This window comes from Myxococcus sp. CA033 (genome assembly GCF_013336625.1).
Lineage (GTDB): Bacteria > Myxococcota > Myxococcia > Myxococcales > Myxococcaceae > Myxococcus > Myxococcus llanfairpwllgwyngyllgogerychwyrndrobwllllantysiliogogogochensis.
In genome coordinates, this window is sequence record NZ_JABUMU010000035.1 from 1 (window position 1) to 57,671 (window position 57,671).

General features: G+C 68.0%; 42 protein-coding genes, 1 tRNA gene and 1 pseudogene (1 of these 44 running past the window's edge). 32 read left to right on the forward strand and 12 right to left on the reverse strand.

Features of this window, described 5'->3' with window-relative positions; all coding sequences use genetic code 11:
* The 20 genes and pseudogenes from tuf to HUA78_RS43200 form a co-directional block, all read left to right on the forward strand.
* Positions 1–143: pseudogene (tuf, locus tag HUA78_RS43105) on the forward strand (elongation factor Tu); the annotation flags it as partial.
* 101 nt (positions 144–244) lie between these two features.
* Positions 245–409, forward strand: coding sequence for a 50S ribosomal protein L33 (rpmG, locus tag HUA78_RS43110; protein ID WP_046713307.1), 165 nt, complete (start codon positions 245–247; stop codon positions 407–409).
* Between the two features lie 23 nt (positions 410–432).
* A tRNA-Trp gene (locus HUA78_RS43115) sits at positions 433–508 on the forward strand.
* A 101-nt stretch (positions 509–609) separates the two neighbouring features.
* Positions 610–1,053 carry a preprotein translocase subunit SecE gene (gene secE, locus HUA78_RS43120; RefSeq protein WP_174478846.1) on the forward strand — a complete coding sequence of 148 codons (444 nt, stop codon included), beginning with the start codon at positions 610–612 and terminating at the stop codon, positions 1,051–1,053.
* A complete protein-coding gene (gene nusG, locus HUA78_RS43125) occupies positions 1,053–1,595 on the forward strand; it encodes a transcription termination/antitermination protein NusG (protein WP_011553122.1) in 543 nt (180 codons plus the stop codon). Before secE ends, nusG begins: the two co-directional genes overlap by 1 nt.
* Before the next feature lie 134 nt (positions 1,596–1,729).
* Positions 1,730–2,176: a 50S ribosomal protein L11 gene (gene rplK, locus HUA78_RS43130; RefSeq protein WP_141642652.1), complete on the forward strand. Its 447-nt coding sequence runs from the start codon at positions 1,730–1,732 to the stop codon at positions 2,174–2,176.
* 34 nt (positions 2,177–2,210) lie between these two features.
* The gene (gene rplA / locus HUA78_RS43135) at positions 2,211–2,924 is read left to right on the forward strand and encodes a 50S ribosomal protein L1 (RefSeq protein WP_141642651.1); all 714 of its coding nucleotides are present in this window, start codon (positions 2,211–2,213) and stop codon (positions 2,922–2,924) included.
* Positions 2,925–3,312: 388 nt separating this feature from the next.
* Positions 3,313–3,834: a 50S ribosomal protein L10 gene (gene rplJ / locus HUA78_RS43140; RefSeq protein WP_141642650.1), complete on the forward strand. Its 522-nt coding sequence runs from the start codon at positions 3,313–3,315 to the stop codon at positions 3,832–3,834.
* Between the two features lie 100 nt (positions 3,835–3,934).
* Complete coding sequence (rplL, locus tag HUA78_RS43145; protein ID WP_174462379.1) at positions 3,935–4,306, forward strand: 50S ribosomal protein L7/L12; 372 nt, start codon at positions 3,935–3,937, stop codon at positions 4,304–4,306.
* Positions 4,307–4,485: 179 nt separating this feature from the next.
* A complete protein-coding gene (gene rpoB / locus HUA78_RS43150; protein ID WP_174462380.1) occupies positions 4,486–8,718 on the forward strand; it encodes a DNA-directed RNA polymerase subunit beta in 4,233 nt (1,410 codons plus the stop codon).
* Between the two features lie 130 nt (positions 8,719–8,848).
* Positions 8,849–13,063 (forward strand): DNA-directed RNA polymerase subunit beta', encoded by a 4,215-nt coding sequence (gene rpoC / locus HUA78_RS43155; protein ID WP_141642647.1) that lies wholly within the window; start codon positions 8,849–8,851, stop codon positions 13,061–13,063.
* 216 nt (positions 13,064–13,279) lie between these two features.
* Positions 13,280–13,765, forward strand: coding sequence for a hypothetical protein (locus tag HUA78_RS43160; RefSeq protein ID WP_141642646.1), 486 nt, complete (start codon positions 13,280–13,282; stop codon positions 13,763–13,765).
* Between the two features lie 170 nt (positions 13,766–13,935).
* A complete protein-coding gene (locus HUA78_RS43165; RefSeq protein ID WP_141642645.1) occupies positions 13,936–14,286 on the forward strand; it encodes a phasin family protein in 351 nt (116 codons plus the stop codon).
* The gene (locus HUA78_RS43170) at positions 14,283–15,026 is read left to right on the forward strand and encodes a lytic transglycosylase domain-containing protein (RefSeq protein WP_174458972.1); all 744 of its coding nucleotides are present in this window, start codon (positions 14,283–14,285) and stop codon (positions 15,024–15,026) included. Before HUA78_RS43165 ends, HUA78_RS43170 begins: the two co-directional genes overlap by 4 nt.
* 126 nt (positions 15,027–15,152) lie before the next feature.
* A complete protein-coding gene (locus HUA78_RS43175; protein ID WP_174462381.1) occupies positions 15,153–15,884 on the forward strand; it encodes a hypothetical protein in 732 nt (243 codons plus the stop codon).
* Positions 15,885–15,912: 28 nt separating this feature from the next.
* A complete protein-coding gene (locus HUA78_RS43180; RefSeq protein WP_141642642.1) occupies positions 15,913–16,377 on the forward strand; it encodes a social motility and stimulation tgl protein in 465 nt (154 codons plus the stop codon).
* 42 nt (positions 16,378–16,419) lie between these two features.
* Positions 16,420–17,181, forward strand: coding sequence for a social motility TPR repeat lipoprotein Tgl (gene tgl / locus HUA78_RS43185; protein WP_174458974.1), 762 nt, complete (start codon positions 16,420–16,422; stop codon positions 17,179–17,181).
* 19 nt (positions 17,182–17,200) lie between these two features.
* Positions 17,201–17,587, forward strand: coding sequence for a helix-turn-helix transcriptional regulator (locus HUA78_RS43190; RefSeq protein WP_174458975.1), 387 nt, complete (start codon positions 17,201–17,203; stop codon positions 17,585–17,587).
* 8 nt (positions 17,588–17,595) lie between these two features.
* Positions 17,596–18,330 carry a DNA repair protein RecO gene (gene recO / locus HUA78_RS43195; protein WP_174478847.1) on the forward strand — a complete coding sequence of 245 codons (735 nt, stop codon included), beginning with the start codon at positions 17,596–17,598 and terminating at the stop codon, positions 18,328–18,330.
* A 35-nt stretch (positions 18,331–18,365) separates the two neighbouring features.
* A complete protein-coding gene (locus HUA78_RS43200) occupies positions 18,366–19,370 on the forward strand; it encodes a carbohydrate kinase (RefSeq protein WP_174478848.1) in 1,005 nt (334 codons plus the stop codon).
* A 24-nt stretch (positions 19,371–19,394) separates the two neighbouring features.
* Here HUA78_RS43200 and HUA78_RS43205 read toward each other — a convergent pair whose 3' ends face one another.
* Positions 19,395–20,765 carry a hypothetical protein gene (locus tag HUA78_RS43205; protein ID WP_174478849.1) on the reverse strand — a complete coding sequence of 457 codons (1,371 nt, stop codon included), beginning with the start codon at positions 20,763–20,765 and terminating at the stop codon, positions 19,395–19,397.
* Between the two features lie 253 nt (positions 20,766–21,018).
* On the opposite strand from HUA78_RS43205, the gene HUA78_RS43210 reads away from it, so the two are divergent.
* The 4 genes from HUA78_RS43210 to HUA78_RS43225 all read left to right on the forward strand — a co-directional run bounded on the left by HUA78_RS43210 (position 21,019) and on the right by HUA78_RS43225 (position 29,848).
* Positions 21,019–22,890: an OPT family oligopeptide transporter gene (locus HUA78_RS43210; protein WP_174478850.1), complete on the forward strand. Its 1,872-nt coding sequence runs from the start codon at positions 21,019–21,021 to the stop codon at positions 22,888–22,890.
* Between the two features lie 15 nt (positions 22,891–22,905).
* Positions 22,906–26,787 carry a serine/threonine-protein kinase gene (locus HUA78_RS43215; protein WP_174478851.1) on the forward strand — a complete coding sequence of 1,294 codons (3,882 nt, stop codon included), beginning with the start codon at positions 22,906–22,908 and terminating at the stop codon, positions 26,785–26,787.
* 163 nt (positions 26,788–26,950) lie between these two features.
* Positions 26,951–28,447 (forward strand): hypothetical protein, encoded by a 1,497-nt coding sequence (locus HUA78_RS43220; RefSeq protein WP_174478852.1) that lies wholly within the window; start codon positions 26,951–26,953, stop codon positions 28,445–28,447.
* 3 nt (positions 28,448–28,450) lie between these two features.
* The gene (locus tag HUA78_RS43225) at positions 28,451–29,848 is read left to right on the forward strand and encodes a serine/threonine-protein kinase (RefSeq protein WP_174478853.1); all 1,398 of its coding nucleotides are present in this window, start codon (positions 28,451–28,453) and stop codon (positions 29,846–29,848) included.
* 3 nt (positions 29,849–29,851) lie between these two features.
* On the opposite strand, the gene HUA78_RS43230 is transcribed toward HUA78_RS43225, so the two are convergent.
* Positions 29,852–31,270, reverse strand: a complete 1,419-nt coding sequence (locus HUA78_RS43230) for a sigma 54-interacting transcriptional regulator (protein ID WP_174459008.1) — start codon at positions 31,268–31,270, stop codon at positions 29,852–29,854.
* A gap of 475 nt (positions 31,271–31,745) precedes the next feature.
* On the opposite strand from HUA78_RS43230, the gene HUA78_RS43235 reads away from it, so the two are divergent.
* Complete coding sequence (locus HUA78_RS43235) at positions 31,746–32,750, forward strand: cyclase family protein (RefSeq protein ID WP_174462385.1); 1,005 nt, start codon at positions 31,746–31,748, stop codon at positions 32,748–32,750.
* Here HUA78_RS43235 and HUA78_RS43240 read toward each other — a convergent pair.
* The 3 genes from HUA78_RS43240 to glsA form a co-directional block, all read right to left on the reverse strand.
* On the reverse strand, positions 32,669–33,730 hold the full coding sequence (locus HUA78_RS43240) for a LysR family transcriptional regulator (protein WP_174462386.1): 1,062 nt from the start codon (positions 33,728–33,730) through the stop codon (positions 32,669–32,671). The two genes, HUA78_RS43235 and HUA78_RS43240, sit on opposite strands and share 82 nt — an antisense overlap.
* Before the next feature lie 68 nt (positions 33,731–33,798).
* Entirely contained in the window at positions 33,799–35,001 is a 1,203-nt protein-coding gene (locus HUA78_RS43245) for a porin (protein WP_174458985.1), read from the reverse strand.
* Between the two features lie 333 nt (positions 35,002–35,334).
* Positions 35,335–36,504, reverse strand: coding sequence for a glutaminase A (gene glsA / locus HUA78_RS43250; protein WP_174478854.1), 1,170 nt, complete (start codon positions 36,502–36,504; stop codon positions 35,335–35,337).
* A 262-nt stretch (positions 36,505–36,766) separates the two neighbouring features.
* On the opposite strand from glsA, the gene HUA78_RS43255 reads away from it, so the two are divergent.
* The 3 genes from HUA78_RS43255 (at position 36,767) to HUA78_RS43265 (ending at position 41,355) form a co-directional block, all read left to right on the forward strand.
* Positions 36,767–39,586: an aminotransferase class I/II-fold pyridoxal phosphate-dependent enzyme gene (locus tag HUA78_RS43255; RefSeq protein ID WP_217440171.1), complete on the forward strand. Its 2,820-nt coding sequence runs from the start codon at positions 36,767–36,769 to the stop codon at positions 39,584–39,586.
* A 447-nt stretch (positions 39,587–40,033) separates the two neighbouring features.
* Positions 40,034–40,963 carry a hypothetical protein gene (locus tag HUA78_RS43260; RefSeq protein ID WP_174478855.1) on the forward strand — a complete coding sequence of 310 codons (930 nt, stop codon included), beginning with the start codon at positions 40,034–40,036 and terminating at the stop codon, positions 40,961–40,963.
* Positions 40,960–41,355: a DUF3969 family protein gene (locus tag HUA78_RS43265; RefSeq protein ID WP_174458988.1), complete on the forward strand. Its 396-nt coding sequence runs from the start codon at positions 40,960–40,962 to the stop codon at positions 41,353–41,355. The genes HUA78_RS43260 and HUA78_RS43265 overlap by 4 nt, the downstream gene beginning before the upstream one ends.
* Positions 41,356–41,364: 9 nt before the next feature.
* On the opposite strand, the gene HUA78_RS43270 is transcribed toward HUA78_RS43265, so the two are convergent.
* The 4 genes from HUA78_RS43270 to HUA78_RS43285 form a co-directional block, all read right to left on the reverse strand.
* Positions 41,365–44,223: a PAS domain S-box protein gene (locus HUA78_RS43270; RefSeq protein ID WP_371745803.1), complete on the reverse strand. Its 2,859-nt coding sequence runs from the start codon at positions 44,221–44,223 to the stop codon at positions 41,365–41,367.
* Positions 44,224–44,418: 195 nt separating this feature from the next.
* The gene (locus HUA78_RS43275; protein ID WP_174478857.1) at positions 44,419–48,072 is read right to left on the reverse strand and encodes an efflux RND transporter permease subunit; all 3,654 of its coding nucleotides are present in this window, start codon (positions 48,070–48,072) and stop codon (positions 44,419–44,421) included.
* A complete protein-coding gene (locus HUA78_RS43280) occupies positions 48,069–49,196 on the reverse strand; it encodes an efflux RND transporter periplasmic adaptor subunit (protein WP_174462390.1) in 1,128 nt (375 codons plus the stop codon). Before HUA78_RS43280 ends, HUA78_RS43275 begins: the two co-directional genes overlap by 4 nt.
* 166 nt (positions 49,197–49,362) lie before the next feature.
* A complete protein-coding gene (locus tag HUA78_RS43285; protein ID WP_174478858.1) occupies positions 49,363–49,995 on the reverse strand; it encodes a hypothetical protein in 633 nt (210 codons plus the stop codon).
* A gap of 135 nt (positions 49,996–50,130) precedes the next feature.
* Between HUA78_RS43285 and HUA78_RS43290 the strand changes: the two genes are divergently transcribed.
* Positions 50,131–50,862 carry a TetR/AcrR family transcriptional regulator gene (locus HUA78_RS43290; RefSeq protein ID WP_174478859.1) on the forward strand — a complete coding sequence of 244 codons (732 nt, stop codon included), beginning with the start codon at positions 50,131–50,133 and terminating at the stop codon, positions 50,860–50,862.
* Here HUA78_RS43290 and HUA78_RS43295 read toward each other — a convergent pair.
* Both HUA78_RS43295 and HUA78_RS43305 read right to left on the reverse strand, forming a co-directional pair.
* Positions 50,859–51,902 (reverse strand): metal-dependent hydrolase, encoded by a 1,044-nt coding sequence (locus HUA78_RS43295; protein ID WP_217442828.1) that lies wholly within the window; start codon positions 51,900–51,902, stop codon positions 50,859–50,861. The two genes, HUA78_RS43290 and HUA78_RS43295, sit on opposite strands and share 4 nt — an antisense overlap.
* A gap of 98 nt (positions 51,903–52,000) precedes the next feature.
* Complete coding sequence (locus tag HUA78_RS43305; RefSeq protein WP_174478862.1) at positions 52,001–52,831, reverse strand: helix-turn-helix domain-containing protein; 831 nt, start codon at positions 52,829–52,831, stop codon at positions 52,001–52,003.
* A 138-nt stretch (positions 52,832–52,969) separates the two neighbouring features.
* On the opposite strand from HUA78_RS43305, the gene HUA78_RS43310 reads away from it, so the two are divergent.
* A complete protein-coding gene (locus HUA78_RS43310; RefSeq protein WP_174467384.1) occupies positions 52,970–54,169 on the forward strand; it encodes a cyclic nucleotide-binding domain-containing protein in 1,200 nt (399 codons plus the stop codon).
* Positions 54,170–54,187: 18 nt separating this feature from the next.
* Here the strand turns inward: HUA78_RS43310 and HUA78_RS43315 are convergent, their stop codons facing one another.
* On the reverse strand, positions 54,188–54,598 hold the full coding sequence (locus HUA78_RS43315; protein WP_174478863.1) for a hypothetical protein: 411 nt from the start codon (positions 54,596–54,598) through the stop codon (positions 54,188–54,190).
* A 153-nt stretch (positions 54,599–54,751) separates the two neighbouring features.
* Between HUA78_RS43315 and HUA78_RS43320 the strand changes: the two genes are divergently transcribed.
* Positions 54,752–57,157 carry a protein kinase gene (locus HUA78_RS43320; RefSeq protein ID WP_371745804.1) on the forward strand — a complete coding sequence of 802 codons (2,406 nt, stop codon included), beginning with the start codon at positions 54,752–54,754 and terminating at the stop codon, positions 57,155–57,157.
* Between the two features lie 84 nt (positions 57,158–57,241).
* Positions 57,242–57,671, forward strand: partial view of a glycine--tRNA ligase subunit alpha gene (gene glyQ / locus HUA78_RS43325; RefSeq protein ID WP_141648943.1) — the 5' end (the start) only. 563 nt of this gene lie beyond the right edge of the window; 430 of the gene's 993 nt are visible here — the first part of the coding sequence; the start codon lies at positions 57,242–57,244; its stop codon lies off the right edge, out of view.

Here is a 57,671-nt window from a genome sequence, read left to right on the forward strand (position 1 = left end):
TGGAAATGGTGATGCCGGGCGACAACATCGCAATCGAGGTGGAGCTCATCACCCCGGTGGCGATGGACAAGGAGCTGCGCTTCGCTGTTCGCGAGGGTGGCCGCACGGTGGGCGCCGGCGTCGTGGCCGAGGTCATCGAGTAATACGCCTGGGAGGCCGCAGGGTCTCCTGGCTCCACTTTCCGGATTTAGAGGGGAGGGCACCTTCTGGTAGCCTTCCCCTCTCGTGTCTGATGAGGTAGGTCATGCCGAAGGGCAATCGTTCCATTATTTCGCTCGAGTGCACGGTGTGCAAAGAGCGGAACTACACGACCACGAAGAACAAGCGGAAGAGCCAGGACAAGCTCGAATTGAGCAAGTTCTGCTCGAAGTGCCGCAAGCATACGGACCATAAGGAAGGTAAGGTCTAGGTCGGTAGTTCCTGAGAGTTTCTAGGCCAGTAGCTCCAACGGTAGAGCAGCGGTCTCCAAATCCGCGTGTTGGGGGTTCGAATCCCTCCTGGCCTGCCAAGTCTCAGTGGGAGCGGGGCCCCCGGTACCTGGAGGTACCGGGGGTTCCTGTGTTTCCGCAGTTCGTAAAATTTCGCATTCGCAGTACCTCGTGAGGCACCATGGCGACGGCATCAGAGGCCAGCCAGCAGGCTAACCGCTCGGCGATGGATCCGAAGCGGCTCGTGGTCATCTTCTACCTCCTCGCCGGCATCATCCTGGCGCTGTTCCTGGAGCGCCTCTTTGGGGCGTTGTGGGCCAGCTTCGGATGGCCCGACTCGGTTCTCATCGAGGGGTTGGATTGGAAGGTGTCCACCCTCGTGGGCTACCTGGTGGCCGTGGGGCTTGCGCTGGTCGGATTCTTCCATCCAAAGACGCACACGCTCTCCATAGAGGTCGCGTCCGAGTTGATGAAGGTCTCCTGGCCTACCTGGCCGGAGACCCGGACGTCGACCATGGCCGTGGTCGTCGCCTCGCTTGTCGCCGCGGTGCTGCTCTTCTGCATCGACACCGTCGCGTACAACTTGATGGTGGAGTGGCTGCCGGCCCTGTGGGGGAAGCTGTAATGGCCATGAAATGGTACGTGGTCCACACCTACTCGAACTTCGAGAACCAGGCGAAGAAGAGCCTGGAGGAGAAGGTTCGGCTCGAGGGGTTGCAGGACCAGTTCGGTGAAATCCTCATCCCCATGGAGCAGGTCGTGGAGATGGTGAAGGGCGAGAAGAAGACGTCTCGCCGCAAGTTCTTCCCGGGCTACATCTTCGTGCAGATGGAGCTGAACGACCGGACGCTCCACCTGGTGAAGAACACGCCGAAGATCACCGGCTTCCCCGGGACGGTGCAGAACCAGAACCCCCTGCCCATCTCGGACCAGGAGGTCGCGCGGCTCACGTCGCAGATCTCCGAGGGCACGCTCAAGCCCAAGCCCAAGGTGCAGTTCGACGATGGTGACACGGTGCGCGTCATTGACGGGCCCTTCGCCAACTTCAACGGCACGGTGGAAGAGGTCAACGCGGAGAAGGGTCGCGTGAAGGTGCTCGTGAGCATCTTTGGTCGCGCCACCCCCGTGGAGCTGGACTTCATGCAGGTGGAGAAGACCACCGGCTAGTTTTTCGCGGGCGGCTCGGGTAGAGCGCGCCTCGCACACCTTCCGCGCCCTCCGGGGCGCGGTTCCATGGGTGGGAGGGCCTCCCCGTCTGGAGGCCCGTCAGGACCACCCCCTCGAAAGGCAGTAGTCAGCCGATGAAGAAGGTCACAGGTCAGGTCAAGCTGCAGATTCCCGCCGGCAAGGCGAACCCCGCTCCGCCGATCGGCCCCGCGCTCGGTCAGCAGGGCGTGAACATCATGGAGTTCTGCAAGCAGTTCAACGCGAAGACGCAGGCGGAGGCCAAGGAGGGACTGATCATCCCGGTGATCATCACCGTCTATCAGGACCGCTCCTTCACCTTCATCCTCAAGACGCCTCCGGCGGCCGTCCTCATCAAGAAGGCGGCGGGCCTGCACACCGACAAGAAGAAGGGTTCGGGCGCGAAGAAGCCTGGCAAGGAGAAGGTGGGGCAGATCACCCGGAAGCAGCTCGAGGAGATCGCCACGAAGAAGATTCAGGACACCACCGCCGCGTCGCTTGAGGCCTGCATGAACACCATTGCTGGCACCGCGCGCTCCATGGGCATCGAAGTCGTCGGCTAAGCCGCCGCCCCACTCACGGACGAGGATTTCTGTCATGGCTCAGAATGGGAAGAAGTTCCGCGCGGCCGCCACGCTGGTGGATCGCGAGAAGCGCTACAGCATCGCCGAGGGCTTTCAGCTCCTGAAGAAGACGGTGGATGCGCGGGCGTCGAAGTACGACCAGACGGTCGATGTCGCCATCAACCTGGGTGTGGACCCCAAGCACGCGGACCAGATGGTCCGTGGCGCCGTGGTTCTGCCCAACGGCACGGGTGCCACCGTGCGCGTGGCCGTGTTCGCGAAGGGCGAGCGCGCCACCGAGGCTGGCAACGCGGGTGCGGACATCGTCGGCGCGGAGGATCTCCAGAAGCGCATCGAGGAGGGCTTCCTCGACTTCGACACCGTCATCGCGACGCCCGACATGATGGGTATCGTCGGTCGCCTCGGTAAGGTGCTCGGCCCCCGTGGCCTCATGCCGAACCCGAAGGTCGGCACGGTGACCATGGACGTGGCCAAGGCCATCCGCGACGCGAAGGGCGGTAAGGTCGACTTCCGCGCGGAGAAGGCCGGCATCGTCCACGCGAAGATGGGCAAGGCCTCCTTCGCGGTGGACAAGCTCGAGGGCAACTTCAACGCGCTGGTGGACCTGGTGATGAAGCTCAAGCCGGCCACCGCCAAGGGCGTGTATCTGAAGGGTATCGCCATCTCGACGACGATGGGCCCGGGCATCAAGATCGATACCCAGGAGATTCTGGCCCGCCACCGCTAGGCGGACAGCAGGCAGGGCGGCGCTCCCATCCCCGCACAGGGGGTGTCAGAGGCGCCGCTTGCCTGACGTCTCAGGTTCGAAAGTTCTGGATCTTTGCTGAAGCCGGGGGTATAGGCCCCCGGCTTTTGCAATTGGAGCGCCACGTCGTGAGACGGGTGTTCCGACCTGGTTCATGACAGCAGGGACCCGGTCAGAGGAGAAGTGCCCCGTTGGGAACCGGACAACCGGTCGGGGCATGGCTTCCCCTGTCGGGTTCAAACGGCCGCAAGGCCAGCCCTGCCGAGACTGGAGGTGCGTTGTGGTGTCTCTCGGAGACTCCTCTCGCTCTGCCACTTTGGCCCAGGCATCACGCCCGTCGGAAGACGGGCCAGTAAGGAGGTGAGTCAAAGTGCTGAAGAGCGAGAAGGAGGAGATGATCAAGGAACTCCACGAGAAGTTCTCGCGGACCAAGTCGGCCGTCGTTGCCGAGTTCTCCAAGGTGGATGTGGAGACGGTGACGAAGCTGCGCCGGAAGTTCCGTGAGGGCAACGTCGAGTACAAGGTCATCAAGAACACGCTGGCGCGTCGTGCGGCGCAGGGCACGGACGTGGCTGTCATCGCTGATGACTTCACGGGTCCCGTGGCGCTGTGCATCAGCTACGGCGATGTGGTGGCCCCGGCGAAGATCCTGACCGAGTTCACGAAGGACCTCGAGGACAAGATCAAGATCCGCAGCGCCGTGGTCGACGGCCGCAAGGTCGACGCCGCCGGTGTCAAGCAGCTGGCGAAGCTGCCGGGTCTCAACGAACTCCGAGCGCAGTTGCTCGGGATGATCACCCAGCCGGCTACCAAGCTGGTTCGGACGATTGCCGCCCCGGGTACGCAGCTCGCGCGGGTCATTCAGGCCCACGCGGACAAGTCGCAGGGGTAGTTTTCCTCATCTGTCCGAGAAGTTTTTCTACACCCACCTTTTCGGCCGTTCCTCCCTTTGGGAGTAAGGCCGTTAGTCAATCCAAGAAGGACACAGTTCCATGGCTGACCTGAACGCAATCGTTGATTCGCTTTCCTCCCTGACCATCATCGAGGCCGCCAACCTGGTGAAGGCCCTCGAGGAGAAGTGGGGCGTCTCCGCCGCCGCCGCCGCCGTTGTCGCCGGTCCCGCGGCCGCCACCGCCGCTCCTGTTGAGGAGAAGACGGAGTTCACGGTGGTGCTGGCGAACGCCGGCGCCAACAAGATCAACGTCATCAAGGAGATCCGCGCCATCACCGGCCTGGGCCTGAAGGAGGCCAAGGACCTGGTCGAGGGCGCGCCCAAGACGGTCAAGGAAGGCGTCAACAAGGACGACGCCAAGAAGATCAAGGACCAGCTCGTTGCCGCTGGCGCCACCGTCGACGTCAAGTAAGTCGAACAGGAGCTGCTTGGTTTCCGGGAATTCCCAAGCAGCTTCCTGACCGAATGAGCAGGCCGGCGCTCCCAGTGAGGGGGGCTGCCGGCTTTGCCCATTTGACAGTTGCAAATTTCCCGGCGCCGCCGCGCGTTATCGATGTTTGCCCCGCCCGAGCAGCCGTCCCCGGAGCCAGAATGCCGACGCAGATCCAGAACAATTTCCGCGTGCGGAAGACCTTCGCCAAGATCGCGAAGATCATCGACATTCCCAATCTTATCAACATCCAGAAGCAGTCCTACGAGAAGTTCCTCCAGGCCGATATCGCCCCGGAGAAGCGTGAGGACGTCGGACTTCAGGGTGTCTTCAACTCGGTATTCCCGATTCGGGACTTCAACGAGACGTCGTCCCTGGAGTTTGTCAGCTACCACCTGGAGAAGCCGAAGTACGACGTCGACGAGTGCCACCAGCGCGGGATGACCTATTCCGCCCCCATCAAGGTCGTGGTCCGCCTGGTGGTGTGGGACAAGGATGAGGAGACTGGCGCCCAGTCCATCCGTGACGTGAAGGAGCAGGAGGTCTACTTCGGGGAAATCCCGCTGATGACCCAGAACGGCACCTTCATCATCAACGGAACCGAGCGCGTGGTGGTCAGCCAGCTGCACCGCAGCCCGGGTGCCTTCTTCGACCACGACAAGGGCAAGAGCCACTCGTCTGGCAAGCTGCTCTACAACGCCCGCATCATCCCCTACCGCGGTTCGTGGATCGACTTCGAGTTCGACCACAAGGACCTGCTGTACGTGCGCATCGACCGCCGGCGCAAGCTGCCCGCGACGGTGCTCATTCGCGCCCTGGGCGCCGTCAGCGACACCGCGAAGAAGAACCCGCTGGAGTTCAAGGGCTCCACCGAGGAGATCCTCAACTACTACTACGCCACGGAGACCATCTACCTCCAGAGCGCGACGGACTTCGAGAAGAGCGTCGAGCTGGAGCTGCTCCCGGGCCAGCGAGCCACCCGCGACATCAAGACGAAGACGGGCGAGCTCATCGTCAAGAAGAACCGCAAGTTCACCCGCGCCGCCATCAAGAAGCTCGAAGCGGCGAAGATGAAGACGCTCCCCATCGACGCGGATGAGCTCTTCACGAAGGTGTCCGCCTACGACGTGGTGGACGAGAACACCGGCGAGGTCATCCTCGAGTGCAACGAGGAAGTCTCGCAGGACAAGGTCGACGAGCTCCTGAAGCGCAACATCAAGGAGTTCAAGGTCCTCTTCATCGACAACCTCAACGTGGGTCCGTACCTGCGTGAGACGTTGATGCTGGACAAGCTCGAGACGCCCGAGCAGTCCATCATGGAGATCTACCGCCGCCTGCGTCCTGGCGATCCCCCGACGCCGGAGACGGCGATCAACCTGTTCACCAACCTGTTCTTCAACCCTGAGCGCTACGACCTGTCCAAGGTTGGTCGCCTCAAGTTGAACTTCAAGTTCGGCCTCGAGGAGCCTCTCGACGGGCAGATCCTCACCAAGCGGGACATCCTCGAGGTGATCCGCTACCTGATCGATCTGAAGAACGGCAAGGGCACCATCGACGACATCGACCACCTCGGCAACCGCCGGGTGCGCGCGGTGGGTGAGCTGCTGGAGAACCAGTACCGCATCGGTCTGGTTCGCATGGAGCGGGCGATCAAGGAGCGCATGAGCCTCCAGGAGATCGAGACGCTCATGCCGCACGATCTCATCAACGCCAAGCCCGTCACGGCGGTCATCAAGGAGTTCTTCGGGTCCAGCCAGCTGTCGCAGTTCATGGACCAGACGAACCCCCTGTCCGAGGTGACGCACAAGCGTCGTCTGTCCGCGCTCGGGCCCGGTGGTCTCACCCGCGAGCGCGCCGGCTTCGAGGTGCGCGACGTGCACCCGACGCACTACGGCCGCATCTGCCCCATCGAGACGCCGGAAGGTCCGAACATCGGCCTCATCGCGTCGCTGTCGACCTATGCGCGCGTCAACGAGTTCGGCTTCGTCGAGACCCCGTACCGGAAGGTCGAAGCGGGCATCGTGACGACGGACGTGGCCTTCTACTCGGCGCTCGAGGAGGAGAAGCACACCATCGGTCAGGCGAACGCCGAGACGGACAAGAAGGGCAAGTTCGTCAACGCGCTCGTGTCCAGCCGCCGCGGCGGTGAGTTCGTCCAGGCTCGCGCCGAGGACGTGGACCTGATGGACGTGTCTCCGAACCAGCTGGTGTCGGTGGCCGCGTCGCTCATCCCGTTCCTGGAGAACGACGACGCCAACCGCGCCCTCATGGGCTCCAACATGCAGCGCCAGGCGGTGCCCCTGCTGCGCACCAGCGCTCCGCTGGTGGGTACGGGCATCGAGGCCATCGTCGCGCGCGACTCCGGCGTGACGTGCGTGGCCAAGCGCGACGGCACGGTGGAGAGCGTGGATGCCGGCCGCATCGTGGTGAAGGCGGACGTGCCCGCTTCGCTCAGCGACGTCTCGAGCGAGGTCGACATCTACAACCTGCTCAAGTACCAGCGCTCCAACCAGAACACCTGCCTCAACCAGAAGCCCATCATCAGCAAGGGCGACAAGGTCCGGAAGGGTGACGTCATCGCCGACGGCCCGGCCACCGAGACGGGTGAGCTGGCGCTGGGCCAGAACGTGGTCGTCGCGTTCATGCCGTGGCAGGGCTACAACTTCGAGGACTCCATCCTCATCAGCGAGCGCATCCAGAAGGATGACGTCTTCACGTCGATCCACATCGAAGAGTTCGAGTGCATCGCGCGAGACACCAAGCTGGGCAAGGAAGAGATCACCCGCGACATCCCGAACGTGGGTGAGGAAGCCCTCAAGGACCTCGACGAGAGCGGCATCATCCGCATCGGCGCCGAGGTGAAGCCCGGCGATGTGCTGGTGGGCAAGATCACCCCGAAGGGCGAGACGCAGCTGTCTCCCGAAGAGAAGCTGCTGCGCGCCATCTTCGGCGAGAAGGCCGGCGACGTTCGTGACAGCTCCCTGCGCGTGCCTCCGGGCGTGGTGGGCACCGTCATCAACGCCAAGGTGTTCAGCCGCAAGGGCGTGGAGAAGGACGAGCGCGCCAAGCAGATCGAGTCCATGGAGGAGGCGAAGCTCCTCAAGGACCAGAACGACGAGATCAAGGTCCTCCAGGACAGCGCCATCGGCCGCATCCGCGCGCTGGTGCGTGGCAAGGAGGTCCAGGGCAAGCTCGTGGACGACAAGGGGAAGATCCTCCTGAAGAAGGGGGACATCCTCGACGACGCGCTGCTGGCCACCGTGCCCTACAAGTACTGGGGCGAGATCTCCGTCGGCGACCCGCTCGACTCTCGCGTGCGCGACATCCTCCGCAACCTGGAGGAGACGAAGGAGGCCGTGAAGCTGGCCTTCGGCGAGAAGATCGCCCGCATCAAGAAGGGCGACGAGCTGCCCCCTGGCGTCATCAAGATGGTGAAGGTGTACGTCGCCATCAAGCGCAAGCTGGCCGTGGGCGACAAGATGGCCGGCCGCCACGGAAACAAGGGCGTCGTGTCCCGCATCCTCCCCGAGGAGGACATGCCGTACCTGGAGGATGGCCGTCCGGTGGACATCGTCCTCAACCCGCTCGGCGTTCCCAGCCGCATGAACATCGGGCAGATCCTCGAGACGCACCTGGGCTGGGCCGCCAAGGGCACCGGCGAGGCGCTGCAGCGCTACGTGGAGGACAACTGGAGCGCTGACGCCATCAAGGTCCGCCTCAAGGCCATCTACGGTGAGGAGACCGCGTTCGGCGAGTTCCTCGACAAGCTGGACGAGGAGGAGATCAAGCAGCTCTGCCGTCGCTCCAAGCGGGGTATCCACGTGGCCACGCCGGTGTTCGACGGCGCGCACGAGCTGGAGATCCACCAGCTGCTGGACGAGGGGAAGCTGCCCCGCACGGGCCAGATGGTGCTCTTCGACGGGCGCACGGGTGAGCCGTTCGACCAGAACGTCACCGTCGGCGTCATGTACATGCTGAAGCTGCACCACCTGGTGGACGAGAAGATCCACGCCCGTTCCATTGGTCCCTACTCCCTCGTCACGCAGCAGCCCCTGGGCGGCAAGGCCCAGTTCGGCGGTCAGCGACTGGGAGAGATGGAAGTCTGGGCGATGGAGGCCTACGGCGCGGCGTACACGCTGCAGGAGTTCCTCACCGTCAAGTCGGACGACGTGGTGGGCCGCACGCGCATGTACGAGGCCATCGTCAAGGGCGACAACGTCCTGGAGAGTGGCCTGCCCGAGTCGTTCAACGTGCTTCTCAAGGAGCTCCAGTCACTCGCGCTCGACGTCGAGCTGCTGGAGCACGCCCCCCCGGAGCGGCAGCGCAGCTTCGGCGGTGACTTCCTGGGTGGTGGTGGTGACGGCGAAGACCGGAAGACCGGTACCGACGCCTGAGAGAGCCGGAGCGCCCGCCTGACCGGCCGCCCGCCACCCTGAAAAGGGTGGGCGCGGCCGGGTCCGGGGCGGGGGCCCGAATCAGCTGGCGTTCCCCACGGGGGACGCCTCACGAGATTTCGGAGGCAACGTGAAGGACATTTTCAACTTCTTCGAGAAGCCGAAGGACCCGCTGTCGTTCAACGCCATCCGCATCGCGCTGGCGTCGCCCGACAAGATCCGCCAGTGGTCCCATGGCGAGGTGAAGAAGCCGGAGACCATCAACTACCGCACGTTCAAGCCGGAGCGTGACGGCCTGTTCTGCGCCCGCATCTTCGGGCCGGTGAAGGACTACGAGTGCAACTGCGGCAAGTACAAGCGCATGAAGCACCGTGGCGTGGTGTGTGAGAAGTGCGGCGTGGAGGTCATCCAGTCGAAGGTCCGCCGCGAGCGCCTGGGTCACATCACCCTGGCCACGCCGGTGGCCCACATCTGGTTCCTCAAGTCGCTGCCGAGCCGCATCGGCAACCTGCTCGACATCACGCTCAAGGAGCTGGAGAAGGTCCTCTACTGCGAGAGCTACATCGTCCTCGACCCCAAGTCGACGCCGCTGACCAAGGGCGAGCTCATCAGCGAAGAGAAGATGCACCGGCTCTACCAGGAGCACGGTGAGGACTCCTTCACCACGGGCATGGGCGGCGAGGCCGTCCGCGAGATGCTCAAGGCGCTGGACGTGGAGCGGCTGTCCGAGGACCTGCGCAAGGACATGCGCGAGACCACCAGCGAGGCGAAGCGGAAGAAGTACGCCAAGCGCCTGAAGGTGGCCGAGGCGTTCCGCGTCTCCGGCAACAAGCCCGAGTGGATGATGCTGGACGTGATTCCGGTGATTCCGCCGGACCTGCGCCCGCTCGTTCCCCTCGACGGTGGCCGCTTCGCGACCTCCGACCTGAACGACCTGTACCGTCGCGTCATCAACCGCAACAACCGCCTCAAGCGCCTCCAGGAGCTCAACGCCCCTGACATCATCATCCGCAACGAGAAGCGGATGCTGCAGGAGGCGGTGGACGCGCTGTTCGACAACGGTCGCCGCGGCAAGACCATCACCGGCCCGAACAAGCGGCCGCTCAAGTCGCTGTCCGACATGCTCAAGGGCAAGCAGGGCCGGTTCCGTCAGAACCTGCTCGGCAAGCGCGTGGACTACTCGGGCCGCTCCGTCATCGTCGTCGGTCCCGAGCTGCGCCTGCACCAGTGCGGCCTGCCGAAGATCATGGCGCTCGAGCTGTTCAAGCCGTTCATCTACAACAAGCTCGAAGAGAAGGGTTACGTCACCACCATCAAGTCGGCGAAGAAGATGGTGGAGAAGGAGCGTCCCGAGGTCTGGGACATCCTCGAGGACGTCATCCGCGAGCACCCGGTGCTCCTCAACCGCGCGCCCACGCTGCACCGCCTGGGCATGCAGGCCTTCGAGCCCGTGCTCATCGAAGGCAAGGCCATCCAGCTGCACCCGCTCGTCTGCGCGGCGTTCAACGCCGACTTCGACGGTGACCAGATGGCCGTGCACGTGCCGCTCTCCATCGAAGCTCAGATGGAAGCCCGCGTGCTGATGATGTCGACGAACAACATCCTCAGCCCCGCGAACGGCAAGCCCATCATCGTCCCGACGCAGGACATGGTGCTCGGCATCTACTACATGACCCGCGCCCGAGAGTTCGCCAACGGCGAGGGTCGTGTGTTCAGCTCGCCCGACGAGGTGCGCGCCGCGCACGACCACGGCGAGGTGCACCTGCAGGCGAAGGTGGTCTGCCGCATCGATGGCGTCCGCAAGGAGACCACCGTCGGCCGCGTCCTCCTGTGGGAAGTGGTGCCGCGCCGCGTGGGCTTCGACGCCATCAACAAGGTGCTCGACAAGAAGTCGCTCGGCGGCCTCATCGACCTCTGCTACCGCCTCACCGGGGAGAAGGAGACGGTGCTGCTCGCGGACCGCATCCGCAGCCTCGGCTACTACAACGCGACCCGCGCCGGCATCTCCATCGCGCTCAAGGACATGATCATCCCTGCGAAGAAGCAGGAGTTCCTGGACTACGCGCGCAAGGAAGTGGCGGAGATCGAGAACCAGTACCTCGAGGGCCTCATCACCGACGGTGAGCGCTACAACAAGGTCATCGATATCTGGGCCGAGGTCACCGAGAAGGTCGCCCAGGAGATGATGCAGCAGATCTCCCAGGAGGAGACCTCCGGGGACAAGGACGGCAAGCGCGAGTCGCGCAAGCAGCCCTCGTTCAACCCCATCTACATCATGGCCGACTCTGGCGCGCGTGGTAGCGCCCAGCAGATTCGCCAGCTGGCCGGTATGCGCGGCCTGATGGCGAAGCCCTCCGGCGAAATCATCGAGACGCCCATCACCGCGAACTTCCGCGAGGGCCTCTCCGTGCTGCAGTACTTCATCTCCACGCACGGCGCTCGCAAGGGTCTGGCGGACACGGCGCTCAAGACGGCCAACTCCGGTTACCTCACCCGCCGTCTCGTCGACGTGGCGCAGGACGCCATCATCAACGAGTACGACTGCGGCACCATGGACGGTCTGTTCATCGGCGCCCTGGTCGAAGGCGGAGAAATCATCGAGCCCCTCGGCGAGCGCATCCTGGGCCGCGTGGCCCTCGATGACATCCTCGACCCCGTCACGGGTGAGGTGCTGGTGCGCGCCAACGAGGAGATCGACGAGGAGCGCGTCCGCCGCATCGAGAACAGCGGTCTGGACAAGGTGAAGATCCGCTCGGTGCTCACGTGCCAGGCCAAGCGCGGCATCTGCGTGGAGTGCTACGGACGTGATCTGGCCCGCGGCCGGAAGGTGTCCGTGGGCGAGGCCGTCGGCGTCATCGCGGCGCAGTCCATCGGTGAGCCGGGTACGCAGCTGACGATGCGCACCTTCCACATCGGTGGCGCGGCGACTCGGCGCGCGGAGCAGTCCAGCCTGGAGAACCGCTACGCCGGTAAGGTGAAGTTCGCGGGTCTCACCACGGTGCAGAAGGTGGATGGCACCCTGGTCGCGATGAACCGCAACGGCGAGCTCGTCGTGGTCGACGACTCCGGCCGTGAGCGCGAGCGCTACCAGATCATCTACGGCGCCCGCATCCTCATCAAGGAAGGGCAGCGCATCGAGCCGGGTACGCTCGTGGCCGAGTGGGATCCGTTCGCGATTCCGCTGCTCACCGAGGTCGGCGGCACGGTCCGGTACGAGGACATCATCGAAGGCGTGACGATGTCCGAGACGCTCGACGAGGTCACGGGCCTGTCCCGGAAGACCATCATCGAGTCCAAGGATCCGGAAGCGCGTCCGCGCGTCTCCATCCGCGACGCCCAGGGCAACACGAAGGACCTGCCCTCGTCCCGCAACCCGGCGAGCTACTTCCTGCCGCAGGGCTCCATCATCACCGTCAACGACGGCGATGAGATCCACCCGGGCGAAGTGCTCGCCAAGGTGCCCCGCGAGACGACGAAGACCAAGGACATCACGGGCGGTCTGCCCCGCGTGGCCGAGCTCTTCGAGGCGCGCAAGCCGAAGGACGCCGCGGCCATCGCGGAGATCGACGGCGTGGTGTCGTTCGGCAAGGACACCAAGGGCAAGCGCAAGCTCATCATCACCCCCGAGGTGAATGGCGAGCAGCGCACGGACCTGGCCAAGGAGTATTTGATCTCCAAGGGCAAGAACATCAGCGTCCACTCCGGCGACCGCGTGAAGGCCGGCGAGGCGATGATGGACGGCGCGGCCAACCCGCACGATATCCTCAAGGTGCTCGGCGAGAAGGAACTCGCTCGCTACCTGGTGGACGAAGTGCAGGAGGTCTACCGACTCCAGGGCGTGAAGATCAACGACAAGCACATCGAGACGATCGTCCGGCAGATGCTCCGCCGCGTGCGCGTCACCGACGTGGGCGACACCAACTTCCTCGTCGACGAGCAGGTCGAGAAGTGGGTGTTCGAGGAGGAGAACGAGAAGATCATGGCCGAGGGCAAGCGCCCGGCCGTGGGTGAGCCGCTGCTGCTCGGCATCACCAAGGCTTCGCTCTCCACCGAGTCGTTCATCTCGGCGTCTTCCTTCCAGGAGACCACCAAGGTGCTCACCGAGGCCGCCATCAACGGCAAGGTGGACTACCTGCGCGGCCTCAAGGAGAACGTCATCATGGGCCGGCTCATCCCCGCCGGCACGGGCCTGCCGAACTACAAGCACCTCGACATCGAGGTGGAGAGCCCGACCGACGAGGTCAACGAGATGGAGGCCGCTCTGGCTGGCGCCCATGGCGACGGAGGCCCCCTGGCCCCGCCGTCCCAGCGCTCGGAAGGCACCCAGACGACCGGCGCCGCCTAGCGCCCACCGGCCGCCCCCTGGGCGTGCCGACCTGCTTCCCTCCGCCGCCCCGGTGTTCGCACCGGGGCGGCGGTTTCATTTTCTGCCCCCAGTAAATCCGGACTTCCCGGACGTTGGTCTTGACGGTGATGGCGCGCTGCGTTAAGTTTTGCGCGAAGACTTTTGACACGCCGGGTGAGCCCCCGGCGACGCCAGGACTGAAAAGGGGAAGACGACATGGCCACGACGAAGCAGGCGGCGACGAAGAACGAGACGACCACGACCGAGGCGAGCGCCGAGGCGGTGAAGAGCGGTCTTTCGAACGTGGAAGTATTCCTGAAGGCCCAGCTCGCTCATGCGCAAAAGCGCATCGAGGAGCTGGAGGGCGAGGCCGGCAAGGTGGTGAAGGCGCTGGATGCCCGCCGCGTGGAGGCCACCAAGGAGGCGCAGTCGCTGTGGACGAAGTTCCAGGCGGGTGAGCTGCTGACGGACCCCCGCGTGAAGGAGCTGGGCACGAAGGTGAACGCGGCCGGCACGGAGCTGCGCAAGCGTCTGGATGGGCTGCAGGCCAGGGTGGTGGAGACGGTGGGCGTGGCCAGCCAGTCCCAGCTTCAGGAAATCAACAAGGAGCTGTCCAAGCTGTCGCGCAAGGTGGACGCGCTGCTCAAGCCCATCCGCCGCAACGGCGCCGCGAAGGGTTCCGAGACCACGCCGCGCGCCTGAGAGCGCCGCGTGGTTGACGGTTGGTGCCCCCTACCTACTCCACGAGTGGACACGGAGCAGGGCAGGGGGCTCGTTCTCGTTTCCTTCACCCCGGGGGTGTGATTACGTGGCAGGTCCGTTCGACTGTTCCAGGCTTGCTTGCCTGGTGCACCCCCTCCCGGAGAGACCCATTGGACAACAAGCCCGAGGCCCCCCGAGAGAAGAACCCTGTCGCGGAAACTTTTGAGCGCATCTGGAGTCAGGCGCTCCTGGCCGTGAACACCGCCGAAGAGGAAGCCTCCCGGGCCGTACAGCGGGTGGCGGCCGTGGCGGGCTGGAGCCAGGACGAGGTGAAGCGTCAGGCCCAGGCGTTCTCGGACCGGCTGGCGGGTCACCGCAAGGACCTGGAGCACAACGTGGAAGACAAGGTCCGTACCGCGCTGACCCGGATGAAGCTGCCCCGCCGCGAGGAACTTCAGGCGTTTGGTTCCCGATTGGACCGCCTGGCCGAGCGCATCCAGGCCCTGGAGCAACGTAAGTGAAGGCCCCCGCCCACACGGGCGGGAGGTCTTTCGGTACGCGGTTCTTCGAATCTCTCCACGCCCTGAGTTCCGGCTGCTCCCGACTCCCCTTGCTGGCAGGGGTGGCGCTCGTCATGTCCGCGCGGCTGGTGCCGCTGCTGGAAGAGCGACCGGTGCAGCCCGTCGTCCCCGAGCGCGTGGGGGCAGAGAGTGCTTCTCCGGAAGCCTCCCTCATCGACATCGTGCTGTCCCGCCGCGCGCCGGACCTGGGGCTCACCCTGCGGCGGCAGCTGGGACAGGCCATCGCGGAGGAGGCTCGGACGGCGGGGTATGATCCGCTGCTCGTGCTGGCCCTCATCGACGTGGAGTCCGACTTCGCCGAAGAAGCCGTCTCCGAGAAGGGCGCGCGCGGGCTAATGCAGATCAAGCCCAGCACGCTCCACTTCCTGGCGGAGAAGGAAGGGCTGCGCCTGTCCCGGGAAGAGGTGACGGCGGACACCGCGCTCTGTGTCCGGTTGGGCATCCGCTACCTGCGCTCACTCCAGGACCGCTTCGGTGGCGACCTGGAGCTGGCGCTGATGGCCTACAACGCCGGTCCCACCCGCATCCGCAACGCCATCAAGCAGGGCGAGCTGGAGCGCTTCCGGCGCTACCCGCGGGCCGTGCGACGCGACTTCCGCCGCTTCCGCGAGGGCCATGGCCTGGGTGGAGACTGGGCCCTGGCGCAGCGCGAGGTCCCCATCGCCGAGCCGACGCCCTGACGCGTCAGTGAATCTCCGAGCCGCACGCCCGCTCCAAGCGGGTACATGTGCGCCTTGTCCCGTTCCCCAGGGTGCGCTAAGCGTTGCAAGTGCCCGGGACTGTTGGAGATTCCGAGGAGTGACTACATGAATCGCCCGTTTTCGAGCGCGGCACTCGCCGCCGCCATGGTGGCGTTGTCCCCGCTGGGAGCCCTTGCGGGCTCCGTCTACCTCAACGGTGTGTTGATCGACGGCGTCACCAACCAGAAGTTCGAGAAGGCCACCGTCCGCATCGACGAGGCCGGCAACATCCACATCGACGCACCGGGCTACCGCGCATCGACGTCGAGCGCGACGCCTCCTCCGACGGCTCCCGCGCAGGCCGCCGCGCCGCCCGCGACTCCCGGGGCGACTCCCGCCGCCGCGCAACCCTCCACGCCGCAGGCCATGGCCGTGCCCGCTGCCGCGCAGGGGACTCCTCCCGCCGCCGCCACCCCCGCCGTGGCCACGACGCCAGGGCGCATCACCCAGCGCTACTGGCTGGTGACGGAGCAGACGGTGCCGGGGATGACGGAGTACGACATCGATGTGTACGTCAACTCGCGCTGGCTCCGGAAGCTGCGTGGCAACGAGGACCAGGTGGTCGTCGACGTCACCAAGCACCTGCAGCCGGGGAGCAACCAGGTGATGTTGATGGCGCGGAAGGTCAGCACGGGCTCGAGGCGCAGCGATTCGCCCAAGCACGTGTTCCGGGTCATCATCGGCGAGGGCAACGAGGGGGGCGGGAACGTGATGATCGACAACCCCCTCATCCGCTTCCAGACGACGGCGGCGGAGTCGAAGGACGTCACACAGGAATTCACCCTCACCACGCGCTGACGGGGGAGGGGCCACGGAGAGACACGTCGTGTTCAACCTGGATGAGCGCTACCGCGGCCTTCCCGCGACGCGCGAACAGATCCTCGCGCTGCACACCTCGCTCAACACGCCGCATGTGGCCATCCCCGGCAAGCAGGCCGGACCGTCACAGGCGTTCGTCGTGGGCCTCCGCGGAGGGCAGGGGGCAGCCGTCTTCGTCTACCTCTACCTCTCCGAGGCCGAGGACTGCGCAGTGTACCTGTCCGGCCGCCGCAACATGACGGCGGACGAGTACCGCGACGACGAGGGCGAGGCGCTCGCCTTCGTCGAGTCGCTTGGCTTCATGATGGATGACGCCAACTGGCGCGCGCAGCCGGCGGAGCAGCAGGACGAAATGCTCAAGGCGCTGCCGGTCTTCTTCAAGGACCCCAAGCTCGTGCCGGCGGTGAAGGCGCGCGCGGAGGAGAAGAAGAACGTCACCACCACCCTGGGCCGGTTCCTCGCGGCCTTCTGAATCCCGTCTCCCACTTCCTTCCCGCCGTCGAGAACCGCTCCCATGCTCCGCCTCGCCTCAGCCTCCTGCTCCCTCGCGCTCGTGCTGGCGCTCTCCGGTTGTGTCCATACCCCCACGGAGAAGGAGCGCCGCAGCGCGGAGATTCACTACGACCTGGCGCTCCAGGCCCAGCAACAGGGGCACCTCCAGGACGCGCTGCGCGAGCTGCAGGTGTCCCTGGACAACGACCCGGACTACCCCGAGGCCCACAACGCCATGGGCATCCTCCTGCACATGGCCTTCGGCCGGCCGGCCGAGGCGGTGGGGCACTACGAGCACGCGCTGAAGGTGCGTCCTGGCTTCTCCGAGGCCCGGACCAACCTGGCCAACGTCCACCTGGACCAGGCGCGCTACGACGAGGCCATCAAGCTCTACGAGCAGGTCCTCAACGACATGCTCTACGTGACGCCCTACATCGCCCAGGCCAACCTGGGCTGGGCGCTCTACAAGAAGGGCGACACGGCGCGCGGGGTGGGGAGCCTCAAGGCGTCGGTGACGACCAACCCCGGATTCTGCCTGGGCTACCGCAACCTGGGCATCATCTACGACGAGACGGGCAAGCTGGATGAGTCGTGCCGGCAGTTCTCCCGCTTCCGTGAGAACTGTCCAGAAGCGGCCGAAGCGCACATGCGCGAAGGCGTCTGTCTGGCGAAGCAGGGGCAGGCGGATGCCGCCAAGCAGGCCTTCGAGTTCTGCGAGGCCAAGGCGAAGTCCAGCGAGCAGGAGATGAAGGACGACTGCCGAAGGCTGCTCGAAAAGCTCTAGTCTGCTATCTGGACGTACCGTGGACCACGTCGACTTCGGCAAGTACCTGAGCCAGCAGCGCGACCTCCGGGGCATGTCCCTGGAGGACGTCGCGCGGGAGACCAAGATTCCCCCGACGCTCATCGCCGCCCTGGAAGCGGGGCAGGTGGAGCGGCTGCCTTCACGCATCTTCGTGGTGAACTACATCAAGGCCTACGCCCAGGTCATCGGCCTGTCCCCCGAGGAGGCGGTGCTGCGCTACGAAGAGGTGGACCGCTCGGTGCCCTCTCCGTCGCCCGCGCAGCTCGAGCAGGAGCGCCGCAAGCGGGCCTACGTGGGGCTGTCCGTCCTCCTGGTGGCCCTGGCCCTCGGTGTCTATCTGTTCCTCGTGTTGAGCGGGAAGCTTCCTTCTCCGCTCGCGCGTTGAAGGACGCCATGGAGCGCTACGACGACGATGCGCTCGTGCTGTCCACCGTGGACTACGGCGAGGCTGACCGACTCGTCACGCTGCTGACGCGCGAGCATGGGAAGCTGACGGCCTTCGCCGCGGGGGCTCGCAAGAGCAAGCGGCGCTTCGCGGGTGCGCTGGAGCCGTTCATGCGGCTGAGGGTGCACATCATCGAGACGCGCGGCTCCACCGTTCGGCTGGACACCACGGACATCGTCGCCGGCTACTACGCCGCGCGAGAGGACCTGTCGCTCATCGCCCGCGCCCTGTACGCCGTGGAGCTGTGCCGGGAGCTGACTCGCGACCACGAGCCGCAGCCGGAGCTCTTCTTCCTGCTCGAGAACTACCTGCGCCGCCTGGATGCGAAGGAAGCGGGCCCCACGTCGCTCCTGGCCTTCGAGCTTTCGGCGCTGGCCCACGCGGGCCTGATGCCGCGCTTCGATGCGTGCTCGCTGTGCGGTGGCGAACCCGGAGAGCGTCCCCGGTTCGACCAGGCTCACGGTGGCGCTGTCTGCGAGCCGTGCAGCGTGCGCGCACGCGAAGCCGTCCTCATCCCCGCGGCCCTGCTCTCCGGACTGCGCGCGCTTCAGGAAGGCGAGCGCACGCCGCTCCCGGCTGACCTGCGCGCCCGAGCCCGTGGCTTGCTCAACGTCTTCATCGCCCACCACCTGGGGCGCCGCCTCAAGAGCGTGGACTTCATGGCCCAGGTGGGCCTGGACTGACGACGGGGCGCGGAGCGCGCCACTCGGGAGAAACCATGAGCGAAGGGCAGGAGTCGCCGCTGGACGTGGTGTGCTTCGGTGAGACGCTGGTGGACTTCCTTCCCTCCGAACAGGGCAAGCGCGTGCGCGAGGTCGCCGCGTGGCATCCCTGTCCGGGTGGCTCGCCCGCCAACGTCGCGGTGGGGCTGGCTCGGCTGGGGCTTCGGTCCGCCATGCTGGGCGTGGTGGGTGCGGACGAGTTCGGCCACTTCCTGCGCGAGCAACTCGCTCACGAGGGCGTGAATGTGAGCCACCTGCGTCAGACACCGGACGCTCGCACGGGGCTGGTGTTCATCTCCCTGGATGCGAAAGGTGAACGCAGCTTCACCTTCTTCCGGACCCGCTCCGCGGAGTTCCTCCTGGGCGACACCGACGTGGACGCGGACTTCCTGCTCCAGGCCCGGGCCGTGCACTGTGGCTCCAACTCCTTGCAGCGCGATGAGGCCCGCTCGGCCACGGTGCGGATGCTCACCCTGGCTCGTGACGCGGACCGTATCGTGAGCTGCGACCCCAACCTGCGCCTGCACGCGTGGGAGGACCCGGAGCAGCTCAAGGGGCTGCTCGTGCGGATGTTGCCCCTGTGCACCGTGGTGAAGCTGTCCGAGGAAGAGATTGGCTTCGTCACGGGCACGGAGTCTCCCGAGGAGGCCTTGACGCGACTGTCGTCCCTCGGCGTGCGGCTGCCGGTGGTGACGCTGGGCGAGCGCGGCGCGCTGTTCCTATGGCGCGGTGAGCGGGTTCAGGTCCCCGCGCCTCGGGCCCGGGTGGTGGACACCACCGGAGCAGGGGATGGCTTCGTCGCGGCGCTGCTCCACGGCCTGGTGCGGTGGTACGGCGGCGCCCGCGTGCTGGAGTCCGCCACGCGCGAGGAACTCGTGGCACTGACAACGTTCGCCTGCGAAGTCGCCGCCCGTGTCGTCGAGAAGCCGGGTGCGGTGGAGGGACTGCCTCGCGCGGAAGAACTCACGTCGGTGTGGCCTTCGCGCCCCGTCGCTCGTTGAGGCGCGACAGGGCAGGGGGCTCGCCTACGGTGGGGTGATTCTCGTCACGAAGCTGTCCGACGAGGACCTCCCCGTCACCGGGCCCGAGCCGAAGTCGAGGGTGCCGACGAGCCGCCCCCACAGGACGACATCTCGCAGCCCCACGCTTCCCACGCGCATCGCGGATTGATTGCCGACGTCGCCGAAGGCGCGACCCCAGCGCGTCTCTCCATCGCGGCCCAGCTTCGCCACGAAGATGTCCTCGCCGCCCGCGCTCGTCAGAAGCCCTTCGCCGAAGTCGATGGATGTGCTGAACGAGCCCGTCACGACCACGTTCCCCGCGAAGTCGACGTCCACGTCATAGCCCCAGTCGAAGCCCGGGCCGCCGAAGCTCCGGCTCCAGCGATGGTGGCCCTCGCCATCCAGCGAGACGACGAACACATCGCCGTCGCCGCTCGAGAGGGGACCTCCTCCGTGGTCCACCGTGCCGATGAACGCGCCCGTCGCCACGACGTTGCCCGACGGGTCCGCGGCCAGCCGCCAGAAGGTCTGGTTTCTCAGCGGGCCGAAGCTCTTTGCCCAGAGGGGCTCGCCATGGGCGTCCAGCTTCAGCACGTAGACGTTGAAGCCCGGTACGGAGAGCCAGGGCACGCCGTGGAACGACAGCGTGTCCACATAGCCGCTGCTGATGAAGAGGTTGCCCTCCGCGTCCACCGCCAGCGAGGCGAGGGTGCTCACGGGACCCGCCTCGTAGAGGTTGTTCCACACGGGCGCTCCGCTGCTTCCCGCGAGCCGCACGACGAACTGGTTCAAGAGCCCCTTCGCCGGAATCGGCCCGTCGCCGTAGTCGATGGAGCCCGCGAAGTAGCCGCTCACGTACACGTCTCCGTCGGATGCCACAGCGAGCGTGCCCGTCTGCTGTTGCCCTCCATCTCCGAAGCACCGGCTCCAGACATGCTCGCCGGAGGCCGCGAACTTCGCCACGAAGGCGCGGGGGTAGCCGGGCTCGCCACGGCAGGGCAGCGGGCCTCCTCCAAAGTCCAGCAAGCCCCAGTAGTCACCCGTGATGACCAGATTGCCCTCCGAGTCGACGGTGATACCCGTGGCCTGTTGGTAGCTCTCGTCGCCAAATCGCCGGCTCCACAAGAGCTGCCCCTGTGGGTCGAACCGCGCGACGAGGATGTCCGAGTTCGCCGTGCCCACGAGCGCGGTGTGGCCATCCGGTTGAACCGCCAGGTCTCCAAACCCGTCGACCCCGCCATGGGTCGCGGTCCATTCGCGGCGATTGAGCTCGAGAGGCTGGAACCGTGCGAGAGGCTCCGCTGGCGTGGCCACTTCCGCCCCGGTGCCGCCATCGCATGCCGCCACCAGGGCCACGAGCCACAGGGCGGATGAAAGCCTGAATATCGAGTTCATGCGGACAGGCTAGAAAGGCCCATCCGTCGGATACAAGGCGCACGGGCCGCTCATGTCGGAGTGGTGGCGCCTGCTCTCGCGGCTGTCGTGTACGAGGACTTCTCGTGACCTGATCGGGACGCCGGAGCGGAACCCGCGCACGAGCGCCGTTCATGGTCGCCGACGCACTGGCGCGCGGTGGATTCCTGAAACGGGCCGGTGACGGGGAGGGGCTCGTCCTGGAGGGGGTCGGGATGAAAAGATGGGGCAGCCCATGGCCTTGCCCTCACCGCATGCCTCGCCCGAGGAAGAGGCGTCTCCCCTGGCGCCGTCTCCCGAGTCCCTGACGCTGCTGAGCATCCCGGGGGACTCACCCGAGGCCACGGACTCCTACTGGCTGACCCACGTCTACCAGGGGGACCGACTGCCGCAGTTCACCGCGCGCTCCGTACTGCTCGGCGCGGGCATCGGCGTCATCACCTGTGCCACCAACCTCTACGTGGGACTCAAGACCGGACTCGCCTTCGGTGTCGCCATCACCGCCGCGTTGCTCGCGCATGCATCACATGGACTCCTGCGCCGCCTCACCCCGGGCCTCGCCGGCGCGCCCCTGTCTCCGCTGGAGACGTGCAATGCGCAGACGGTGGCCTCCGCGGCCGGCTATGCCACGGGCGGCGCGCTCGTCTCAGTGCAGGGCGCCTGGCTCATCGTCACCGGCCAGCATCCCTCCGGTCCGACACTCCTCGCGTGGACCTTTTTCCTGTCCGCGCTCGGGGTCCTCTTCGCCGTGCCCTTCAAGCGGCAGCTCGTCGACCACGAGCAACTTCCCTTCGCCTCCGGAACGGCCGCCGCCACCACCATTCGCGCGCTGCATTCGACGGGGGCTGAAGCAACGCCTCGATTGCGTCTGCTCGGACTGGGAGGCCTGCTCTCCGGGCTCGTTACCGTGGTCCGTGATGGACTGGGACGGCTTCCTCTCTCGATTCCATTTCCGGGCTCGTGGGGTGGCTTGCCCCTGGAGCGGCTTGGCTTCGGGCTGGAGGTGAGCTTGTTGCCCATTGGCGCGGGCGCGCTGCTCGGGCCTCGCACCACGGCGTCGCTCCTTTTAGGCGCGCTGCTGATTCACGGAGTCGTGGCGCCGCGCGTGTTCGCCTCCGGGCTCATGTCCGTGGAGAAAGGGAACTTCCTCGAGTGGAGCCTGTGGCCTGGCGCCGCCATGCTCGCCACCGCGTCCTTGCTCCATTTCCTGCTCGAAGGCCGTGTCCTCCGGCGGGCCTTCCGCGGATTGTTCTCCCGCCGCACCTCTCCACCGCATCCCGTGGACGCGCTCCAGGTGCCGCACAGGTGGCTCCTCGCGGGCCTCTGCGTGGTGACGCCCGCGACCCTGCTCGTGGCACATCGAGGCTTCGGTGTTCCGCTCGCGCACGCGGCGCTCGCCATCGCGCTGTCGTTCGTCTTGTGCCTCATCTCCTGTCGTGTCACCGGCGAGACGGATGCCACTCCGGTGGGCGCGCTCAGCCAGGTGACCCAGCTCACCTACGGCGTCCTGCTGCCGCACAACATCCACGCCAACCTCGCGACCGCGGGCATCACCGTCAACTCGGCGTCCTCGGCCGCGGACCTCCTCACGGACCTGAAGACAGGGCACCTGCTGGGTGCGCATCCCCGACGCCTGTTCCTCGCGCAGCTGCTTGGCTCGGTGGTGGGAGCGCTCGCGGTGGTGCCGCTGTTCTTCCTGCTCGTGCCAGACCGTGAGGCACTCGGAGGCGAGCGCTTCCCCGCACCCGCTGCGTTCATCACGGCGAGCGTCGCGCGGGTCCTGTCCTCGGGGTTGGGAAACCTGGAGCCCGCGACCCGCGCGGCCGTGGGCTGGGCCGCGCTCGCCGCCGTCGTGCTCGTCCTCGCGGAGAGGCTGCTCCCCCAGCGTGCCCGGCGCTGGGTGCCCTCGCCCCTGGGCATGGGGCTCGCGTGTCTGTTGGCACCCTCGTACTCGCTGAGTCTCTTCCTTGGCGGGCTTGTTTCCGCCTTGGTGGGATACGTGAAATCCACGACAGCGGAGGGACGCGTGGCGACGCTGGCTGCGGGGACCATCGCGGGCGAGGGACTGGTCGGCGTTGCCATCGTCCTGCTGCAAACGCTCTGGTAGCGTCACGTTCCACCGATGCGCTGCCCGAACTGCTACCGCCGCCTTTTGCCGGGCGCGGCCTGCCCCGTGCACGGCTCGCGAGATGCTGGCGGCCCTGCCAACGAAGGACTGCCGCTCGCGGACGTTCCTGGCGTGCGCGTCGCCGCGCCCCTGGGCAGCGGTGGCTTCTCGCAGGTCTTCACCGCGTATCGGGACTCGGATGGTCGCGAGGTGGCCCTGAAGCTGGGCCATGGACCTCACCACGAGCGCTTTGCTCGCGAGGCCACCGCCCTGCGCCGCGTGGGGCCTCCCACCGTGCCGGAGTTGCTCGAGCACGGCGTGGCTCGCGGGCGTCCCTTCCTGGTGATGGAACACCTGCATGGCCAGACGCTCGCCGCGTGGATGGCCGCGCTGCCCGGCTCCGGCGCCGCGTCGCTGTCGCATGTCCGGGAGATGCTCCGTGGGTTGTGCTCGGCGCTGGAGCGGACGCATGCCGCGGGCGTCGCGCACCGGGACCTCAAGCCGGAGAACGTCTTCCTGCGCGAAGGTGGCGCGCTCAGCCTGCTCGACCTGGGCCTGGCGCGTTTCTATGACGTCGAGGGCGACGACCTGGCGGACGAGCTTCTTCCGGGCGTGACCCCCGCGGGACAGCGGCTGGGCACGCCGCTCTACATGGCTCCAGAGCAGTGTCTCGATGCCCGGCTCGCCAGCACGTCGGCCGACATCTACTCGCTGGGAGTCCTCCTCTTCGAGTTGCTCACGGGCGCGCCCCCCTTCGTCGGCAGCCCGGAGCAGATCCGCCACGGCCACGTCAGCTTGAGACCGCCCCGTGTCTCGGAACGTTGCGCGCTTCCTCCCGCGCTCGATGAGGTGCTGCGCACGTGTCTGGCCAAGTCCCCGACGGAGCGCTTTGCCCGGGCTCCCGATGTGCTCGCCGCTTTCGATGCGGCCTGTCACGTCGCGGTCTCTCCGAGCGTCGTCCAGCCCGGCGAAGTCCCCGCCGCCTCGGCGCTCCAGGTCGTCGGCTCGGGAGTCCGGCACGTGGCGCTGCTGGGCCTGCATGCCTCGCTGTCCGTGGATGCGGTGCTGGCCGCCATCGAACCGCAAGGAGGCGTCATCGCGCGTGTGAAGCGCGGTGGCTATGTCATCGCCTTCGCCGAGTCGCTCACCGCCGAAGCGAACGTCCGCGCCGGCGCGCTCACCGCGCGGCGACTGGTGGAAGAGGGCGAGTCCTCGGCGGTCCTCCACCTCGCGGAGCTGCATGTCCTCGTGGGGACCTCCACGCTGCGGATGGCGGGGCCCGCCCTCGACGCGACGGGCGACTGGTGGCCCACTGAATGGGTGCCGGGCGAGACACGTGTCACCGCCGCCGCAGCCGCGCGACTGGAGCCAGGGGCCACCGAGGCGGTGGCTTCCTCGGAGGCGAGCGTCGTCGAGTCCACGCCCGTCGGCGGACGACTGCGGTTGCTCGACAGCGGTGCCTCCAGCTCAGTGTCGGAGCCGCCTCCGCTCGTGGGGCGCGAGCCATTGGTCGACCTGCTCATCCAGGAGGCCACGCGCTGCCTCACCCTCGGCGTGCCCGGCTTCTCGGTCCTCACCGGTGACGTGGGGCAAGGCAAGTCACGGGTCATCGAGGCGCTCGCGACACGGTTGGAGGCCGAGGGCCGTGCCCAGGTCTTCCGCCTGCGCGCGGCGGCTCCCGACGTCTCGGCTCCGGAGGCCATGCTGGACGTGCTGCGGGCCTCCGTCGGCGAGGGGGCATCGCCACTCCCCGAGACTCCTCGCTCCGGACCCATTCCCCTCGCCGATGCGCGCCACGCCGCCGCGCGCTGGCTCGCCGAGGCGCTCCGACACCGCGCGCGCGAGACGCCTCGCGTGTTGTTGCTGGATGATGCCCACCTGGCCGACCCCACCAGCCTGGATGCGCTGGAAGTGGCCACGCTGGCTGGTGCGTCCGCTCCGCTGTGGGTCTGCGTGGTGGCTCGACCCGCGCTGCTCGGGCTGCGTCCTCACCTGGGCGAGCGTAGCGCGCACGCGTCGCGGCATGTCCTGCCGCCCCTGCCGCCCGAGGCCAGTCGCGCCTTGCTCCTGCACCTGCTTCGTCCGGCGGAGCATGTCCCCGAGCCCGTGCTGGCGCGCCTGGAGCAACTGGCCCAGGGCGTGCCCCTGTCCCTGGTGGAGCTGGCGGTCGCACTGAGGACCGCCGGGGCGCTGCGTGCCGCGCCGGGCGGGGGTTGGTACATCGCCCCGGACGCGCTGCTGGACGTGTCTGTGACGCCGCTGTTTCAGCGCCTGGCCACGCGCGTGCTCGCGGGACTGCCCGAGGCCCATGGCGTGCTGGCGCGCCTGTGCGCGGTGCTGGGCTCCGAGCTGGATGTCACGCGCGTGGACGCGGCCCTGCGGTACCTGGAACCGCGCGACGAACAGGTGGGCGTGGCCACCTCGCTGGACGCGGGCGCGGGCTTGCAGCGACTCGCTCGCGCCGGACTGCTGCGACCCATGGGCCTGGGGCGCTTCGCCTTCCGTCATCCGCTGCTGCGCGAGGCGCTCGAAGCACTCCTTCCTCCCGCGACACGCCGCGCACTGCATGCCGCCGCGCGCCAGGCCACCTCGGGCAACTCGCCCGCGGAGCGCCGTCGTCGCGCGCACCATGCCGCGGCCTGTGGCGCGCACGAGGAGGCCGCCATCGCCTTCCTGGTTCTGGCCGAGGAGGCGCGTCGTGCGCACCAGTCGGTGGAGGCGGAGCAGCACTTCACGCGCGCCCTCTCCCTGCTGCTGGAAGAAGACACGGGGCGCCGGGCACTCGCGCTGGCCGGACGCGGCCGTGTGCGGCATCGCCTGCAGCGCTTCCATGAAGGGCTCGGAGACCTGGCCGCGGCGCGAGTCCTCGCGGAGGGCCGCGGCGACATGGCCCTGTCTTTGGACCTGCTGCTGGAGGAGGCCACCGCGCGTGACTGGATGGAGGACGTGGATGGCTCGACGGCGTGCGCGCGCGAGGCGCTGGAGCGAATCGAACACCTCGATGACCCGCGCCTGTCCCTGCGCTGCTCGCTGGCCCGGGGCCGTCTGCACGTGCGTCAGGGAGAGTGGGGCCCGGCTGCGCGCATCCTCTCCTCCGTCGTCGAGGGCGCCGAGGGCGCGCGCGAGCATGAGACGCTCGTCGTCGCCCTGGCCATGCTGGGCTCTGCGCTGACCTTCCTCCAGCGCACGGAGGAAGCCGCCGCTCGTTTCGAGGAGGCCGTGTCGCGCTGCGAGGCCGCCGGCGATGCGCTGCACCTGGCCGCCACCCTCATCAACCGCGTGTTGTTGTGGCTGGGGCAGGGCGACGTGACGCGAATGGAAGGAGACCTGCGCCGCGCCATGGGCCTGGGCCGCGAGCTGGGCCACGCCCAGGTGGAGCGTTGGTCCACCTTCAACCTCGCGGAGGTGCTCTACATGCAAGGGCGATTGGCGGAGGCCCTGCCGCTGGCGCGTCGCTCGCACGAGCTGGGGGTTCGCTTCTTCCTCGAGCACCCGGTGCCCCTGGATGCGTTGCTGCTCGCGCGCATCGGCGCCGCGCTGGGCGACCTGGGAGAGGCGTCCCGACAACTGCGCTGGATTGAGTCCCATTGTCCGCCGGCGTCCCTGCCTCCCACCGCGGTCATGCGTCGGTTGGTGGAGCTCCAGGTGCGCGAGGCCGAGGCCGGTGCGGGCTCACATGAGTCCCGGGCCTGGCATGCCCTGGAGGAAGAGGCGCGAGAGCTGGCCTCCCCCGACGAGAAGGCGGAGCTGCTCCTCCAGGCCGCGCACTCCGCCTTCGCCGCCCGCAAGCTGGCGGAGGGCCTCATCTGGTTGGCCCAGGCCGAGAGCGCCGTGTCAGCCGCGCCCCTGTGGCGCCCCCGGCTCGCCGCCCTCCAGGACGTAGCGAGGCGGGTGTAGCGCGAGCCGCTACAAAGCCGCGCGGACGTGACCTTCCGCGCTACAGCGGACGACCTGCCAGGGCGGCTTCGAGACGGCAAGGTGACCGGCGGCGCGCTGGCCTGGAGCGTGCTTCTGTAGGGGGTATTTCGCCAATTCCGTGTTTTTCACTGGAGGAGCGTCCATGGGTGTCACTGTCCGTCGCCCCCCGTCGGGAATCGTGTCCGTGCTGTGCCTGGTCCTGGCCGGCTGTGGTGGAGGAGGAAGTGGGCCCACCACCCCTCCAGCACCCGAGGTCGGAGAGAGCCAGGCGGAGATTCGCATCGCCAACTCCCTGTCCACCGACGCGCTCGTCCTCAATGCCATCGGCACCAACCCCGAAGCCAACGGGCTGCTGGCGACGACGAGGCTGGTGGACCTCTTCAGCCCGCTAGGTGGAGACCCGCGCATCCTCAAGCAGCTGCATGACCCGGACGCGCAGAAGTTCATGGAGTACCTGGTGAGCTGCGCGCTGGGGCCCAACCAGACGCTCTGGTACTACAACCCCCGAGGTTCGAACCCGGGCCCCCGCGTGTGGGGTGGCAAGGCGGGCCTGTGCACGCAGTGGCTCACGTCGGCTCCCTCGCAGGCGTGTCTCAACCGGGTCTCCGCGTGCCTCCTGTCGCGCAACAACGCGCTGGGCCGCCGAGTGGAGCTGTCCATCCGGGGCGAGGTGCCGGGAGACCCGAGCATCTTCTATCTGGAGGCCGTGACGAAGCCCGCCGAGTACGAGCCGACCACGGCCGTGAAGCTCGACAGCTTCGCCCTGTGTACCGGGAGCGAGACGGGCGCCCAGCGCGACTGTGGCTGGACGGCCGACGGCATCGGCGCGTGTATCCCGGGGTCGACGGTGTCGTTGGGCGCGGGGGGAGTTGTCTCGTGCCCCGGTCCGGCGGTGGGGGCCAGCTCGGGTGCCCAGATGGTGTTGCGCGTCTGCTCGGGAGTCGTCGGCTGCGATTCGGCCCGCACCACCAATCTGGGCGAAGGGGACTCGAGCTGCGCTGGCTCGGAACCCATTGTCACCTTCACCTGCCCCGCGGAGGGCTACTACAGCGTGATGACGGCGCCGTGGGACAGCGACGACGCGGGCACCGCGAGCGTGGACGTGTCAGCTGACTCGCCCGCGCGCTATGCGCTGTCCGAGTCGCAAGTGTTCGCGGTGCGCGAGGGCGCCTTCTACGGCAACGTCTTCGACCCGAAGGCCCTGGCCACCAAGGTGTCCGTGGAGGAGGTGCAGGTCGGTGGCGAGCGACCGCGTTTCGTCGTGGTCGGCGACGACGCCATCATCGAAGGTGCCATCTACAGGAAGATGTACTCCTGCTACGACCCTTCCTGGGGCGACGGCGCGGCGTACTCCTCGCATCGCGTCTGCGCGCTCCCCAACGCTGGCGCCAACTGCGCGGCCACCGTCGCGGGGCCGTGCTGGGGCTCCGCCGTGAAGCCGTCCCTGCCAGGCAGGTGCGAGGTGAATGACGGCCCGCAGGTGCCCGGAGACGGCGACTACGAGCGGTGCAAGGACCCCTACGGGAACATCTGGAAGGAGCCGGTGACCACGTTCCTCCATGACCCGTGTGGGCCCGTGAGCGATGACCAAACGGGCAAGCTGTGCGGCCGCACGGTGCGACCGCGCAAGGAGCGCTAGTCGATGACGACGGGAGGCGTGGAGTCGCTCTATGGCGAGGAGCTGCGGCCAGGAGCCCTGGTGGGTCGTTGGGTGGTGGAGCGCGTCCACTACCGAGGCCCGGTCTCCACCCTCTATCGTGCTCGGGACGTGGGAGGCGGAGGCGCCTCGGCGCTGAAGGTCCTCCAGTCGTCGGCGCTGACGACGGACACCGCGCTGCGCCGCTTCCGTCGCGAGGCGGCCACGCTCCAGCGGCTGAGTCATCCGCACATCGTCGGTGTGCACGACTATGGCGAGCTCCCGGATGGCAGGCCCTTCATCGCCATGGAGTGGCTGGAGGGCAGGGACCTGGCCGCGGAGCTGGCGGCGCGGGGTCCTCTGTCCTCACGTGAGGCGCTGGAGGTGCTGGAGCAGGTGGGCGCCGCGCTGCGGGTGGCCCATGCCGCGGGCGTGGTGCACCGGGACCTCAAGGCGCAGAACGTGATGAAGCTGTCCGGGAGCGGCGAGGCTCTCGTGGTGAAGCTGGTGGACTTCGGCGTGGCGAAGGGGCTGACGGCGGACTCGCCCGGTGCTTCGTCGCTCACCCATACCGGCGTGGCCCTGGGCACGCCGCTGTCCATGGCGCCGGAGCAGATTCGCGGTGAGGCGCCCGATGCCCGCACGGACCTGTACGCGCTGGGCGTGCTGCTGTTCCAGCTCGTCACCGGACAGCCTCCCTTCCAGGGCGCCACCCGGCATGAAGTCGAGGAGCAGCACCTGCACGCGCCCCCTCCGAGGCCCGGCGAGCGAGCCCCGGTGCCCGAGGCGCTGGACGACGTGGTGCTGCGCTGTCTGGCCAAGAATCGCGAGGACCGCTACCCGGACGTCGTCGTGCTGCTGGAGGACCTGCGGCGCGCGGTGGGAGGAGAGAAGCCGCGCGAGGCCCAGGGCCACGCGGTCGCGCTCTACGCGGAAGCGCGACTGTCGCGGGCCCCCGACTCCGCGCTGCTGGAGCGGATGGACTCCCTGCTGGAGCGGACCGGCGCGGTAGCTCGGGAGGCGGGGCTCGAGGTGCGACTGGAGGGGAGCGGCTGCCTCATGGCGCTGGCGGCTCTGCCCGATGACGCCGTCTCCGAGCGCGCCGTGCGTGAGCGTGTGCTCGCGGCGGCCCTGTCGCTGCTGGAGGGCGCGCGCGACTCCCGCGATGCGGACGGCGTGCCCGTGGAGCTGGCCATCACCGTCCACGTGGACCGCCTTCCCAGTTCAGAGGGACGCGGGAGCGCGGACGGCAGCCTGCTGCACCTTCCCGGCTGGGTCGCGGACTTCCAGGACGCGGGGCTGGTGGCCACCGGGGCGGCGCTGCGGGACTTGGAGTCGGGCTTCCTCGCCGCGCCGTTGCCGGGCGGCGGAGCCATCTGGTCCCGCGTCACCGGCCGACGCTGACGCTCACGGCTTGATGCCGTGGCGGCGCAGCAGTCGGTAGAGATGCACCCGGTCCATGCCCGCGGTGACGGCGGCCTGGGCCACCTTGCCCTGGTGCTTCTCCAGCAGCGCACGCAGATAGCGCCGCTCGAAGTCGTCCACCGCGCGGCGGCGCTGGTCCGCGTAGGGCAGGCTGGGGTCCACCTCCATGGGGTTGCCCGAGCGCGACTCGTCCTCGGTCAGCTCCACGGCTTCCTCGAAGACGAGGCAGCGCTCCAGGTAGTTGCGCAGCTCGCGCACGTTGCCGGGCCACGCCGCGTAGCGCAGGCGCGCCAGGAAGTCCGGCGTGCGCAGCGAGGCCGTGCGCTCGCGGTCCGCGCCCAGCGAGCCGAGGATGCCCTCCACCAGCAGGGGCAGGTCCTCCGGACGCTGACGCAGCGGGGGCAGGGGGATGCGCAGAACCGCGAGCCGGAAGAAGAGGTCCGAGCGGAAGCGTCCCGCGTTGACCTCCGCGCGCAAGTCACGGTGCGTGGCCGCCATCAACCGCACGTCCACCGGCTGGTACGTGTTGCTGCCGACGCGGCGAATCTCCCGGTTCTCCAGCACGCGCAGCAGCTTGGGCTGCAGCTCCGCGGGCAGCTCGCCAATCTCGTCGAGGAAGACGGTGCCGCCAATGGCCTCCTCGAAGACGCCCGCGCGGCGATGGACGGCGCCGGTGAAGGCGCCCTTCTCGTGGCCGAACAGCTCGCTCTCCAGGAGGTGCGCGGGGATGGCGCCGCAGTCCACCACGAGGAAGGGCCCGTCCTTGCGGCGGCCCGCGTCGTGGATGGCCTGCGCGGCCTGGCTCTTGCCCGTGCCCGTCTCGCCCTCCAGCAGCACCGTGACGTCGCGAGACGCGGCGCGCTCCATCATCGCGAAGCACACGCGCATGGCCACTGAGGCGCCCACGAGCGTCCCGAAGCGCGTGCTCTCCGACACCGGCAGCCGGTTGTTCTCCGCGCTGAAGTCGAACCGCAGCACCACGCGGCCCAACCTCAAGAGGGAGCCGCTGCGCAGCACGCCCTCCATCACCTGGACGCCATCCAGGATGACGCCGTTGAGGCTGTCCAGGTCCCTCACCTGGGGGCCCTTGGGGCCGATGCGAATCTCGCAGTGGAAGCGCGACACGGTGGAGTCATCCACCGCGAAGTCGTTGAGCGGGTGCGAGCCCACCGAGCAGGTGTCCGCCGTGGACTCCCACGTGCTGCCGGAGTTGGTGCCTTCCACCACCGTCAGGCGGAAGCGGCGCACCGTCGACGCGTCATAGGCACGGCGCCCTTGCTCATAGGGCAGCGTCACGTGCAGCGCTTCGTCTCCTGAGTCCCGGGCCTCCAGCTTCCAGAGCGAATCGTTCTGCACGTCTGGAGTTAAGGGGGTTGTGCGGGCCCGGTCGGAAGCAGACATGAGCTTCAGGATAACATGGCCGCGTGACGCCGAGTCTTCGCTCATCCATCTCCGCCTGCCTGGCAGGACTCCGGGGAACGCCCTCGCGGAGACCCGGCGCGGCGAGACACCGGCCGGGCTCCGCGCCCCCCACTCCGCCCCCCGGCCCCCCTGCGACACAGAGCTCACGGCCGTGGTGGGTTGCTCCCGACCGTGTGGCGAGCCTGGGCACTGCAGCGGGTGTGCCGCCATACCCGCTCCCTGGGTTGTCCGGCGCCCACCGACGGACGGAGTGACTTGTAGCGCTACAAATCCCGGTCGCCTGTAGCGCGGAGGGTTACAGCCAGGCCCGGTCCGCGCGTCGATGACCGTCATCGATGGGCTCGATTGGGCTCATCCGTCCCCCGTCGCTAGGTACGTGATGCCGCCACCCCGCACCGCGAGGAGGGCGAGATCGCATCCCCGCACCCGGGGATGCCCAGCAAAGGAGAGCACCATGTTCAAGAAACTCATCCAGGTCCTTGTCCTCGCGAGCGCGGGGTGGAGCGCGGCAGTGGTCGCCGCGCCGCCCCAGGGCACTCCCGTCGCGCGGGGGCTGTCGAGCCGCGAGGCCATCCAGGACTGGAAGAAGCAGCACGGCAACTGGGGGCGCTGGGGCCAGGAGGATCAGCTCGGCACCGCGAACCTCATCACTCCAGCCAAGCGCAAGGAGGCCGCGAAGCTCGTTCGCGACGGTGTGTCCGTCTCGCTGGCGCACACCCTGGAGACCCGGCAGGCCGCGGACGTCCCCTCACCGCTGGAGCGCCAGATGCTCTTCCACGGCGAGGCCCCCGAGTCCACGTACAGCGCGGACCACCTGGGCATCGGTTTCCATGGTTGGTCCCACACGCACCTCGACGCGCTCTGCCACGTCTTCGACGAGGGCCGGACGTACAACGGCTACCCGCAGTCGAAGGTCGATTCGAAGGGCTGCTCGGTGCTCTCGGTGAACGAGGTGCGCGACGGGCTGCTCACGCGCGGAGTCCTCATCGACATGGCCGCGTTCAAGGGCGTGCCGTACCTGGAGCCCGGGACGCCCATCCACGCGGCGGACCTGGAGGCGTGGGAGCGCAAGACGAAGGTGAAGGTGTCGAGCGGTGACGCCATCATCGTCCGCACGGGGCGCTGGGCCCGCCGCGCGGCGGTCGGGCCTTGGGACGTGTCCTCGAAGTCACCGGGACTTCATGCGTCCAGCGTGGAGTGGCTCGCGGCGCGCGGGGTCTCCATCGTCGCGACGGATGTCGGACTGGACGTGCTGCCCTCCGGGGTGGAGGGCGTCGTGATGCCCGTGCACGTGCTGCTCATCAACACGCTGGGCGTCCACGTCATCGACAACGCGGACCCGGAGGCCCTGGCGAAGGCGGCGGCGGCTCGCGGACGCTACGACTTCCTCCTCAGCGTCGCGCCCCTGGCCATCGAGGGCGGGACGGGCTCGCCCGTCAATCCCATCGCGACCTTCTGACGGGAGCGCTTCGGGGGCGGGGGCGTCCGCGCCGCCACCCGGGTGGCGGTGTTGTCCTCGCCGCTCGACGTGGCGGCGAGGAACATCGCCTCGCGCAGCCAGCGGTGGCCCGGGTCGGAGTCGCGCGAGGCATGCCAGCGCATCACGATGCTGTCCGCGGTCAATGCCAGGGGTGGCGGGCTCACGCTCAGGCCAAAGGCCTTCGCGCTCGCCAGCGCCGAGCGCCGGGGCAGCAGGCCGAGCAGCCGCGCACCGCGCAGGAGGTGGGGCACGCTGAGCGCGTGGGTCGTCTGAACGGCCACGCGGCGGCGCAGGCGGAGCTTGGCGAGCGCGTCATCCACCGCGTCGCTGGAGTCCGCCCGTCGCGACACGCGGACATGCGGAATGGCGAGGAAGTCTTCCATGGACAGCTGCGTGTCCACGCGCACGACGCTCGGGTCGAACACGACCAGATAGCCCCCGGCGCAGAACAGCCGCAGCTTGTGATGGGGGGCCTGCTCCATGGGTGGACCCACGAGCAGGTCCAACGAGCCGTCATCCAGCATCGCCAGCCCCCGCGCTTCCTGGAGCGGAGAGAGGGAGAGGGTGACGCCCGGGGCCTGCTCCGCGACGAGCGCGAGGAACGGCGGCACCAGCGAGGACTCGAGTCCGTCGGACAGGCTCACGCGGAAGTGGCGCTCCTGCGTGGCGGGGTCGAAGGGGCGCTGGGTGAGCACGGCCTGGAGGCACGCGAGCGCATTGCGCACGGGCTCCGCGAGCGCCTGCGCATGGGGCGTGGGGACGACGCCCGTGGGCGCGCGGGTGAAGAGCTCGTCGCCGAGCAGCTCGCGCAGACGGGCCAGGTGGTGGCTCATCGCGGGCTGGCCCAGTCCGACGCGGTGGGCGGCCCGGGTGACGTGGCGCTCGCGCATGAGGGCGTCGAACGCCACCAGGAGATTCAGGTCCAGTCGGGAGAGATGCGCGTGGTCGATGGGCTGCATGGCTTCGCGTCTCCTTGCCAGCCGCAGGGATAACGCAAAGCCGGCGCGGATGCCCGGGAGACGTGGCGCTAGAACGCCAGGTTGAGCTGCAGGGTGATGAGCTGGGAGGTGCCCGCGTCCTTGGGGATGACGACGGAGGCGGCTTCCGCTCCGGCGGCGGCCTCCTGGTGGGCCAGCTGGTAGCGCAGCTTGAAGGCGAGGTGGGGGGCGTTGACGAACCAGCCCAGCTGCGCTTCCGCGATGTAGAGCAGGTCGTCGTCCAGATCGAAGCTCGGGTTGAGGAAGCTCAGCCGCACGGCCGCGTCGAGCACCTTCTTGTAGAAGACATAGTCGGCCTGAACCCATGCGCCAAAGCTGGAGAAGTTTTGCGAAGCGTCCTGCGGGTCCGTCCGGCTGTAGTACAACTCGCCGAAGAAGCTGAACCTGCGCGCCTGGATGAAGAGGTCCACGCCGCCGGTGATGAAGCGCCGGTCGCCTTCACGGAGGATCTGGAAGACACCGGACTCCGGGTTGAAGTTCTCCTTCACCTGCGTCACCTCGCCGCCCGCGCCCTGCAGGGTGAAGGACACGTTGAGCGGAGGCGGCTCCTTGTCTCCCGACATGATGTACGGCAGCTCGCCGTAGCCCGGCTTGCCCATGGGCGAGAACGTCGCGCGTGCGTTGAACTGGTACTTGCCGGGCTCGGAGCGGATGGAGCGCAGCGGCGAGCCGCCGAAGATGCCCACGTAGTACTCCAGGTGCTCCATCGTCCCGAAGATGGTCACGCCCTTGTCGCGGCCCGTCCAGTAGTAGTTGGCGATGGTGGAGAACTCGGGGAAGAGGATCTGCTGCGGTCCCCAGGACTCGTGCCGGCTGAGGGGCGTGTACTGCTGCCCCGCGCGGACGCCCACCTCGTCGATGGGCTGGATCTCCACCAGCGAGTCGAGCAGGTAGATGGGCGGATCCGCCAGCTCCAGCGACGTCCAGAAGCGAATCCACGGCCGGTAGATGTTGCCGCGAAGGATGGGGCGGAGGAACGAGAAGGCCGTGCGTGACTCCGCCTTGCCATCCAGGAAGACGGGCTCGAGCTTGTAGCCCGCCTGCAGGCCGATGCCGAGCAGGTAGTTCCCATCCTCCGACTGGATGTGGAAGCCGTTCTTCTCGTCGTAGCCCCCGGTGAGCGACGGCTTCTTGTCGTCGTCCTTCTCTTCATCCTCCGCGTGGCCCACGGCCGGTACGAGGAGTCCAGTGCCCATCGCGACGACGGCCGTCGCCACTCGCATCCAACGCATACCCTGTTCCCCCGAATGAGCGCTGCCCGCGCCTGTGCTCTCACGCGAACCCGAGCGGCACTCTGAGCACGCGACGGGGGGAAGGAAGCGTCACGGCGCGCGCGCTATCGCGGAGCGAACGACCGGGCCGCTTCCGCGATGGCTGACGGACAGCGGCCTCGTTCTCGAGGGTGGGGACTCGTGAACAGGCATCGGGAGGCGACGCGTGAAGCGGGCGCTGAAGTCCCGCCGCGGAACGAGGGGGGCATGTTCACTGAGGCGTGCCCGCCCCGGACGCGAAGGGCCCCTCCCATCCGGCGGGAGAGGCCCTTGCGTGTGGACCTGGGAGCGTGGCTACGGCGAGGGACGCGTCTTCTTGGGCTCGTCGCGCCCGGCACCGCCGGTGCCCTGCTGGCTGGCCGCTCCGGGCGTGGCGGCGTAGAGATTGTCCCCCAGCGAGTTGACGACCTGGCTGATGGCCCGCTGCGAGCGCACGCTGTTGCCCGCCTTGTCGAGCGGCGGCGAGAAGGCGGCGATGGCATAGCGACCGGGAACGACGGCGACGATGCCCCCGCCCACGCCGCTCTTGGCGGGGACGCCCGCCTGATAGAGCCACTCGCCGGTGCTCTCATACAGGCCGTTGGTCGCCATCAGCGCCAGCGTGCGGCGCGCCGTGTCCGGGCTGACGACCTTCTTGCCAGTGACGGGATTGGTGCCACCGTTGGCCAGCGTGGCGCCCATGGTGGCGAGCTGCGTGGCCGTGACGTTGACGGAGCACTGCCGCGTGTAGAGGTCGAGTGCCTGCTCCCGGGGGGAGCCAAGCACCTTGTATGAGTCCAGCAGCGCGGAGATGGACTGGTTGCGGGTGTTGGTCTCCGTCTCCGACTTGTAGACCTCCTGGTTCACCGGGAGGTCCGCGCCCGCGAAGTCGTTGAAGTTGTCGCTGAGCTTCTTCCAGCGGGCTTCGGGCGTTGCCGCCGGAATCATGCTCACGGAGGTGATGGCGCCCGCGTTGACCAGCGGATTGCCGGCGCGGTGGTCCTCGTTCATCTCGATGGCGACGATGGAGTTGAAGGGCTGCCCCGTGGCATCCACGCCAATCTTGTCCTCGACCTTCTTGGCGCCCACCTCGTCCATCAGCCGCGCCAGGGTGAAGGGTTTGGAGAGGGATTCGATGGGGAAGGGCGAGGTGGCATCGCCCACGGTGTAGACCTTGCCCTCCACGGTGACGAGCGCGAGGCCGAAGAGGTTGGGGTTCACCGTGGCGAGGTACGGGATGTAGTCCGCGTTCTTGCCTTCCTTGGTGCCGCGGAACTGCTGGTGGGCTTTCTGGAGCGCCTGCTGAATCTCCGTCTCCGTGGGCATCGCCTCGTCGCCCTGGGAGGGGCGTGCGGCCGTGGAGGCGGTGTCCGACGGCTTCGTGGCCGCCTTGGGACTCTCGGCGAGCGCGATGCCTGGCCCCGCGAGGGCCATGAGGCACATGCAGAACAACCAGCTTCTTCGACAACGGAGTGCGAGCTTCATGTCATCTCCTTCCAAGGACAAGGGCGCTTACGAGCGGACACATGACGCCCGGCTTTGGTGGTTGAGGAGTGAGGCCTCGGGGGACGCGCGGCAACTTCGAGAGCACCCGAGCAGGAGAGCCCCCGCGCCCATGCGTCCACGCGTGAGGCCAACGCCCCTCCCCGCCGTCCAGGCTTTGCCGTGGACGTGTGACGGCTACCTTGTCCGACGTCGTGCCGCACGGCGCTCCGCCGGTGCCCGTCGACAAAAAGGAAGGAGCGCCATGGCGGAGCCCATGACCTCGCTGGAGTCCGGAGTCCAATCCCACCTGCTGTCCGCGGTCTTGAATCCCGAGCAGGTCCGACTGGATGTCTGGAACCGCTTGCGGGAGGAGATGTCCCGGCTGGAGGCGCGGTATTCGGAGGGACAGGTGTCCTCCGACGAGCGCGTGGCGCAACTGCTGTCGCTCTTCGCGGAGGTCCACCCCATCGAGCGGCTCTTCGTGTTTCCGGGCGAGGCGCGCCTGCTGCGCCTGGCGGAGATGGCGCGCCGACATGACGTGGAGGAGCTGGCCGAAGAAGTTCGGCGGCTGGTGGGGTTGTTGAGCCGTCACAGGGACCGCGCCTGCCTGGTGTCGGAAGTGGATGGCGAACGGTCCGGGGCGGTGGGGGAGCTGGGGCCGGAGGGCTCGCACTACTTCACCACGCTGGTGGTGGATGACATGGAGGCCGAGGACTTCGCGCGAGTCCATCGCGGCATGGTGGATGCGCAGCGCGGGGAGCGGCAGTTCATCTACGAGCTGCTCCAGGTCCGCTCGGTGGAGGACGCGCTGGTGGCGGTGCTCGTCAATGACGACGTGCAGGCCTGCGTCGTCCGGCAGGACCTGCCCCTGCGCTCACGCTCGCCGGTGAAGCAGCTGCGCTCCACGCTGGAGCCCATCCTGGCGGAGGCGGAGCGGAGGGGTGAAGCGGCGAGCCTCGTGGTGGCGCGCTGGGTGCGCCAGCTGCGCCCGCATCTCAACATCTACCTGATCACCGACGAGTCGCTGGTGAGCCGGGAGCTGCACACCGAGCGCCTCTTCGACCGCGTCTTCTACCGGTACGAGTCCGCGCATGAGCTGAACGTCACCGTGGTGGATGGCGTGCGCGAGCGCTACCGGACGCCGTTCTTCGATGCGCTCAAGCACTATGCCTCGCGGCCCATCGGCAACTTCCACGCGCTGCCGATTGCCCGGGGACACTCTGTCTACAACTCGCGCTGGCTGCGGGACATGGGGGAGTTCTACGGCCCCAACCTGTTCATGGCGGAGTCGTCCTCCACGGCGGGCGGCCTGGATTCGCTGCTGGATCCCACCGGCTCCATCAAGGAAGCGCAGGAGAAGGCGGCGCAGACGTTCGGCGCGCAGCACACCTTCTTCGTCACCAACGGCACGTCGACGGCGAACAAGATCGTCCACCAGACGTTGCTCCAGCCGGGTGACGTGGTGCTCATCGACCGCAACTGTCACAAGTCCCATCACTACGGACTGGTGCTGGCGGGGGCGCAGCCTTTGTACCTGGATGCGTATCCGGTGCGTGAGTACGCCATGTACGGCGGCGTGGCGTTGAGCACGCTGAAGGCGAAGCTGCTGGAGCTGAAGTCGGCGGGGCGGTTGGACAAGGTGAAGCTGGTGGTGCTCACCAACTGCACGTTCGACGGGCTCGTGTATCACCCGGAGCGGGTGATGGAGGAACTGCTCGCCATCAAGCCGGACCTGTCCTTCCTCTGGGACGAGGCGTGGTTCGCCTACGCCACCTTCATGCCGTTGGCGCGCCAGCGCACGGCGATGGCCGCGGCGAAGCGCCTGGCGGAGAAGCTGCGCAGCCGCTCCTATCGCGAGGAGTATCGGGCGTGGCGCGCGCGCCGGGGGGATGGGGACCCCGCGGCGGGGGCTCGGGCGATGGAGGAGCGCCTGATGGCGGATCCGGACAAGGTGCGGGTGCGCGTGTACGCCACCCAGTCCACGCACAAGTCGCTGTCCGCCTTCCGGCAGGGCTCCATGCTCCATGTCTGGGATGAGGACTTCGAGCGGCGCGCGTCGGCGGCGCTCACGGAGGCGTACTACACGCACATCACCACGTCTCCGAACCATCAAATCGTGGCGTCGTTGGATTTGTCGCGGCGGCAGGTGAACCTGGAGGGCTTCGCGATGGTGAAGGAGGCGTTCCAGCTCGCGATGCGGACGCGGGAGCGCCTGCGGGAGGACCCGTTGCTTCATCGCTACCTGCGGCTGTTGGACGCGGAGCAGGTGGTGCCGGAGGTGTTCCGCAAGTCGGGGTTGAATCGCTACGTGGGCCCGGGCTCGGCGGGAGTGGATGACATGAGGCGGGCGTGGAGCCAGGACGAGTTCGTGCTGGACCCCACGCGCATGACGCTCTTCACCGCGCTCACGGGGCGCAATGGCTTCGAGTTCCGGAGCAAGGTGTTGATGGACCGGCTGGGCATCCAGGTGAACCACACGTCCATCAACACGGTGTTGCTGAACGCGACGATTGGCGTCACGTGGGGTTCGCTGTCCTTCCTGTTGGATGGGCTGCGGCACGAGGTGGAGCGACTGGAGTTGGCGTTGTCCCAGTCGACAGGGGTGGAGCGCCGGTTGTTCGACGCGAAGGTGCGGTCCATCACCGACGAGCTGCCGCCACTGCCGGACTTCAGTGGCTTCCATCCTGCCTTCCAGCCGTCAGGGGGCGTGGGGGAGGGAGACCTCCGCGCCGCGTTCTTCCTGGCGTACGGCGAGGAGAACTGCGAGTTCGTGCCCTTGACGGAGGCGGGCGCGGCGCTGGAGTCGGGGCGTCCGTTGGTGTCCACGCGCTTCGTGGTGCCGTATCCGCCGGGCTTCCCCATCCTGGTGCCGGGGCAGGAGGTGAGCCCGGGCATCGTGGAGTTCATGCGGAAGCTCGACGTGAAGGAGGTCCACGGCTACCAGCCGGAGCTGGGCCTGAGCGTCTTCACGGAGTCGGCACTGGAGCGCGTGGCGAGCGGCGGCGCGCGAGAGCTTCCAGCGCCACGGGCCCGAGGCACGCGTCATGCGCCAGGGAAAGGCCCGGTGCCCGCGCCGCACTGAGCAGCCGACACCGACGTCGCGCGACCCCATGAGGGGCTCCATTCCTGCCAGAGGTGGGTGCTGGAGCCTCATCTCGTGCGTCGGACACGCGTGTTGGTTCCTCCTGGGGTCCTCTTGGTTTCAGAAGAGAGGCCCATCTCGGAGGAAGCGATGAGGCCAGGTCTGGGAGGAAGCCTGCTGGTGGGGCTTTTGATGGTGGGCTGTGCGACGTCGCGGGTCGTTCACCTGGATACGGGGCAGGGGAGCCCCATCGCGTACACCCCACGGCAGCGTGTCGGCCCCGTCGAGGTTGACAGCGGCGAATTCAAGAGGGCGATGGCTCAGCTCATCCTGGACCTGCGCTTCTCGTTGCGGTCCACGGAGGCGACACGTTCGAGACTTCAACTCGTGTCGTGGGACAAGAGGACATGGGGCGCAGAGCGTGGTGGAGGGTGCACCAGCCAGTCCGTGCCAGACGAGTGCCTGACGCTTCTGGGAGATGGCTTCAGCCTCCTTGATGCAGCTTCGCGACGGAATCTGGCGTTGTCCTTTGCTTGGGATGGCGTGTGGTCGGGCGTCCAGGATGCGGTGAGGAACGTCGTCAACCCGCTGGCACTCAAGGCGATGATTTCGTCGGCCATGGCTGCCTATATGTTCCTGGTCTTGGCACCCGAGCCGCTGACCAAGTTCGTCGCGATCGCCCTGACAGCCTATGTCATCGCGTACATGGGCCTGGAGTCCTTCGAGAACCTCGTGGATGGATGGATGCGGCTCTCCTCGGAGGCGGAGCGAGCTGTGTCCCTTCAAGAGCTGGAGACGGCGGGAAGTCGTTTCGGAGCGGTGATGGGAACGAATGGCGCGCGAGTCCTCATCCTCGCGCTGACAATGGCGTTGGGTGGCGGGGCCGCGAACATCGCGACGAAGGGGCCCCTGCTGCCGGGATTCGCTCGTGCGACGTTGGCGATCGAAGCCAACGCGGGAGTGCAACTCTCCGCCGCGTTGGGAGGTGGGGTTCGTTCTATCTCGTGGGCGCCAGGCGTCCTCACGGTGGGCCTCGCCCCGACCGCGGTGGCCGCCACAGCGATGGGGGCCAACACTGGCGAAAGCGCCGGTGCATCCGTCACGGAGAGTCGACCGGAGTTGAAGCACGTCTTCAACGGAGTGAGGAACGCACCGGGCTTTCCGGCCAACTTCAAGGCTGTCCAGAATGGCACCACGCGAAACCGCGTCGACAACAAGGACCTGCTTGAGAAGTTGCGAGAAATCGAGCCCGGTGATTGGGTCAAAGTCTATAAGGACGGCTGGGTCGGTACGGACAAGGTGTCACTCCACTACTTTGAAAGCGCGTCGGGGAAGGTGTTCAACTTCAAGATGAAGCCTGGTTGGAGCAATCAATGAGTGAGTCCTCGTCAACTCGCGGGGCTTCGCTGGAGGACGTGTCGCTGCGCGCGGAAGGCGGCGATGAGGCACAGCGACTGGTGGCGATTGCCGCCCTGGGCATGTGTCACGCGCTGGCCTCGGGTGTGGTCACCGCTGCCTATGCATGTCAGCAGCTCTTGGGTCCTGCGCTCCTGGCCCGGCTGGAGACTCCCGGTGTCCATCCGGAGCTTCGTCGTGCCATCCACCTGGCGACCGAACTCGAGGACGTCGCCGACCTTGTGCCCGACAAACTGCACGTCTCCATCACGGAGATTGAGAACAAACTGCTGGCCGTGCTGTCCAGCCTCGCTTCCGCCGAAGTCACTGGCGCGAAGTGGCTGGTGAAACGGCCCGTGCCCGCGCCGCACTGAGGCGCGTACTCAGGCATGCCACGTGAGTGAGGAGTCCACCCTCGTCACGGCGGGGAGTGAGAAGAAGAACGTGGTGCCGAGGCCCGGCTGGCTTTCCACCCAGACGCGGCCACCATGGGCCTCGGTGATTCCCCTGACAATGGTGAGCCCCAGTCCGGCACCTTCCTTGTGCCGGCTCTTCGCCTGCCAGAAGGGCTCGAAGAGGTGGGTCAGGTCGTCGACCGGAATCCCGGAACCTGTATCGCTCACCGAGCAGCGAACCATGTCCCCCCACGGCTCCGCGCGCAGCGTGACGAACCCTCCCATCGGCGTGAACTTGAGGGCGTTGCCAATCAGGTTGGAGAAGAGCTGCAGCACCCGGTCCTTGTCGACGAACACGTCCGATACCTGGGGCTCGACATCGAGCTGGAGGTGGACGGAGCGGGCGTCGGCGAGCGCGCGGTGTTGATCCAGCGCCTCCTGGAGCAACGCCGCCGTCGACTCCGGCCGTCGGTCCACCGTGAGCTGTCCTCCTTGCATCCGCGCTACGTCCAGCAGGTCCTCGATGAGCGTGGTGGCGCGGATGACCGCCTTCTGGATGGAGTTCAGCGGCCGAGAGTCCGCGAGCCGCTCCTCCGGCGAGCGCTTCATCAACGTCCCCGCGCTCAGCGCGATGACATTCAGCGGAGAGCGCAGGTCGTGCGCCACGATTCTCAGCACCTCGTCGCGAAGGAGCGTGGCCTCCTCGGACTCGGCATGCAGGCTGGCGTTGTCGATGGCGAGCGCGGCGCGGCGGGCCACCTCCTCGACCAGCGCCAGGTCTCTTGCGCCATAACGCCGCCCGGACTCGGACGTGCCCAGGGCGACCACCCCGAGCGTGTGTCCTCGCGCGCTCAAGGGCACGACGATGCAGGACTGGGGCGCGAGTCTCCGCAACATGTCCAGGTGCTGGGGCTCCTCCGACGACGCCTCCAGCAACGCCAGGGGCACTTCCTCGAGCAGCAGGGCCTTGCCTGACTTGAAGACCTCCGCCAGGAGGTGGCCTCGCCGGAAGGGCGTCTGTGGATACAGGTCGAACATCGCCTCCAGGAGTCCGGACTTCTCCGGCGAGGCGGCAAGGGATTGCCTGCGCAATACCCTTCCACCCTCGTCGAGCAACGCGACGACGCAGAAGTCCGCGAGCGTCGGGACGACCAGCCGCGACACCGTGGAGAGCGTCGTCTGGGGGTCCAGGGAACTGGCGAGCCGAGGCCCGGCCTCCGCGAGCAGGAGCCAGTCGCTCTCCAGTCGCTTTCGCTCGGAGATGTCCAGGACCTGCGAGATGAAGTGCAGCGGCCTGCCCCGGGAGTCCTGAACGAGGGAGGCCGTCAGCAGCGCGTCGACCAGGTGCCCCTGCTTGTGGAGATAGCGCTTCTCCAACTGGTACGACCCCTGTTCCCCGTCGAGCAACCGCTTCACCACGAGCAGGTCCTGCTCCAGGTCTTCGGGAAAGGTGAGGTCGTGGAACGTCATCTGGAGCAGCTCCTCGCGCGAATATCCAAGGATCTGGCACAGCGCCTCGTTCACGTTCAGCAATCGTCCCTCCAGACTGACCAGGCACATGCCGATGGGCGCGTGCTCGAACGCGGCGCGAAAGAGCTCCTCTCGATTCCGACGGGCCTCCTCGGCCCGCTCGCGAGCACTGATGTCCCGGAGGATGACGACGCGCTGCTTCGTTCCATCCACCCACACGTCTGCCAGGGTGGCTTCCGCCGGGAACACCTCGCCCCCCTTGCGAAGTCCGAGGAGTCGACGGCGCTCCTCGCGCGGACTCACGCTGTCTCCCAGCGGCTCTTGCAACAGCAACCCCAGGGGCTGTCCCAGCGCGTCGCTCACGCTGTAGCCGAAGATTCGCTCCGCGCCGGTATTGAAGAGGGTGATTCGCTGGTGCGCGTCGATGGTGATGATGGCGTCGGCCGCGTTGTTGACGATGCCGGAGAAGCGCGACTCCGAGTCGCGCAGCGACTTCTCCACCCCGCGCTGGCTCGCGTCCAACAGGGACAGGGCCTTCGCGTTGCGCGCCAGGATGGCCAGGAACGCGGCCACCGTGACGAGCGCGAACACGGAGGTTCCGAAAGGGGCGGAGTGAAGCCCCAGCCGCTCGCTGAACAGCCGCAGCCCCCAGACGATCAGCGGAATGAGGATGGTTGCTGGCAGCAACCTGCGCGCCATGAGACCGCCGGCGTCATCCCGGAGCAGCACGCCCATCAGCCCCTGCCGGGGATGCACGGAGAGCACGCCGAGCGCCAGCATCAGGAACAGGAGCGCCGTGTGCAACGCCATGGGTGAATAGCTCCCGAGCCTGTCGAGCCCGGGCAGGAGCGTGAGCGGAGCGTCCTCCAGGTACACGTAGCTGATGAGCGCCTGCGCGGCGATGAGCGCGACGAGCAGCGCCAGGGGCCGGGCGGGATGCCAGCCCTCCCGTGTCCTGACGTGAAGCAGCAGCAGGGCACCGCCCATCAAACAGAGGCTCAGCGCCGTCAGGGGAGAGGGGCGACCCGGCGGGCTCGGTGACAACCTGCGCAGCGTGTTCGCGAAGAGGAGGCGGTCGATGCCCAGATCCGTTCGTGCCACGTACTGGAAGAGCACGAGCCCTCCGAGCAGGAGGACGAACAGGGCCATGGCCTGTCCGGTCGTCCGTCTGAGGCGGTTCGTCGGCTTGTCGCGCAGCAGCCAGAGCGCCATGCCCACGAGGAGCAGGCCCAGGGCCGTGTTCGGCATCATCATCCCGGCACCCGGCAGGGTCACCGCGCGGGTAAGCCGCTCGCTGGCGAGGGCCCAGCCGACCAGCGCCGTGGTCGTCACCAGGACGGCCATCAGGCACACGGCGGGGACCAGCCAGTCGAGCACCCTTTCGATTGGGTGCGGAGAGTCACTGGGGCGCGCTGCCGTCATGGGGCCGCGGTGGGTTCCGTCGCGAGGTCCGTTCAAAGGGTGCGAGCGTGGAGTTCACTCACCGCGCCCGGGATGAAACTTCCATCCAGAAACCTGGAGATGCCCCGGCGCGAGGACCAGGGCGGGGCCCCGGTCAATCCACCGCCCGCCTCATCGAGTGCCCGCCTCGGGTGGATCCTCCTGGGAGTGGGCCTCCCAGCGAATCCAGCGCAGGTCCCTCACGAAGAGGGTGTAGAGGACGGGAACGAGCAGCAACGTCAGCACCGTGGCCACGGTGAGCCCGCCAATCTGTGCGTAGCACAGCGGTTGCCACAGCGGGCCGCCATGCAAGGCGAGTGGGATGAGGCCCAGCACGGTGGCGGCCACCGTCACCAGCACGGGCCGCAGGCGGTGCACTCCCGCGTCGAGCAGGGACTCGCGCAGGGACTCGCCGCGCTCGTGAGCCTCTTCGATGTAGTCAAAGAGGACGATGATGTGACTGACGATGACGCCCATCAGGCTGATGATGCCCAGGAAGGCCATGAAGCTGAACGGCGCGCCCATGATGACCAGGGACACCAGCGCCGCCGCCGCGCCGAAGGGAAGGGCCGCGAAGACGACCAGCGGTTTGACGGCGTTCTTGAACTGGATGACGAGCATCACGTAGATGGCGACAATGAGCATGCCCAGCACGACGACCATGCTGGAGAAGCTCTTCTTCTGTTCCTCCGCCTCGCCGCCAATCTCCATCGTGTAGCCGATGGGCAGGCTCTTCTGGAGCGCATCGAGCCCGGGGCGGGCTTCCTTCAGGATTTCCGACGCGAGGACGCCCTGTTGGGGAAAGGTGGAGACGGTGATGGTGCGGAACTGGTTGCGGCGGCGGATCTTCTCCGTCTGGAGCGAGTAGGTGACGACGGAGACCTGCCGCAGCGGGACTTTTTGAGGCCCCGTGCGGGAGCTGACGTAGAGGTTCTCGATATCGCCCAACTGGGCGCGCTCCTCCGCGCGGAGCCGGGCGACGATGTCGATTTGATGAATCCCCTCGCGAAGCTGACCCACCGTCATGCCGTTCATGGCGACGGCGGAAGACGTGGCCACGTCCAGGTTGGTGACGCCCGCGAGGTTGGCCCTGTCCGGGTCCACCTCCAGCTTCACGGAGAACGTGTCACTGCCCCAGTCATCCCGGGTGCGAGCCGTCCCAGGGACGGAGCGGAAGAGGGCCTTGGCGCGCTCGGCGATATCCCGGAGCAGGGAGATGTCCTCGCCGGAGATGCGGATGGACACGGGGATGCCCACGGGCTTGCCGGTCTCCAGCTCCCGCACGTCGATGCGCGCGCCGGCGATTCGCCGTGACAGCGCCTCCTGGAACAGCGGCACCAGCACGCGGGTGTCTTCCTTGTCTCGGACCTGGACCACGAGCTGCGCGTAGTTGAACTGTTGCAGCTCGGGCGCCACGGAGAACCAGAAGCGCGGCCCTCCGCCGCCGATGAACTCCGTCACCGACTCGAGGATTTCGTGGGGCGGGTCGTCGCCCTTCGCGTGGGCCTTGCCGTAGTCCTCGGCCACCTCCTGGAGGATGCGCGTGGCTTCGCGGGCCGTGTCTCGCGTGGCGGTGAGCGTGGCGTCCTCGGGCAGCCAGACGTCCACATAGGACAGATAGGACAGGTCCTTGGGGAAGAAGGCGGACCTGACGCGGGTGCCCACCAGCGCGCCCGCGATGAGGATGACCAGGGCCACGCCGACGACGAGGAGGCGGTGGTCGATGGCCCAGCCGACGACCTGCTGGTAGCGCATCGTGAAGCCCCGCGTGCTCCGCTGCCCGGGCGCCAGCTCCGCGTGAGCGGGCGCGCGCAGGATGGTGGAGCCCAGCAGCGGGATGAACGTCATGGAGACGATGCGCGAGGCGACCAGGGACAGGGTGAGGACGATGGGCAGCGTGCGGATGAAGCGGCCCGTGTCCCCGGGCAGCGCGAGGAAGGGCAGGTAGGCGGCGATGTTGGTGAGGGTGGCGAAGAGGATGGCGGTGGCCAGCTTCGTGGGCCCGAGCCACGCGGCGATGCGCGGCTTCCAGCCCATGGACAGGGAGCGTTTGATGGCGTCGCTGGCGACCACGGGGTCATCCACCAGCAGGCCCAGGGCGATGATGAGCGACGCGATGGAGATCTGCTGGAGGTCCACGCCGAACACGTGCATCAGCCCGAAGGTCATCGCCAGGGTGATGGGGATGGACAGGGCCAGCAAGAGCGCCGTGCGCCACTCCCAGAAGCCGATGAGCGCCACGAGGACGACGAGGATGATGGCCTCGTAGAGCGACGACATGAACAGGTCGACGTTCTCCTTCACCTGGAGCGGCTGGTCCGACGTGCGACGGATGACGAGGTCCTCGGGCAGGAGTCGCTGGACGTGTGCCAGCTCCTCGCTCACCACCTTCCCGAAGTGGTCGATCTGCTCGCCGGGCCGCATGTTGACGGCGAGGGTGATGGCGCGGTTGCGGACGAAGTGTCCCTGGGCGTCTCGCGCGTCCAGGTAGTTCAGGAAGCGGGGCGGGCTCTGGTAGTCGCGGCGCACGTCCACCAGGTCGCGCAGGTACACCGGGGAGCCGCCGCTGGGGGTGGTGAGGATGTCACCCAGTTGCGTCTCGCTGGTGAGCTCGCCGGACGGGTCGATGGTGATGCTCTTCCCGCCAATCTCCAGGATGCCGCCGGGCGCGGTGATGTTGCGCGCGGAGATGATGTTGGCGAGCCCGGACTGGTTGACGCCATAGGAGGCGAGCCGCTCCTGGGAGTACTCGAGATAGATTTTCTCCGGCAGCACGCCGCTGCGGGTGACCTTGGAGACGACGGGCAGGCGCTGGAGGTGACGCTGGAGGGTGTCCGTGAAGTCGTCGAGCTGCCGGTGGGTGTAGCGGTCCCCCGCGTTCTCCGTGAGTCGCGCCCGTGCGTCCTTGGGTGAGCGCACGACGATGGGGCGCCACACGTCGGGGTGGAGCTCGGAGAGGCTCAAGTGGTCCTGGGCGAACGCGCGCAGGTGTTCCAGCAGCGCCGGGTCCTCCAGCGACGTGGCCATGTCCACGCCGATGAAGCCGGGGCTCTGGATGAGTCGGGCGTCGTCCGTCTCTGGCAGGGTGTCGAAGAACCTGCGCGCCTGGTCTCCCAGCCGCTGCATGGACGTCGCGTTGATGGCGGGTGGGAAGCTCACCACCACCGTCGCACGGGGAGCGTCGGAGGCCGCGGCGGAGCGCACTTCCTCGATGGCCCGGGCGATGGCGCGTGAGCGCAGCTCCAGCTCCACGTCGTTCGCCTTCGGGCTGGCCACCGTGAGCATCAGCGTGGCGGTGTCGCCGAAGTCCTTCAGGAACTGCACGGGGCCGGCGCCGCCAGGCAGGTCCCGTATCGTGTCGAGCCGTCCCTGGATGTCGTCGAACTCCTTGGCCCGGTCCGTCACGTCCTCCTTCAGCGTGACGTAGACGACGGAAAGGCTGGTGCGGCTGATGGACTCGATCTTCTCGACGCTGGCGTTCTCGGAGATCTTCTGTTCGATGCGGCGGGTGACGAGCTGCTCGATCTTCTCCGCCTCGGCGCCGGGCCACAGGCAGGTGGCCACCGCGACGCGCACGGCGATGACGGGGTCCTTCGCCTTGGGCATCTTGAAGTAGCCATAGACACCCCACGCCAGGGTGAACGCGAGGAACACCCAGGCCACCTGGCGCTTCTCCGTGAAGTAGCGCGCGGTGTTGTGCTTGTGGCGCACCAACGCTTCGTCGCGAGCCCGCTCCGCCTGCTCCGGAGTCGGAGGTGTCCCGGGCCCGTCGGTGGGGGCGCTCAAGGAATCACCTCGACCGCTTCACCGTCCGACAGGAGGCTGGCGCCGGTGACGACGATGCGCTCACCGGCCTGGAGCCCTTGCTTCACGGGGATGACGTTGCCCAGGTACTCGCCGAGCGTCACCTCGCGGGCTCGCACCAGGGCCTTGCCGTCCTGCTCCTGGAGGATGAACACGGCGAAGCCGTCCGGCTTGCCGGGCGCGCGGACGATGGAGGACAGCGGCACGAGCAGCTCGGGCTGGAGTCGGGCGGAGCCTCCATCGCGCAGCGACAGCGCGGCCACCATGCCGGGCTTGAGTCGCTGGTCGGCGTTGGGGATGGAGACCTCCACGGCGAAGACGCGACTCTTCGGGTCGGCGGAGGGGGCGATGCGGGAGATGCGTCCCTCGAACTGCTGGCCGGGGAAGGCCTGGGTGATGACGGCCTGGGGCGCACCGAGTCGGACATTGGGCAGCAGGGTGTCCGGGACGCCGAACACGACGCGGACGGTCTGCGTCTCCGCGACGGAGAAGGCGACGGTGCCGGGCGCGGCCAGCGCGCCGACCTCCACGGCGCGCTTGAGCACCACGCCCGTCAACGGCGAGCGCAGCTGGGTGTCGTCGAGCGCCGTGCGGGCTTCGTCCACGCGAGCCTGGGCGACGGCGGCGGCCGCGGCGGCGCTGTCTCGCTGGGTGCGTGCGGCGTCGAGCTGCGCGGGTGTCTGCACTTCGGCGTCGACGAGCTTCGTCGTGCGGTCGAAGTTGATCTGCGCCTGTTCCTGGGCGGCACGGGCCTGGGCGAACGCCGCGCGGGCTTCGGTGAGCTTCTGCGAGTAGTCCGTCTTGCGCAGCGCCGCCAGCTCCGTGCCCTCGCGGACGTTGTCGCCTTCCTGGAGGATGCGGGGGCGGCCGTCGACATCGCGCACCTTGGCGATGGACTCCACGTAGCCACCGACCTTGAAGGCCAGGTCCACTCGGGTGGCCGGCTGAATCTCCGCGGAGAAGCGCGCGTTCGCCGTCGTCCCGGCGCGGCCCACGGTGGCGATGCGCACCGCGGTGGGAGGTGCGGGAGGAAGCTGACTTCGTCCGCAGGCGAGCCCGAGCAAGGCCCACCCGAGGAGAGTGAAGGCCTGGAACGACATCCTCATGGTGCGGGCTCCTGCGATGCGGCAAGCGTGTTGCGTGAAGGACAGCCCCGGAGGACCGGGGCCATCTCGTGCGAAAGCTCACCACGCTGAAGCGGCGTCTCGGGTGTGGGTACGGGGTGGTGGGCGTTGCGTGTCACGCGCTCGACAGGGATGAGCGCGGGGATGCTCAGAGGACGACGAGCAGCCCGAGTGAAGCTGTCGGGTAGACCTGCCGCAGCTTCAACTCACCGGCGGTGACGCGAAGGGCGCGAGTGTCCGTGAAGGTGAACCCAGGCCCGCCGCGCGCCGTCAGTCCGAGCCGCCCGGCCCCCGGCCGCCACATGACGCCCACCGCCGGCTCCAGGAACGCCGTGGTGCTGGCGCCCTGCGACGGGCCCTTGCCGGAGCGGGCCACGAACTCCTCGAAGCCCGCGGTCACGCCCACGAACGGACGCAGTGCCCCATTCGCGAGCGTCAACACCGTGTAGCGCGCGTCCGCGCCCACCGCGTAGTTGAGCTTCACCTCGCCCAGCTCCGCCCCGTCGAAGCGCGTCCTCACGCCCACCGTGTTGCCCCACTGGCCCGCGCGCGTCATCAGGCCGAAGGAGAAGGGCCCGTCGAACGACGGCGAGATGTCCAGCCGGATGCCGTACATGGACGCGTCCAGGGCGGGCGGCTGGAACTCCAGCAGCACCGCGCCTCGCCGCTCCCGCTCCTGCGGAGGAATCCGCTCCCCGGCGTCATCGGCCAGGGCCGGCCCCCCCAGCAATGCCACCGACGCCAGGACCGCCTTCAGGGCTCCTCGTGACTGGATTCGCATCGTGCTCTCCTCTTAGTCGTTCGACTAAATTAGTTACACGACTAACTAAAGCCGGGCTCGAGGGATGTCAAGGCGACCGGGCAGCCGGGGTGGGGCACCCTTGCGGGTAGGTGTGTGGCGTCCTATGGGGGACAGATGGCCCGTCCACGCAGCGCAAAGACACCGTCCAGTCCTCCCCCGGAGCCGGCGGCCCCGGGCGTGCCGGATGCGCGGGAGCGCCTCATCGCCGCGAGCTCACGCGTGCTCGCGGAGCGTGGCTACGACGCGACGACGGTGAAGGAGGTGGCGCGCGTGGCGGGGGTGAACCAGGGCCTGGTGCACTACTACTTCGGCAGCAAGGACGCGCTGCTGCTGGCCGTCACACGCGAGCACAGTCAGCAGTACGCGGAGGAGCTGCGCCAGTTGCGGGAGGAGACGCCGCTGGAGCAACTGGCGGACACGAGCTTCGCATGGGGAGAGAGTCACCTGCGCGAGTCACCCGCACAGTTCCGCCTGCGCTATGAGCTGTTCGCGTTGGGGCTGCGCAATCCGGAGCTGACCTCCGCCGTCGCCGAGCTCCAGGCCCAGGGCGACATGGAGGTGGCGCGGACGGTGGCCCTGTACCGGGGTGGGGACGCGGCGAAGCCGGAGCCCACCGACCTGCACTACGCGGTCATCATCAAGGCCTGCTTTGATGCGCTCGCGCTCCAGGCGCTGTTGGATCCGAAGTTCGACGCGGCCCCCATCTACGCGCTCTTGAAGCGCATGGTGCTGTCGAGCGTGGATGGACCCGGGAGCGCGAAGCCCGCGCGGCGAGGGACCAAGGGGCAGGCACGGCGAGGGAAGACTCCGGCTCGCCGTCGTCGGGTGCCTCGGTCGCCTCGCTAGAGGGCGGTGCGTTGTCCTGGCGTGAGGAACCTCACGCGTCGGTCTCCGCGAAACGCGGCGCGTACGTCGGCCTCGGTGGAGAGGGGCTCGAAGGTGCCGTAGTGCATGGGGATGATGAGGGAGGGGCGGAAGTACTTCCGGATGGCGAGCGCCGCGGTGCTCGGCCCCAGTGCCCAGCGTCCACCACCGGCGGCGAGCAGCACGATGTCCGGATGGAAGAGCTCCTGGATGAGCGACATGTCGCCGAAGAGCCAGGTGTCTCCCGTGTGGTAGAGCGAGCGTCCGTCCGCGAAGGTGAGCACGTAGCCCAGTGGCCTGCCCCCGGGCTCTGTCGAGTGCATGGCGGGCACGGCATGGACCTGGATGTCGCCGATTGTGAAGCCACCGCCCACGTTGACGCTGTGCTGCTGCGCCTCGGGAATCTTCATCGCTCGCAGGTGCTCACCGGTGGTGACCACGAGGGCACCTGTCACGCGGGCCAGCTCGGGGACATCACCGGCGTGGTCACCATGCGCGTGCGTCACGAGAATGGCCGCGGGTTTCTCCTCGGCGTAGCGGGTGAGTGACTTCCACTCGGTGGGGGTGCTCGGGTTGTCCTTCAACCAGGGGTCGATGAGCAGGCGCGTGCCTCCGGGCGAGATGACCTCGAACGCGGCGTGGCCGAGCCACGTCACGCGAAGTCCGCTGGAGGGTTCGAGGGTGGCACTCACGGTGGACGTGGGCCGGGGCGCCGACGCGAGTCCGTTGACGGGAGGCGCTGCTGGCGCGACGACACCGGGCGGAGGCGCCTTCACGGTGACGGCGGCCGACGCTGGCGAGTCCGAAGCAACGCGCACCGGCGGCTCGACGACGTCGGGGCGAGGCGCCTTCACGGTGACGGTGGCCGGCGCTGGAGTGCCCGAGGCCGCGTGCACCGGCGGCTCGACGACACCGGAACGCGAAGCCCGCGCGGTCGCGGCTGGTGCCGGCGTGGCGGAGGTGGGCATCGCGAGCGTCAGTGAGAGCAGCAAGCACGGCATGAAGGGGTGGGGGCGGCGCATCGACACTCCTCGGTCGAACGGGCTCGCGACCGTGGAGGCGCGAGCCGTCATGGGGTGTTCCGAGGAATAGAGGGAGGCTGGCGTGCGGGGCTTGGGCGTTATTGACGTTGAATCGCCCGCGCGTACTGGCCCGGAGTCATCCCGACGATGCGTCCGAAGTGGCGGTTGAGCTGGCTCTGGTCATAGAGCCCGACCTCCGCGGCGACAGTGCCCGCGGCGAGTCCTTGTGCGAGCAGCGTCCTCGCCCGGGCTACGCGCAGGTGCGTCACGTACTCGTGCGGTGGAAGTCCCAGCTCCGCGCGGAACACACGCAGCAGATGGAACTTGTTGAGTCCCACCGCGGACGCGAGCGTCTCCAACTCCACGTTCAGGGTGAAGCTCGCGTGCAGGTACTCGCGGGCGCGTGACACCGCGGCGCGGTGTGGGGCAGGGGAGGCCGGGGGCTTCGTCTCTCCGTACTCGGTGAGCAGGGCTTCGAGCGTCTCCGCCACCAACGATTCGCACTCCAGTGTGTCCTGCGTCCTCCGGGCCAGTGCGTCATGGAGCGCGAGGGCCGTGAGTTCCGTGCGGCCCTCGCCCTGGGACAAGGCGGTGCGCAGGTGGGGCGTCGCCGCGAAACCCAATTGGAGCGAGGCCTGTCGCACCAGCGCCGGCGAGAAGGCGACGGACTGCGCGGTGACAGGCGCGTGGACTCGCTCGTCGCGGTGAACCTCGCCCGGTTCCTTGAGCTTGATCCGACGTCCGGGGCCATGTGTCCAGGTGCGCTTGCGGTACCAGAAGTCGAAGGCACCCGCGTACGTCACGGTGAGGCCGTAGGCAGTGGAATGTCCCGTCCACAGGCGGGTGTCATTCTCCACTCGGACGACTTGCACGTCGGGAACCGAGAGAGGGCGCCAGGTGATGACGGTGGCGGGGCGCGCGTGTGGCATGGTGTTTCGTCCTTGATGCTTTCTATCTCACGTTTAGGGTGCTTCACGAGGTAAGGGGCGTCGTGACAGTCGGGGGGGCGCGCTAAAAGCGCTGAACCGGGCCTTTTCTGGCGGCCTACTGGGCCGGAGGATGGAGACATGCCAGGAGCCACAGGCGGTCAGAGCGTGGGGGGCGCACGCATGGGGACGGATGCGGAGGGCGCGTTGCGCGCGGTGCGGTCGCTCGTGGAGCTGGACGAGACGGAAGAGGCGGCACAGCTCTACGAGGAGCTGGGGGCCTCGCAGCGCGAGCGACTCCGAAAGCAGGCGGCGCAAGGGCCGGTCAAGGAGCGGCGGGGTCTGGTGGAGGTGCTGCGCCGAGCGCGCGACTTCCTGGGCGCCGCGCGATTGATGGATGGCAGCGGCGACGACGCCGCGGCCGCGGACCTCTACGTCCAGAGTGGCCAGTACATGGAAGCGGCGGAGGCGTGGCTGCGCGCGGGAGACTCCGAGCGAGCCGCCGCGGCCTTCGAGCGGGGCGGAGCCCTGGAGCGCGCGCTGGAGGTCTATCGCGGCCTGGGGGCGCGGGAGTCCATGGCGCAGTGCCTGGTCCGGCTCAAGCGGCTCTTCGACGCGGCGGAGCTCTACCGTGAGCTGGGCCAGCCGCACGCGGAGGTGGAAGCCCTGGGCGGTGTGACGCCCGAGGACCCTCGCTACATCGAAGCGGTGCTGCGCATGTGCCGGCTGCTGGACGTGGAGGGCTTCACGCACCAGGCGCTCGCCGTGCTGGTGGACGCGTTGGCCAGCTCCGAAGTGGCGCGCTCGGAGCCCGCCATGGTGACCGAGCGGGCACGGCTGCTGCGGCGCATGGGGATGAACGCGGAGGCGGAAGCCGTGCTCGGCCGACGCAACGCGACCAGCGCCACGCCGGTGGCCAACGGCTATCGCTTCCTCAAGGCCATTCCCATCTTCAGCGAGCTGACCCTGGAGGACATGAAGGACCTCTACCGTCAGGCGCGGCAGGTCGTGCTCGCGCAGGACTCGGTGGTGCTGGAGAAGGGCGAGCCGGGGGTCGGGTTGCTCGTGCTCCTGGAGGGGACGGTGGACGTCTTCAGCGGTCCGGAGGCGGATGCCCGTCAGCTCAACTCGCTGGGGCCGGGTGCGTACCTGGGAGAGATTTCGCTGGTGCAGGACGCACCGGTGTCCGCCCACGTGCGGGCACGCACGGCCGTGCGCGCGCTGCGCATCAGCCGTGCCGCCTTCGAGCACTACCTGGACACGCACGAGGCCGCCGCGCTGCGCATCTACCGCCTCTTCACCCAGAACCTCGCGGAGCGGGTGCGTGCCCTGAGCACCTGACGTCGCGACGGCACGGCGTCACTTCCAGGCGCAGCCCTTGATCTTCTTGCAGAAGGCCGAGTTCGTGGCCTTCTTGCAGTCCATGGCGATGCCCATGCACATCTTCGAGGCGTACGAGTAGGAACAGCCGGGCTGGCTGTTGCAGAAGACGCTCGAATACACACCGCAGAAGGTCGCCTTCCCGGTGCACTGGCCGCCGCCTTCGTTCGCCGCCGTGTCCTCCGCGGCCTTCTGCGTCCCGTCCTTGGGGGGCGACTCCTTCACCTTCCCGTCCGCCGAGTCCTGGGGCGCGGGGGTGGCGGGTTTCGCCTGGGTATCCTTGTTTTTTGTGTCGGAGGAGGGCCCCTCCGCGCTGGCGGGAGCACAGGCGAGCAGCACCGCGGTCGCCAATCCCATGACGAGTCCCAGCCGCTCTGCGTGGCGAAGCATATGCCGTCCTTTCGGCGCGGAGCCCGGTAGCCCCGCCGTGGTTTGAACAGGCCAGTGTAGAGGACTCCTTCCGGGCGTGGGGGTGGTGGCGTGCTCGGCGGCCTGCCTCACCCAAGGAGGTGGGTCCTTTTCGCGCGACTGTCATCGACGGGGATGGCTCGCGCGGATAACATGCCGGGCTTCATGGCCAGGCAGGATGGCGCCAGCGAAGATCCCGACCGGGGGCGGCGCATCGGAAAGTACGAAATCCTCACCCGCCTCTCGATGGGCGGAATGGCGGAGCTTTTTCTCGCCTTCACCTCGGGACCGGGCGGCTTTCGCAAGTTCGTCGCCGTCAAACAGATCCTCCCGGACATCAAGAAGGACGAGCAATTCGTCCAGATGTTCCTGGATGAGGCGCGAATCACGGCGGCGTTCTCACACGCGAACATCGGGCAGGTGTTCGACCTGGGCGAGGACGGCGGCGAGCTGTATCTGGCCATGGAGTTCCTGCCCGGGCAGAACCTGGAGCAGGTGGTCAAGGCCTCCACGCGGCAGCAGTACGGGTTGCCACTCGGCTTCATCGGGCGGGTGATTCGCGATACCTGCCTGGGGCTGCACTACGCGCACCACTTCACGGACCCCTCCGGGCGTCCGGTGTCGGTGGTGCATCGCGACGTGTCTCCGAAGAACGTGATGCTCACCTATGACGGGGTCGTCAAGGTGATCGACTTCGGCATCGCCAAGGCGCGCGGCCGGCTGGGCCGTACGCAGGTGGGCACGGTGAAGGGGACCAGCGGGTACATGTCCCCGGAGCAGGTGCGTGGCCATGGGATGGATGGCCGCAGCGACTTGTTCTCCGTGGGGGTGATGCTGCACGAGATGCTCACCGGCCAGCGGCTGTTCAACGGTCCGCACGAGGCCGCGGTGATGCTGCAGATCGTGGAGGCGAACGTCGTCTCGCCCCGCGCGGGCAACCCGGACATCCCGGAGGCGCTGGACGCAGTGGTGATGCGCGCGTTGTCGCGCGACGTGGCGCAGCGCTTCGCGAGCGGCCGGGAGATGGCGCGCGCCATCGAGGCGGCGCTGGGGCCGGAGCTGTTCGACGAGGACGGCATCACCGAGGTGATGGGCGCGCTGTTCCAGGAGAAGCGCCAGAAGACGCGCACGCTCCTGGAGCTGGCCAGCAGCGCCGAGGACGCCCGGGTGAGCGAGGCTGCCGGCGCGCTGCAACAGGATGAAGTGGCCGAGCCCGGAGCCGCCACGCGGGTTCCCACCCCGCGAGCGAAGCTCCCGCCAGCAGGGCCCTCTTCGACGGCGGTGCAGAGCCGCACGGACGTGAGCAGCGCGCCCAAGCCGGTGCCGCAGCGACGTCCAGCGGCGCCGACGGACTCGGAGCTCTCCACCCGAGTGGGTGTGGGCAGCGCGCCCAAGCCGACGCCGCAGCGCCGGCCCGCCACGCCGACGGACCCGGAGATACCGACGCGCGCGGGTGCCGGCAGCGGGCCCAAGGCCGTGCCGCAGCGAAGGGCCGCGTCCGAGCCCAACTCGGCGACGCCGCGCAAGCCTCGGCTCGCCCTGGAATCGGGGCTCTCTCGTACGCCCCGGCCCCGACCCGAGGAGTCCGCGGAAGATGGGGAGTCTCTCGACGAGCCGAGCGACCTCTCGACGCAGCAGTTCCGCACCCGTCCGCCGCGTCCCGGAGCGAATCAGGCGGGCGCGCGGGCGGGGCGTGGCGCCACGCGAGGTGACGCGGAGCGCTCGGATACGCCTCGGCAGACGCCCGTCGCCAAGGCGCCGTCGCGCTGGATGGGGCGGCTGGTGATGCTGGTGGTCCTGGGCGGGTTGGGCTGGGCGGCGACGCTGCCCTCCGTCCGCGCGCAGTTCCTTCCCGCCGTCGACTCCGCGAAGGCCTGGGTGAAGGCGGAGTTGGATTCGCAGCCCTCGAAGGACCCCGCGGCGGAAGCGCCGTGGCCTCCTCAACAGAAGCCGGGCCCGCCGCCGGGCTTTCCTGGCACGACAGCCCCGGTGGACCCACGTCCGGGGGCCCAGGCCGCCGCGCAAGAGCCCGCACCGGAGCCCGTCGAGAAGCAACCCGCCGCACCGGAGCCGTCTGGCACGCCCTCGGTCCGCACCGCGTCCGTCACGTCCCCGCGCAAGGGGAAGGATGCCGCGACGTCACCGACCGGGAAGGGTGTGGCGGAGGCCTCCGGCAAGCCCACCCCGCGCCGCGCCGAGAGCAAGGCCAAGGATGTGCCCGAGCCGGTCACCACCGTGACGCAGGACCCGGACATGTTGGCGGAGGTGATGGACACCAGCACGCCCAAGGGCGCGGCGAAGGCGGGCCTGGGGTGGATCACCCTCTACACGGTGCCTCGGGCCGCGGTGTTCGACGGGGCCACCCAGTTGGGGACCACGCCGCTGCTGAAGTTCCCCCTGCCGGTGGGAACCTACAGCCTGAGGTTGGTCGACCCCACGGATGCGGAGGCGGCGAGCCGTCGTTTGTCGGCGCCCGTGCGTCCCGGCGAAGTGACCAAATTGCAGATTCGACTGGCGGACCTCCCCCTGTACAAGGAGTGAGCGCCGTCCTTGACGCCCCCGGACCCCCTCACTAGGGTCCGCGGGCTCTTCCTTCGACGCAATGCGAGAAGGACACCCAAAGCTATGTATTTCCAGGATCTGATCTTCACGCTCCAGAAGCACTGGGCCGACCAGGGCTGCATCAACACGCAGCCGTACGACCTCGAAGTCGGCGCCGGCACCATGGCTCCGTACACGTTTCTTCGCGCGCTCGGTCCGGAGCCCTGGAACGTGGCGTACGTGCAGCCCTCGCGGCGCCCCGCGGACGGCCGGTTCGGAGAGAACCCGAACCGCCTGTTCCAGCACCACCAGTTCCAGGTCATCCTCAAGCCCGCGCCGAAGAACGTGCAGGAGCTGTATCTGGAGTCGTTGCGGAAGATTCGCATCGACCCGCTCGAGCACGACATCCGGTTCGTCGAGGACGACTGGGAGTCCCCCACGCTCGGCGCCTGGGGCCTGGGCTGGGAGGTGTGGTGCGACGGGATGGAGGTGACGCAGTTCACCTACTTCCAGC

Coding starts and splice junctions, on each gene's coding strand:
- HUA78_RS43305 (WP_174478862.1), bottom strand. CDS start 52,831: ATGCCACACGCGCGCCCCGCCACCGTCATCACCTGGCGCCCTCTCTCG.
- HUA78_RS43210 (WP_174478850.1), top strand. CDS start 21,019: ATGGCCTTGCCCTCACCGCATGCCTCGCCCGAGGAAGAGGCGTCTCCC.
- HUA78_RS43220 (WP_174478852.1), top strand. CDS start 26,951: ATGGGTGTCACTGTCCGTCGCCCCCCGTCGGGAATCGTGTCCGTGCTG.
- tgl (WP_174458974.1), top strand. CDS start 16,420: ATGCTCCGCCTCGCCTCAGCCTCCTGCTCCCTCGCGCTCGTGCTGGCG.
- secE (WP_174478846.1), top strand. CDS start 610: ATGGCGACGGCATCAGAGGCCAGCCAGCAGGCTAACCGCTCGGCGATG.
- rplK (WP_141642652.1), top strand. CDS start 1,730: ATGAAGAAGGTCACAGGTCAGGTCAAGCTGCAGATTCCCGCCGGCAAG.
- HUA78_RS43315 (WP_174478863.1), bottom strand. CDS start 54,598: ATGCTTCGCCACGCAGAGCGGCTGGGACTCGTCATGGGATTGGCGACC.
- HUA78_RS43175 (WP_174462381.1), top strand. CDS start 15,153: ATGAATCGCCCGTTTTCGAGCGCGGCACTCGCCGCCGCCATGGTGGCG.
- HUA78_RS43205 (WP_174478849.1), bottom strand. CDS start 20,765: ATGAACTCGATATTCAGGCTTTCATCCGCCCTGTGGCTCGTGGCCCTG.
- HUA78_RS43265 (WP_174458988.1), top strand. CDS start 40,960: ATGAGTGAGTCCTCGTCAACTCGCGGGGCTTCGCTGGAGGACGTGTCG.
- HUA78_RS43290 (WP_174478859.1), top strand. CDS start 50,131: ATGGCCCGTCCACGCAGCGCAAAGACACCGTCCAGTCCTCCCCCGGAG.
- rpmG (WP_046713307.1), top strand. CDS start 245: ATGCCGAAGGGCAATCGTTCCATTATTTCGCTCGAGTGCACGGTGTGC.
- HUA78_RS43295 (WP_217442828.1), bottom strand. CDS start 51,902: ATGCGCCGCCCCCACCCCTTCATGCCGTGCTTGCTGCTCTCACTGACG.
- HUA78_RS43280 (WP_174462390.1), bottom strand. CDS start 49,196: ATGAGGATGTCGTTCCAGGCCTTCACTCTCCTCGGGTGGGCCTTGCTC.
- HUA78_RS43225 (WP_174478853.1), top strand. CDS start 28,451: ATGACGACGGGAGGCGTGGAGTCGCTCTATGGCGAGGAGCTGCGGCCA.
- HUA78_RS43240 (WP_174462386.1), bottom strand. CDS start 33,730: ATGCAGCCCATCGACCACGCGCATCTCTCCCGACTGGACCTGAATCTC.
- HUA78_RS43245 (WP_174458985.1), bottom strand. CDS start 35,001: ATGCGTTGGATGCGAGTGGCGACGGCCGTCGTCGCGATGGGCACTGGA.
- HUA78_RS43215 (WP_174478851.1), top strand. CDS start 22,906: ATGCGCTGCCCGAACTGCTACCGCCGCCTTTTGCCGGGCGCGGCCTGC.
- HUA78_RS43200 (WP_174478848.1), top strand. CDS start 18,366: ATGAGCGAAGGGCAGGAGTCGCCGCTGGACGTGGTGTGCTTCGGTGAG.
- rplL (WP_174462379.1), top strand. CDS start 3,935: ATGGCTGACCTGAACGCAATCGTTGATTCGCTTTCCTCCCTGACCATC.
- rpoB (WP_174462380.1), top strand. CDS start 4,486: ATGCCGACGCAGATCCAGAACAATTTCCGCGTGCGGAAGACCTTCGCC.
- HUA78_RS43235 (WP_174462385.1), top strand. CDS start 31,746: ATGTTCAAGAAACTCATCCAGGTCCTTGTCCTCGCGAGCGCGGGGTGG.
- HUA78_RS43320 (WP_371745804.1), top strand. CDS start 54,752: ATGGCTCGCGCGGATAACATGCCGGGCTTCATGGCCAGGCAGGATGGC.
- recO (WP_174478847.1), top strand. CDS start 17,596: ATGGAGCGCTACGACGACGATGCGCTCGTGCTGTCCACCGTGGACTAC.
- HUA78_RS43230 (WP_174459008.1), bottom strand. CDS start 31,270: ATGTCTGCTTCCGACCGGGCCCGCACAACCCCCTTAACTCCAGACGTG.
- HUA78_RS43285 (WP_174478858.1), bottom strand. CDS start 49,995: ATGCGAATCCAGTCACGAGGAGCCCTGAAGGCGGTCCTGGCGTCGGTG.
- HUA78_RS43310 (WP_174467384.1), top strand. CDS start 52,970: ATGCCAGGAGCCACAGGCGGTCAGAGCGTGGGGGGCGCACGCATGGGG.
- glsA (WP_174478854.1), bottom strand. CDS start 36,504: ATGAAGCTCGCACTCCGTTGTCGAAGAAGCTGGTTGTTCTGCATGTGC.
- HUA78_RS43255 (WP_217440171.1), top strand. CDS start 36,767: ATGGCGGAGCCCATGACCTCGCTGGAGTCCGGAGTCCAATCCCACCTG.
- nusG (WP_011553122.1), top strand. CDS start 1,053: ATGGCCATGAAATGGTACGTGGTCCACACCTACTCGAACTTCGAGAAC.
- rplA (WP_141642651.1), top strand. CDS start 2,211: ATGGCTCAGAATGGGAAGAAGTTCCGCGCGGCCGCCACGCTGGTGGAT.
- HUA78_RS43160 (WP_141642646.1), top strand. CDS start 13,280: ATGGCCACGACGAAGCAGGCGGCGACGAAGAACGAGACGACCACGACC.